Genomic DNA, 54,451 nt, shown 5'->3' on the forward strand with positions numbered 1-54,451 from the left:
CGTAGGGGGCGCCGTGTATCTGGCCTTGGGCCTGCGGGTGGGGTTGGTGGTCCCCCGGTGGGCCCCCTTAGGGGGTGGGGGGTGCCGGGGGGGGGGGGGGGGTGGGGGGGGCGCGGGGGGGCACTGGTGGCGCCCCCGCGCGCTGTGTGCTTCGGGGCCGGGGTGGGACCCGGCCGCCGGGGCCGGCCGCTGGGGCCGGCCGTGGGCCGTTGCCGGGTCAGCCGTTGAAGGTGCCGGACTTCTCGACGGCCCACTTGCCGTCCTTGACGGTGTAGACCGTGAGCTGCTTGTTGGTGGTGTCGCCGAACTCGTCGAAGGAGACCTTGCCGGTGACGCCGTCGAAGCTGACCTTCTGGACGGCGTCGCGGACGGCGACGCGGGCGTCGGCGCCGGTGGGGAGCTTGCCCTTCTCCTTCACGACGTTCTTGACGGCCTCGATGATGGCCCAGGCGCTGTCGTAGGAGTAGCCGCCGTAGGTCTCGTAGGCGTCCTTGTAGTTGGCGGCCTTGTAGTCGGCGATGAACTGCTTGGCGGTGGGGAGGGATTCGACGGGCAGGCCGACCGCGGTGGCGAGGTCGCCGGTGCTCTTCGGGTTGAGCTTGATGAAGTCGCCGCTCTGGATGCCGTCGCCGCCCATCAGGGGGACGGTCACGCCGGCGTCCTTGAGCTGGAGGGAGAGCGGGCCTGCGGCGGGGTACTCGCCGCCGTAGTAGACGGCGTCGGCGCCGGAGCTCTTGACCTGGGTGACGATGGCGGCGAAGTCGCGGTCGTCGGGGTTGACGTGCTGCTCGCCGGCGATGGTGCCGCCGAGCTTGGTGAACTCGCCCTTGAAGGTGGCGGCGAGGCCGGCGCCGTAGGTCTTCTGGTCGTCGATGATGAAGACCTTGGTCTTCTTGGCGTCGTTGTAGAGGTACTGGGCGGCGAAGGGGCCCTGGACGGCGTCGGTGGTGGCGGTGCGGAAGTAGGACTTGAAGGGGCGCTTCTTCTCGCCGCTGGCCCACTTCTCGCCCTGGCTGAGGGCGACGCCGGTGTTGGCGGGGGAGATCTCGGCCAGGTTCTTGTCGTCGAAGATCTGCTGCATCGACTGGGCGACGCTGGAGTTGAGGGGGCCGACGACGCCGAGGACCTTGTCGTCCGAGGTGAGCTGGGTGGCGTTCTGCTGGCCGGGGGCGGGCTTGGCGGTGTCGTCGAGGGCCTTGATCTCGAACTTGACGCCCGGGACCTCGTTCGTGTCGTTGGCCTTCTTCACGGCGAGCTCGACGGAGTTGCGGATGCCGAGGCCGAGGGCGGAGAGATCGCCGGTCAGGGGGGCGTCGACGCCGATGACGACGGTGGTGGCGTTGTTGTCCTTGCCGCCGGCCGTGTCGCCGGACTTCTTCTCGCCGCGGGAGCCGCAGGCGGTCAGGCTGAGGGCGCCGATGACGGCAATGCTCACGACAACTGCTGAACGATGACGCACGAGGGTCCCCTTCGGTTCAGGAGGCGCCGCGCCGAGGAATGGCGGGTGCCGGGATGCGCGGAGGGCAGAGCCCAGATCGATTGGCGCGGTGACTGGCCGTGACTCTAGATGCCGCCAGGCGACTCGGGCAGTGCTGTGGGCAGGCTGTGATTCTCTTGTTATGAGCACACGGAGCATTTGTCTCAGCATGTGGTCGGGGTGGCTCGAACGACCCGGAATCGCTGGGTGTTTACCCGCTGGTAGGGGGATGTAAGGCCCAGAAATGGGGGTTGCAGCTGGCAGCGCCGATAATCGGACGCCCTCGTCCGGTGTGCTGCTTTCGGCCGTGCACGTCCGTATTCCGGACACCGGGGGTGCTGCGCGCGGGCTCCGGGGCGGCCGGAGCCTTGGGGACTGCGGGTTACTTGGAAGTCCTACTTGTTACACAGCGTCACATGCGCGGGATATGGGCCGGGCCCTCGGGGCATGCGGGGGCCGACCGGGGTCGGACATGCCGCCGCCCCCTCGTCCAGACCAACGCCTGCCCAAGGGGGCGGATGGTCAAACAAGGGGGCGGTCAAGGGAATTGACTGATATTCGGCTGAACTCGCTTCGGCCGGCGGGCCGTTGGCCGTTGGCAGTCGGCCGTTGTCGTCGGCCGGTGTCGTTCGCGCTCGGGCGCTGCTACAGGTCGCGCAGCATGCAGGTCAGCCGGCAGCTGGTGATCCGCTTGCCGGTGTCGTCGGTGATCGCGATCTCGTACGTGGCGGCCGTGCGGCCCTTGAACACCGCCGTCGCCACCCCGGTGACCAGCCCGGACGTCGCCGAGCGGTGGTGCGTCGCGTTCAGGTCCACGCCGACCGCGTACCGGCCCGGGCCGGCGTGCAGCATCGCCCCGATCGAGCCCAGGGTCTCCGCCAGCGCCGCCGAGGCGCCGCCGTGCAGCAGTCCGTACGGCTGCTGGTTGCCCTCCACCGGCATGGTGCCGACCACGCGGTCGCCGGACGCCTCGACGATCCGGATGCCCAGCTTCTCGCCGAGGGGGCCGCCGGAGAAGGTCCCCAGGTCCACGCCGAGCTTGGCGAAGTGGTCCAGCACCTCCTGCGGGACGTTCAGGACGGGGGTGCTGTCGGGCACGCCGCCGGGGGCGCTGCCGGGGGCCGCATCGGTCATCGGGGAACTCCTGCCGCTCGGGGTCACGTCGTCGTGTTCGCCTGTGATCGTACGACCGTCCTACTCGGCGGTAGTGCGCGCGGCCGGGGCTGGCGCGGCGCTCGGTGGCCCGCCGGACCGGCCCGGGGGCCCGGCGGGCGGGCGCGGCGCCCCTTTTGTCGGTGCCGGGCCCTAGGATCGGTGGCCGGAAGTGGAATCGGCAGGAACGGACGTTGACGTGGCTACGCAGAGTACGGACAAGGGCGCGGCGGGTGGCGGCGAGGCCGGCCGGCGGCCCCGGCTGATGCTGCTCGACGGGCACTCGATGGCCTACCGGGCCTTCTACGCCCTGCCCGTGGAGAACTTCAACACCTCCACCGGCCAGCCCACCAACGCGGTCTACGGCTTCGCCTCGATGCTGGCCAACACCGTACGGGACGAGCAGCCCACCCACCTCGCCGTCGCCTTCGACCTCTCCCGGCAGACCTTCCGCTCCGCCGAGTTCCCCGACTACAAGGCCAACCGGGCCAAGACCCCGGACGAGTTCCGCAGCCAGATCGGCCTGATCGGCGAACTCCTCGACGCCATGAACGTCCCCCGGATGACGGTCGAGGGCTTCGAGGCCGACGACATCATCGCCACCCTGGCCACCGCCGCCGAGGCGGCCGGCTTCGACGTCGACATCGTCACCGGCGACCGCGACTCGCTGCAGCTCGTCACCGAGCACGTCACCGTCCTCTACCCCACCAAGGGCGTCTCCGAGCTCACCCGCTACACCCCGGAGAAGGTCGCCGAGAAGTACGGCGTCACCCCGCGCCAGTACCCCGACCTGGCCGCGCTGCGCGGCGACCCGTCCGACAACCTGCCCGGCATCCCCGGCGTCGGCGAGAAGACCGCCGCCAAGTGGGTCAACCAGTTCGGCTCCTTCGACGAACTCGTCGCCCGCGCCGACGAGGTCAAGGGCAAGATCGGCGAGAAGCTGCGCGACAACCTCGACTCCGTCAAGCGCAACCGGATGCTCACCGAGCTCGTCCGCGACGTCGAACTCCCGCTCGGCGTCGACGACCTGGACCGCAAGCCGTTCGACAAGGGCGCGGTCGGCACGCTGATGGAGTCGCTGGAGTTCCGCAACGCCAACTTCCGCGACCGCGTCTTCGGCATCGACCCGTCGGCCGGCGAGGAGGAGGCTGCCGAGCTCGCCCCCGGCGTCGAGGTCGACGGCGAACTGCTCACCGACCCCGGCACGCTGGCCGCCTGGCTGCGCGAGCACGCCTCGGACGGCAAGACCGCGGTGGCGCTGGCCGCCGTCTACCAGTGGGCCCTCGGCGCCGGCGAGGTCACCGAAGTGGCCCTGGCCGCCGGGGAGTCCGCCGCCTGGTTCGACCCGGCCCTGCTCGCCGAGGAGGACGAGCGGGCCTTCGCCGCCTGGCTCGCCGACCCGGCCGCCCCCAAGGCCCTGCACATCGCCAAGCAGGTCATGCGCGCCTTCGCCGAACGCGGCTGGACCATCGAGGGCGTCGTCGCCGACACCGCCCTCGCCGCCTACCTGGAGAAGCCCGGCCGTCGCACCTTCACCCTCGAAGTCCTCGCCGAGGAGTACCTGGCCCGCTCCCTCACCCCGGCCCCCGCCGCCGAGAGCGGCCAACTCGCCTTCGACGCACCGGAAGAGGACGAGACCGCCGCCGCCCAGGCCCTCATGCTCCAGGCCCGCGCCGTCCTCGACCTCGCCGCGCTCTTCGACACCCGCCTCGCCGAGGTCGGCGCCGCCGGGCTGTTGCACGACATGGAACTGCCCATCGCCGCCCTGCTCGCCCGCATGGAGCGCTACGGCATCGCCGCCGACCGCGACTGGCTCACCCGGCTCGAAACGCAGTTCGCCGCCGAGATCCAGCGCTGTGTCGAAGAGGCCCACGCCGCCGCCGGCCACGAGTTCAACCTCGGCTCGCCCAAGCAGCTCCAGGAGATCCTCTTCGGCGAACTCGCCCTCCCCAAGACCAAGAAGATCAAGACCGGCTACACCACCGACGCCGACGCCCTCACCTGGCTCGCCACCCAGACCGACAACGAACTGCCGGTCATCCTGCTGCGCCACCGCGACCAGGCCAAGCTGCGCACCACCGTCGAGGGCCTGCTCAAGACCGTCTCGGCCAAGGGCCGCATCCACACCACCTTCAACCAGATGGTCGCCGCCACCGGCCGGCTCTCCTCGCAGGACCCGAACCTGCAGAACATCCCGGTGCGGACGGAGGAGGGCCGCGCCATCCGCCGGGCCTTCATCGTCGGCGAGGGCTACGAGTCGCTGCTCACCGCCGACTACTCCCAGATCGAACTGCGGATCATGGCCCACCTCTCCGAGGACGAGGCCCTGATCGAGGCCTTCGCCTCCGGCGAGGACCTGCACACCACCGTCGCCTCCCAGGTCTTCGAGGTGCCCGGCGCCGCCGTCGACGCCGAGATGCGCCGCAAGATCAAGGCCATGTCCTACGGCCTCGCGTACGGGCTGTCCGCCTACGGGCTCTCGCAGCAGCTCGGCATCAAGCCCGCCGAGGCGCAGGGCCTGATGGACACCTACTTCGAGCGCTTCGGCGGCGTCCGCGACTACCTGCACCGCGTCGTCGAGGAGGCCCGCGCCACCGGCTACACCGAGACCCTGCTCGGCCGCCGCCGCTACCTGCCCGACCTCAACAGCGACAACCGCCAGCGCCGCGAGATGGCCGAGCGGATGGCGCTCAACGCCCCCATCCAGGGCTCCGCCGCCGACATCGTCAAGATCGCCATGCTGCGGGTGGACGAGGCCCTGCGCGCCGCCGGCCTCACCTCCCGGATGCTGCTCCAGGTCCACGACGAAATCGTGCTCGAACTCGCCCCCGGCGAGCGCGAGCCCGTCGAGGCGATCGTCCGCGAGCAGATGGCGGGCGCCTACCCGCTGCGCGCCCCGCTCGACGTCTCGGTCGGCGTCGGCGCCGACTGGGAGGCCGCGGCGCACTGACGCGCCGCGTACGGCCGTTCGTCGGCTCCACCCCGCGCCGGCCGGCCCCCGACGAGCCCGGACGCCGCCTGCGTCCGGGCTTCGTCGTACGCCCGGCGGGGGTGCGGCTCAGTGCGGGAGGTGGCGGCGGCCGAGGGCGTGCAGGGCGTGCTCCAGGGCGTCGCGCTGGGGGGCGTCCAGGTCCGCGGTCAGTTCGGCGTCCAGGGCCTGGGCGGCGTCCGCGCAGCGGGAGAGCAGGGCGCGCCCGTCGGGGGTGAGGCTGAGGACCTGGCGGCGGCGGTCCTCCGTGTCCCGGACGCGTTCCACCGCCCCGAGTTCCTGCAGCTGGTCGGCGAGGGCGACGACCAGGCTCGGTGCCACCCCGAGCCGCTTCGCCAGCTCCTGCTGCGAGACCGCCGGCCCCGCGTCGAGCGCGGCCAGCAGGCCGGCGTGTTTGGGCTTGAGGCCCAGTGCCTCGACGCGCGCCGCGAAGCGGTCGGCGGCCACGGCGCCGAGCGTCCCCAGGTTGAACACGATCGTGGCCCGCAGCTCCGCTGCTCCCTTGACATCGCTCACGCGCAGAATGGTACCGTCTCATTATCGTTCACAGCTCGAATGATTCATGGGGGGATTCAATGAACGCCCTGATCGCCGTCAACGCCGCGGCAGCCCTCGTCAGCGCCGGATCGAGCGTCGCCGGGGTCCTGCGCCCCGGCCTCGCCCTGCCCGGGGGAGAACCCGTCACCACCGGGACCGATCTCTACGCCCGCGCCTACGCGGCCAGAGCCGTCCCGCTCGGGCTGGCCGTCGCACTCCTGGCCCTGACCGGCGCCGCCGACGCCGTCATGTGGCCGTTGCTCGCCGTCGCCGGACTGGCCCAGGCCGGCGACAGCGCGATCGGCGCCCGCTACCGCAACCGCGGCATGACCCTCGGCGCGGGCGCCTTCGCCGTCCTCCACCTCGTCTCCGCCTGCTGGACCGCCCGATGAACGCCGCGACGCTCACCGAGGCCACGCTCGCGCTCCTCCTCGAACTGGCCGTGTACGCCGCGGTCGGCCACTGGGGCTGGACCCGCGGCACCCGCCTGCCCCTGCGCCTCGCCCTGGCCCTCGGCGCGGTGGCCGTCCTGGCGGAGACCTGGGGCCTGTTCGGCGCACCGACCGCGACCTACCCGCTGCACGGCACGGCCCGCCTGCTGCTCGAACTCGGCTGGTACGGCACGGGAGCCCTGGCCCTGGTCACCGCCCGGAGGCGGCGCACCGCGCTCCGCCGGTGACCGCGGATCCGGGCGGGCGGTGCTCGACCGGGTGAAGTCGCCCGCGGTGCCGTACAGTTCCAAGACCTGGCGGCGAGGACGGCCGGGCGCGGTGGCTGCTGTCGTCCGCCCTGTTCGGGCGCCGTCTTCCGGGCGCGAACGAATGGGGAGTCCTGCTGTGACCAACGATGCCGTCGACCGGCTGCCGATGCGGCCCTTCCGGCTGATCGTGACGGGTGGTGGAACCGGCGGGCACACCTACCCGGCGCTCACCGCGGTCCGCACCGTACGGGCTCGACTCGCCGCGACCGGCCGGGCGTTGGACGTCCTGTGGGTCGGCACGGCGGACAGCCTGGAGTCCCGGGTCGCCGCGGGGGAGGGGATCGCGTTCGCGGCGGTCGCCACCGGCAAGATCCGCCGCCACCGGAACCCGCTCAAGATGATCTCCCCGGCGAACATCCGGGACATGGCGCGGGTGCCGCTCGGCATCCTGCAGGCCCGCCGGGTGGTCTCCCGGTTCCGCCCCGACGCGGTGCTGGCCACCGGCGGGTACGTCGCCGTACCGGTGGGCATCGCCGCCTCGCTGAAGCGCCGCCCGCTCGTCGTCCACGAGCAGACGGTGCGCCTGGGCCTGGCCAACCGGACCCTCGCCGGGCGGGCCGCGCGCATCGCGGTGTCCTCCGAGTCCACGCTGCCGCTGCTGCCCGAGTCGGCCCGCCCGATCGCCGTCGTCACCGGCAACCCGGTGCGGCCCGAGGTGCTGACGGGCGCCGCGGACAAGGCCGTCCACGCGCTCGGGCTGCACGGCTTCCGCCGCGACCTGCCGACCGTCTACGTCACCGGCGGCGCGCAGGGATCCGAGCAGATCAACGGCCTGGTCGCCGAGATCCTGCCGTGGCTGCTGACCGGAGCCAACGTCATCCACCAGTGCGGCCCGGCGAACGTCGACGCCCTGCGCGGCCACGCCGCCACCCTCCCGGCGGAGGCGGCGGCCCGCTACCACCTCACCGGCTTCGTCGGCCCCGAACTGCCCGACGTCCTCGCCCTCGCCGACGTGGTGATCTCCCGCAGCGGAGCCGGGACCATCGCCGAGCTGACCGCGCTCGGCAAGGCCGCCGTCCTGATCCCCCTCGCCTCCTCGGCCGGCAACGAGCAGGCCCACAACGCCCGCCACCTCCACGAGGCGGGCGCGGCGGTCGCCCTCCTCGGCGAGACGACCGGACACACCCTCGGCGCGGCCCTGGACCCGCTGCTCCGCGACCCCGCCCTGCGCGCCGACGTCGCCGCCCGCGCCCGCTCCTACGGCCGCCCGGACGCCGCCGAGCGGCTGGTCGACGTGCTCCTGGCCGCCGCGGTCGGCCACGGCTTCCAGGACTGACGCGGTGGTGGCCGCACGGGAAGTCGGCGGGGCCGACTTCCCGTGCCCGCCGGTGGCCCTCCCGGCCCCCGGCGGGCCGCCCTCGACGGAGCCCTGCACGCCGCGGGAGGCGATGAGGCGGACGGCTTCGTCGACCTGGTCCCGGTCGTAGCCGCGCCGGAGCAGGTCGAAGCGCGGGGCGGTGGGGCGCTGGTGCGGCGGCAGGGAGAAGTGGGCGTCCACCTGCGTGCGTTCGTAACCCCGCCGCACCAGGTCGAAGCGGTGCTGCGGTGCCTGCTCGGTGGCCGGCGGCGCAGGCGGCAGCGGCGGTACTTCCAGCAACACCCGGCCGTCATCCGCGAGAAGCACGTTGGAGGGCTTCACGTCCCGGTGGACGATCCCGGCCGGGCGGCCCGGGACGGAGGTGGCCCAGTCGGCGCGCAGGGAATTGGTCCGTCCGGTGGGTCAATTCCGCACTACGGTAGGCGCCATGACACCGAGATCCAGCTCGATCGACCAGCAGCCCGTGTCCCTGGCCGAGGCGCCGATGCGCCAGGCCCGCAACTCCGCCGCCTTCTGGGCCGCGACCGGCCGGAGCCGGGGACACGAGGTGATCCGGCGCCGCGGATTCGTCGCGGTCGACGGCGACGAGCGGGCAGGCGTACGGATCCTGATCCAGGAGCCCGACGTCGACCCGGGCGAACTGGCCGAACTGAGCGAACTGGTCCGCCGCGCCGCGGGCCCGGTGACCGCCGAGGACCCCTTCAGCGCGACTGACCTGGGCCACCTGGGCATGCGCAACTGGCAGATGCCGATCATGCTGCGCCTGCCCGGGCCGGTCGGCGAACCGGCGTTGGACGTGATCCGGGTGCGGCGGCCGGAGGACCTCCGGGCGGCCGAGCGGGTCGTGATCGACGGCTTCGAGCTGGACGCGTTCGAGCCCTACCGCCCCGGCGAGCTCTTCCCGCCCTCGCTGATCGAACAGCCGGGCGTGGACGTGTTCGTCGCCTCGATCGACGGCGCGGCCGCGGGGGCCTGCGTCAGCGTCGTGGCGGACGGCTTCGGCAGCCACTACTGGGTCGGCACCTCGCCCGCCTTCCGCTCGCGCGGCGCAGGCCGGGCCGTCATGCTCGGCGCCCTCGCCCACATGGCCGACCTGCCGGCCACCCTCACCTCGTCGAAGCTGGGCCGGCCGCTGTACGAGTCGCTGGGCTACACCGCCGCGTCGCCCTCGACCTGGTGGTCCGCCCCTCGGCCGGCAGCGTCGTAGCGAAGCCACCTGGCCTGAGCGCAGGAAGTCGGCGGGGCCGACTTCCTGCGCGTCACTGGTCGGCTCGGGTGGCGTTCTCCTCGGACGCCCGCTCGGCGGGGAGCTGCGGGTGTCCGAGGAGTCCCACGAGGTGGCGTGGTTCACCCCGGCCGAGACGGACGGGCTGCCGATGGTGTCGAACATCCGCAAGCGGCTGGCCGACTGGCGCTCCGGGGCGATCCCCGTGGTGCGCCAGCCGTCTTCGGCCGTGCCGGTGGATCGCCCCGGGTGCTGTCCTCGCCTGTCACTTGCGGGCGTTGGTGCGCTTGGTGGGTTCTGCCGTGGTCGGGTCTTCGGGCCAGGGGTGGCGGGGGTAGCGGCCCCTGAGGTCTGCGCGGACGGCTCGGTAGCCGTCGCGCCAGAAGCTCTCCAGGTCGCCGGTGACTGCTGCGGGGCGGCCGGCGGGGGAGAGCATGTGGATGGTCAGCGGGACGCGGCCGCCGGCCAGGGATGGGGTGGTGGTCCAGCCGAAGAGTTCTTGCAACTTGACGGCCAGCACCGGGCGTTCGGTGGTGTAGTCGATGCGGATCTTCGACCCGCTCGGCACGGTGATGCGTTCGGGGGCCAACTCGTCCAGGCGGCCTGCTTCTCCGGTTGCCCAGGGGAGGAGGCGCTGGAGGGCCGCCGTGGTGTCGATCCTGGCGAGGTCGGAGCGGCGGCGGGCGCGGGAGAGCTCTGGTTCCAGCCATTCGTCGGCACGTTCGAGCAACGCGGTGTCGGAGACGTCGGGCCAGGGGGTGCCGAGGGCGGTGTGGAGGAAGGCGAGGCGTTCGCGCAGGTTCGACGGGAACGTCAGCAGCGTGCTGACGCCCTCGCGGGTGAGACCTTCGAGGAGGGCGGTCCGTACGAGGGCGGCGTCCGGGCGGTTGAGGGGCTTCTCGGCGAGTTCGACGGCTCCGAGGGCTTCGACCTGACGGGCCGTGACCTCGCCGCGGCGGGTGTCCCAGTGGACTTCGGCGCGGCTGGTGAGCATCGCCGCGCCCGCGAGGCGCGCGGTGTCCTCGTCCAGCGCGGCGGCGTGCAGGACGCGCGCCGAGTGTGAGCCTGCCGGGCGGTCGGCGACCGCTACGGCGAGCCAGGGGGCGTTGCCGAGCCGGGTGTCCGGGGCGAGTTCGGCGGCCGTTCCCGAGGTCATCAGGTACGGGCTGCGCTCACCGGGGGCAAGCTTGTCCACCCGGGCGCGGGCGATGCGCTCCGGGAAGGCGAGGGCGACGACCAGCCCGACCGCGGCCGCATCGGGCAGCGCGCTGGCGCCTTCGTCGGAGGTGGCGCGCTGGAGGCGGCGAACTTCGTCGCGCCAGCGGCCGGCGTAGGGGTCGTGGGCCGAGCGGACCGTCCGCCACACCGCGCCGAGGTCGTCGCCCAGCGCGCGCGGCGGTTCCTCGGAGAGCAGCGCGACGACCTCGGCGGCCCGCCGGGCCCCCACGGCGGGAGCCCCGTCGAGCAGCGCCCGCCCCAATCGGGGGTGCAGCCCCGTACGGGCGAGGCGCGTGCCGCGCGGGGTGGCGCGCCCGTCCGCGTCCACCGCGCCGAGGGCCTGCAGCGTCTGCCGGGCGGCCGCCATCGCCCCGGCGGGCGGGGAGTCGGGCAGGGCGAGCCCGGTGGCGTCCGGGTCGCCCCAGCAGGCGGCCTGCAAAGCGAACGACGTCAGGTCCGCGAGCGCGATCTCCGGCGTCGGGAACCGGGCCGCCCGGGCGTCCTCGGCCTCGTGCCAGCAGCGGTACACGGTGCCGGGCGCCTCGCGCCCCGCCCGTCCGGCGCGCTGGCGGGCGGCGGCGAGGGAGGCGCGGACGGTGACGAGGGCGGAGAGCCCGCGCGCGTGGTCGGTGCGCGGTTCGCGGGCGAGTCCGGCGTCGACGACGACCCGGACGCCGGGGACGGTGAGGGAGGACTCGGCGACGGCGGTGGACAGCACGACCCGCCGCCCCTCGCCGGGCGACAGGGCGGCGTCCTGGACGGACTGCGGGGCGCGGCCGTGCAGTTGGAGGACGTCCACCGGCAGGCCGGCCAACTGCCCGGCCACCCGCGCGATTTCGCCGACGCCCGGCAGGAAGCAGAGCACGTCCCCGTCCCGTTCGCCCAGCGCCCGCCGCACGACCGCCGCGACGTGGTCGAGCAGCGCCGGATCGACCCGCGTCCCGTGCGCGGGCCGCACCGCGCGCGGCGGCGGCGCCCACACCGTCTCGACCGAGTGGGACACCCCGTGCGCCTCCACCACCGGTGCCCCGTCGAGGAGTTCGGCCCACGCGGCGGTGTCGGAGGTGGCCGAGGCGCAGACCAGGCGCAGTTCGGGGCGCAGCGCCGCCCGGACGTCCAGCAGGAAGGCCAGTGCGGTGTCGGCGTCGAGGTGCCGCTCGTGGCACTCGTCCAGGACGACCACGTCCACGCCCGCCAACTCCTGGTCGCGCTGCAGCCGTTGCAGCAGCACGCCGGTGGTGACCACCTCGACGACGGTCGACGGCCCGACCTTGCGGTCCCCGCGCACGGTGTAGCCGACCTCGCGGCCCACCGACGAGCCGAGCAGCCAGGCCATCCGCCGGGCCGCGGCCCTGACGGCGAGCCGGCGCGGCTCGGCGACGAGCACCCGCCGCGCGGGCCGGCCGTCGGCCAGCAGCCCGGCCAGCGCGAGCGGCACCAGCGTGGTCTTGCCGGTGCCCGGCGGCGCGGCGAGGACGGCGGCGCCGTGCCCGTCCAGCGCGTCGTGCAGGGCGGGCAGGGCGGTGCGGACGGGCAGCTCGCGCCACACCGGGTTCACGAACGCTCCGCCACGAAGATCGCGGTGCCGGGGATGTGCCGCCCGCGCAGGGGGGACCAGCCGCCCCACTCCTGCTCCAGGCCGGCCGGCCACTCGGGCTCGACCAGGTCGATGATCCGGAAGCCGGCGGCGACGAGTTCGCGGACCCGGTCGCCGAGGGTGCGGTGGTGCTCGACGTAGCTGGCGCGCCCCTGCTCGTCCTCCTCGACGTACGGGGTGCGGTCGAAGTAGGACGCCACCGCCGTCAGGCCCTCGACGCCGGGCTCGTCGGGGAAGGCCCAGCGGATCGGGTGGGTGACGGAGAAGACCCAGCGCCCGCCGGGCCGCAGCACCCGGTGCACCTCGCGCATCAGCCGCTCGGTGTCGGCGCTGAACGGGACGGCGCCGTACGCGGAGCAGGCGAGGTCGAAGGACCCGGGGGCGAAGGGCAGGACGGCGGCGTCGGCCTGGACGACGGCGACGGGCTCGGCGCCCCGGGCGTGGTCGATGCGCAGCGAGTGCTGGAGCTGGCGGTGCGAGATGTCGAGGGCGACGGGCCGGGCGCCCTGGGCGCGGAGCCAGCGGGAGCACTGGGCGGCGCCGGCGCCGATCTCCAGGACGTCCTTGCCCTCGACGGGGCCGAGCAGTCGGGCGTCGGCCTCGTCGAGGCCCTCGGGGCACCAGGTGAAGCGGTCGTCGCCGAGGAACTCGCCGTGCTCGTCCTGGTATTCGTCGGCGTTGCGGTCCCACCAGTGCCGGCTGGCGCGGCTGCTCTCACCGGCTCCGGCCTGGCGCCTTACCGCGTCGTCGCCGTCGTCGTCAAGATCGTGGAGCTCGGGCAGGGGCTCGGACTGGGGGGTGGTGGCCACGGTGATAATGCCCATCGCGTAGGGTGTCGACTGCGGAAGCGCCGCTGCCGCGACCCGGCCCGTGAGGGCCCGAGTCCTGGTGGTGGCATCCGGGGAAGGGTCCCTGCGGGGCGCCGCCGCGAGGCGCGCATCCGGAGGATATGGCCTGATCCGTACCGGGCTCCACCGTCTTGCCGACCTTGGCGTTGACCGTGCCCGGCCGTCCCCGTATGCTACAAGTTGCGCTGCGGGCCTGCGCGCCTCGGACGGAGCAGGTCGCGCTCGCATCTGTCGAAAGACCCCACGGTCGCAAGACGGACGCCGATTTCCCGTTGTCACGGGAATCCCGGTGCGCCGTGTTCTTGGCTGTCCGGCTTTTCGGTGGGAGCGATACGGGCCCTCCGCGTGGCATTACCTACGACTTTCATGTCCGTACCGGAGCCCTTTTCCTAATGACGAGCCCCACCGACTCCTCCCTCAGCACCACCCCGCAGGTCGCGGTCAACGACATCGGCGACGCGGAGGCCTTCCTCGCCGCCATCGACGAGACCATCAAGTACTTCAACGATGGCGACATCGTCGAGGGCGTCATCGTGAAGGTCGACCGTGACGAGGTTCTCCTCGACATCGGTTACAAGACCGAGGGCGTCATCCCGTCCCGCGAGCTCTCGATCAAGCACGACGTTGACCCGCACGAGGTCGTCGCCGTCGGTGACAACATCGAGGCCCTGGTTCTCCAGAAGGAGGACAAGGAGGGTCGTCTCATCCTGTCCAAGAAGCGCGCTCAGTACGAGCGTGCCTGGGGCACGATCGAGAAGATCAAGGAAGAGGACGGCATCGTCACCGGTACCGTCATCGAGGTCGTCAAGGGTGGTCTCATCCTCGACATCGGCCTCCGCGGCTTCCTCCCCGCCTCGCTGGTCGAGATGCGTCGCGTCCGCGACCTCCAGCCCTACGTGGGCAAGGAGCTCGAGGCCAAGATCATCGAGCTGGACAAGAACCGCAACAACGTGGTCCTGTCCCGCCGTGCCTGGCTGGAGCAGACCCAGAGCGAGGTCCGCCAGACCTTCCTCACCACCCTGCAGAAGGGCCAGGTGCGCTCCGGCGTCGTCTCCTCGATCGTCAACTTCGGTGCCTTCGTGGACCTGGGTGGCGTCGACGGCCTGGTGCACGTCTCCGAGCTGTCCTGGAAGCACATCGACCACCCGTCCGAGGTTGTCGAGGTCGGCCAGGAGGTCACCGTCGAGGTTCTCGACGTTGACATGGACCGCGAGCGCGTCTCCCTGTCGCTGAAGGCGACCCAGGAGGACCCGTGGCAGCAGTTCGCCCGTACCCACCAGATCGGCCAGGTCGTTCCGGGTAAGGTCACCAAGCTGGTTCCGTTCGGTGCGTTCGTCCGCGTGGACGAGGGCATCGAGGGTCTGGTCCACATCTCCGAGCTGGCCGAGCGCCACGTCGAGATCCCGGAGCAGGTCGTCCAGGTCGGCGACGAGATCTTCGTCAAGGTCATCGACATCGACCTGGAGCGTCGTCGCATCAGCCTGTCGCTCAAGCAGGCCAACGAGGCCCTGGGTGCCAACCCGGCCGAGGTCGAGTTCGACCCGACCCTGTACGGCATGGCCGCCTCGTACGACGACCAGGGCAACTACATCTACCCGGAGGGCTTCGACCCCGAGGCGAACGACTGGCTGCCCGGCTTCGAGAAGCAGCGTGAGGAGTGGGAGCGCCAGTACGCCGAGGCGCAGGCCCGCTTCGAGCAGCACCAGGCCCAGGTCATCAAGAGCCGCGAGGCCGACGCCCAGGCCGCCGAGGAGGGTGGCGACGCCGTCGCCGCCGCCGCGGGTGGCTCCTACTCGTCCAGCAGCGACGAGGGTGCCGGCGCCCTGGCCTCCGACGAGGCCCTGGCCGCCCTGCGCGAGAAGCTGGCCGGTGGCCAGAGCTGAGGCTCTCGCCCCCCGCTAGCTGACAGCTAGGGGAAGGGCCCCACCCGGATTCCGATCCGGGTGGGGCCCTTCTCGTTTTCCGTCTCCTCGTTTTCGTTTTCTCCGCTGATTTATTCGACGCCTGCTGATGTGTCGCCTACTGATGTGTCGCTTATGTGAAGGAAAGTGTGAGATGAGGCTCATCCGCCCGCTATAGGCCGGAGTTCGGGTTGCCCCTACATTGAGTGGAACTGCCCGAAAGGCTCCTCCATGCGCAACCCCTCCACCGCCCCCGTCGCCGTGGGCGGCCGGCTGGCCGCTCTGGGCCGGTTCTGCTTCCGCCACCGCCGCTGGGTGCTCGGCTTCTGGGCCGTCGTCCTGGTCGTCGGCGTGCTGATCGGCGGCCGGGTCTTCGAGGGCTCGGTGGCCGGCGCCTCCTCCGCCAGCGCCGAGGGCGACCGGGGCAGCGCGGTCGTCGCCGCGGCCGACCCGGCCAAGGGCACCGTGACCGCCGTGGTGGACGGCAAACCGGTGGACGACCCGGCGGTGCGCGCGGCCGTCGAGAAGGCCACCACCGAGATCGCCGCCCTGCCCGGCGTCTCCTCGGCCCTGGACGCCTACGGCCCCGGCTCCGGCCCGGCCGCGCTGCGCTCCGCGGACGGCACGGCGAGCCTGCTGACCGTACGGATGGCGGACGGCTCCACCGCCGCGCAGACCGACGCCGTCGCCCACCGGCTCGCGGCCCTGGACGGCGCGGGCGGCGCGCACGTCAAGGTCGGCGGGGACCTGGTGCTCCAGCAGGAGGTCAAGAAGCAGACCGAGCGGGACACCCGGGTCGGCGAGATGGTGACCCTGCCGCTCACCCTGGTCGTCATGGTGCTGGTCTTCGGCGGGCTGGCGGCCGCCTCGCTGCCGGTGATCGGCGCCGTCGCCTCGGTGGGCGGGGCCCTGCTCGCCATGTTCGGTTTCAGCCGGATCATGGACATCGACACCAGCGTGCTGCCGATCGCCACCGTGCTCGGGCTCGGGCTCTCGATCGACTACGCGCTGCTCATGGTGAATCGTTTCCGCGAGGAGCGCGGCCACGGCGCGGGCATCGCGGCCGCCGTCGAACGCACCGCGGCGACCGCCGGGCGCACCGTCGCCTTCTCCGGGCTGACCGTCGCCGTCGCGCTGTCCGGCCTGTTCGTGTTCACCAGCCCGGTGCTGGGCGCGGTGGCCGCCGCCGGGGTGAGCGTGGTGGTGATCGCGGTGGCCGCCGCGCTCACCCTGATCCCCGCGCTGCTCGGCTTCGCGGGCGCCCGGATCAAGGCCCCCGCCACGCCCGTCCCGGACGAGGGCTTCTTCAGCCGGACCGTCCGCAGGGTCCGCAAGCGGGCGGTTCCGGTCACGCTGGCCTCCGTCGCGCTGCTGATCGCGGCCGGGGCGCCGTTCTTCCACGCCGACATGCGCAGCTCCGGCGCCGCCGTGCTGCCCGCCTCCTCGGCCGGGCGGCAGGTCGCCGAGACGATCGACCACCGCTTCCCGCAGGCCGCGGCCGCGCCGATCACCGTGGTGGTCCAGGGCGGCGCCGAGGTGGCGCAGGCGTACGCGGACGACGTGGTCGCCAAGCTGCCCGGGGTCAGCGGGGTCCGGGCGGTGACCCCGGTCAGCGACACGGTGTCGACGGTGGACGTGCTGGTGCCCGGGGACCCGCAGGGCGGCGAGGCCAAGCAGGTGGTGCAGGAGCTGCGGGACCACCGCGGCGGGCTCACCACGTACGTGACGGGCGGCGCGGCCTCGGTGGTCGACTTCCAGGACGAGCTGATGTCGCGCGGCCCGTGGGCGCTGGGGCTGGTCGCGGCCGGGACGCTGGTGCTGCTGTTCCTGATGACCGGCTCGGTGGTGATGCCGGTCAAGGCGCTGCTGATGAACCTGCTGTCGCTCGGCGCCTCGCTGGGCGCGCTCACCCTGGTGTTCCAGGACGGCTGGTTCAGCGGGCTGCTCGGCTTCAGTCCGACCGGCGGGCTGGAGACCTTCATCCCGGTGCTGGTGTTCGCCTTCGCGTTCGGGCTGTCGATGGACTACGAGGTGTTCCTGCTCGCCCGGATCAAGGAACTGCACGCGCGCGGGCACAGCTGTCGGCGGGCGGTGGAGCTGGGCGTCCAGCGCAGCGGTCGGATCATCACCTCGGCGGCGCTGCTGATGGTGATCGTCTTCGCCGGGTTCGCCGCCGGGGACATGCTCATGGTCAAGCAGATGGGCATCGCGCTGGCCGTCGCCGTGGCGGTCGACGCCACCCTGGTGCGCTGCCTGCTGGTGCCGGCCGCGATGAGCCTGTTCGGCGAGTTCAACTGGTGGGCCCCGGCGCCGCTGCGGCGGCTGCACCGGCGCTTCGGGCTGAGCGAGCACGTCGAGCTGCCGCCCATCGAGCCGGCGGTGATCCCGGCGCAGCGGCTGGAACCGGTGGGCTCCGGCTCGGCGGTGTAGTTCCCCGGGGGAGTCAGCTCAGCCGGCGCAGCAGTTCGACGCTCGCCCGCAGCCGGGCCTGCTCCTCGGGGCTGAGGCGGGCCTCGATCGCGGTGGCGATCCGCCGCTCGCGCCGGGCGCGCTGGTCGAGGAGGGCGGCGCGGCCGGCCGCGGTGGCGGCGATCAGCTGCTTGCGGCCGTCGGTGGGGTGGGGCTGCTGGGTGACCAGTCCGGCCTCGGTCATCAGCGCGACGGTGCGGGCCATCGACTGGTGGCGCACCCGGCGCAGCTCGGCGAGTTCGGCGACGGTGCAGGAGCGCTCGTCGCGGACCAGCAGGCCGAGGACGGCGGCCTGGTTCTGCGGCAGCTCGTCGCCGTCGCGCAGCGAACGGACCAGGGTGCCGAGGGCGGCGCGCAGGTCGGCGGCGAGTTCCAGGGTGTGGGGGTGGGGGGCGCTCGGGTGGGGGGCTTCAGCGGACATGGCAGCAGTCTATCCGAAATTAATCCAGCAAAGCTGTACAGCCTTGCTGTATAGTTTCCGGCATGCGAATCACCAAGTTCGGACACGCCTGCGTCCGCGTCGAGCACACCGCCGTCACCGTCGTCGTCGACCCCGGGGCGTTCACCGACCCGGGCGCGCTCGCCGGCGCCGACGCCGTCCTGATCACCCACGAGCACATGGACCACTTCGAGGAGTCCCGGCTGCGCGCCGCGCTGGAGGCCGACCCGGCCCTGCGGGTGTGGACCAACGCCGCCGTCGCCGCTCAGCTGGACGGCGTCGCGCAGCGCGTCACCGTGGTCGGCGAGGGCGACGCCTTCGACCTCGGCGGGCCCGGCGGGCTCGGCGTCTCCGTGCACGGCGAGTGGCACGCGGTGATCCATCCGGACATCCCGCGGGTGCGCAACATCGGCTTCCTCTTCGACGGCCGGCTCTTCCACCCCGGCGACGCGTTCACCGTGCCGCCGCACGCCGTCGACACCCTGCTGCTGCCGATCGCGGCGCCGTGGAGCAAGGCCGCCGAGGTCGTCGACTACGTCCGGGAGGCGGGCCCGCGCCGGGCGGTGCCGGTGCACGAGGCGGTGCTCAGCCCGATCGGCTTCGCGGTGCAGACCCGGCTGGTCGGGCCGCAGGGGCCGGGGACCGGCGCGGAGCTGACGGTACTGGCGGAGGGGGAGAGCCTGGAGCTGGGCTGACGGCGGGATTCCTCCGCCGGTAGCCTGGCGCCATGCTGAAGATCGGACTGACGGGCGGCATCGGCGCGGGCAAGAGCGAGGTGTCCCGGCTGTTCGCCGCCCGGGGCGCGGTGATCGTCGACTCCGACGTGATCGCCCGCGAGGTGGTCGCCCCCGGGACGCACGGGCTCGCCGCCGTGACCGCCGAGTTCGGGCCGCAGGTGCTGCGGGCTGACGGCTCGCTGGACCGCCCCGCCCTCGGGGCGATCGTGTTCGCCGACCCGGAACGCCTCCGGGCGCTGAACGCGATCGTCCACCCGCTGGTGCGGGAGCGCTCCGCCGAACTGGAGGCCGCCGCCGCGCCGGACGCCGTCGTGGTCCACGACGTGCCGCTGCTCGCCGAGAACGGGCTCGCGCCGCTCTACGACCTCGTCGTGGTCGTCGACGCCGACGACCGGGTGCGGCTGGACCGGCTGGTGCGGCTGCGCGGCATGGCCGAGGAGGAGGCGCTGGCCCGGATGGCCGCGCAGGCCACCCGGACGGACCGGCTGGCGATCGCCGACCTGGTGATCGACAACAGCGGGCCGCTGGAGGCGCTGGCGCCACGGGTCGACGAGGTGTGGGCCGAGCTGGCGCGCCGCGCCGCGCGCTGAGGCTCAGGAAGCCGCGCCGAGCGGCAGGCGCGCCCGGACGGCGAAGCCGCCCTCCGGAGTCGGCCCGGCGTCCAGGGTGCCGCCGAGGTCGGCGGCGCGGGTGCGCATACCGTCCAGGCCGTGCCCGCCGGAGGGAAGGGCGGTGCGAAGCTCCGGGACCCTCCCGTCCTCGCCGGCCGGGGAGTTGACCACGGCCAGGCACAGCCCGTCCGGGTCGACCTCGACGGTGACGGCGACCTCGGCGGCCGGCGCGTGCTTGTGCGCGTTGGTCAGCGCCTCCTGCACGATCCGGTAGGCCGCGTACTGCACGGCGGGCGCCGGCTCCGGCCGCCCCCCGGCACCGGCCAGGGTCAGACCGACCGCCAGCCCGGCCTGCCGGGACTCCTCGACCAGCGCGGACAGCCCGCGCAGCGACGGCACCTGGTCGTCGGCCGGCGCCAGCACGCCCAGCAGGCCGCGCAGTTCGGTGAGCGCCTGCAAGCCGAGGGCGCGGATCAGCCCGAGCGTCTCCCCGACCGCCGCCGGATCCCCGGCCTGGGCGAACCGGGCGGCCCCGGCGTGCAGGGTGATCAGCGAGACCCGGTTGGACACCACGTCGTGCATCTCCCGGGCGAGCCGGGCCCGTTCGGCCGCCGCGGCCCGCTCCTCGGCGTGCCGCTGCGCCTCCAGCAGCAGCCGGTTGCGCTCGGCGAGGACGGCGACGGTGCGCACCCGCGCGTGGTTGGTCAGGCCGAGGGCGAGCGGGACGGCACCGAACACCAGCGGGTCCTCGACCACGTTGGCGACGCCGGAGAGGGTGGACAGGTCCTCGAAGTCGAACGGCAGCCACAGCCGCGACTCGGCGGCCGCCGTCAGCAGGAACAGCAGCGGGCCCGGGCCGCGCCGCGCCGCCAGCGTGTACAGGGCGACGGCGAGCGGCAGTTGACCGCTCGGCAGGGTGAGCACGACGACCGCCGCCGGCCAGCGCCGCCGGAACAGCAGGACCAGCGCGCCGAACGCCATCAGACCGGCGTTGACCCGCGGCGACCCGGTCGGCCCGACCTCCGGGTCGTGCACCGCGAGCGGCACCAGCACCAGCACCAGCGCGGCCGGCGCCAAAGCGGTGAGCGTGCGCGGCAGTTGGAACGACGCGACCGGGTCGTCGGCCGGAAGGGCGATGGGCAGGCGCATGCTGGGCATGCTGCCACAGCACGGCGGGCCGGGCGGGCGCGGCCGGTTGCGGGCCGGTGGACGGGCGGTGGCAGCGCGGTGGCGTGCGGGCCCCCAGGGCGCACCCCGGCGCGGACCGGGGGCGAGTGGCCGGGAAAAGGCTGGTCAACGGAGTTCGGAGAGGAGAGCATGACGGAATGAGTGATCGTTTCTCGGCCGAAGCCGAACGGCTGGCACAGTACGGAAAGGCCGAGCAGGAGCAGATCCTGGGCCCCGGCGACGACCTGTACGGCGTCGCCTACACCGGACTCAGCTGGCTGCCCAAGGAGATCCACTTCGGGATCCGGGCCGAGGGCGGCCGGCTCGTCGCCCACACCGGCCTGCGCGCGCTGCAGCTCACCGTGGGCGGCACCGACCTGGCCGCGATGGGCGTCGGCGGCGTCTGCGTCGCCGCCGACCAGCGCGGCGGCGGCCTCGCCCGGACCGTGGTCGGCGCCGCGCTCGACCACGCCCGCGAACTCGGCCACCGCTACGCCCTGCTGTTCTGCCGCCCGGAGAAGGCCGGGCTCTACCGCAAGCTCGGCTTCCGCGAGGTCGCCGAGGTCGTCACCGTCGAGCAGCCCGAGGGGCGGCTGGCGGAGATGCCGCTGCGCACCATGTGGGCGCCGCTGGTGGCGGGCGCCGCCTGGCCGGAGGGGCCGGTGCGGCTGCGGTCGCTGCCGATTTGACGCCCCCCGGCGCCACATCGGCAGGTCCCGGGGCCAGGCCCGGGTCGGGTCGGCGCGGTCCCGGGGCCGGCCGGGACGGCCCGGGGTCAGGCCGGGAGGGACTGTTCGGTGGCCGCGGCCGCGGCCGCGGGCCGGGCCCCGTCCGCGTGGCGGACCGCGGCGGAGGCCAGCGCGCGGATCATGGCGTGCGCCCGGGTGCCGTCGCCGGCCAGCTCCGGCTGGAACAGCGAGGCCAGGAAGAACGGGTGCTCCGGCAGCTCCAGGAGGCGGGCCTGGCCCGCCTCGTCCGTGCCGCTGAAGCGCAGGCCGTGTGCGGTGAGCCGCTCCTGGTAGTCGGCGTTCAGCCCGTACGCGCACAGGTAGCGCTCGACGGTGCGGGTGGTGCCGAGGACGCGCTCGGCGAGCGTGCCGGGGGTGATCTCGACCGCGCACTCGTGGCCGACCAGCGAGCAGGCGAGCGGTGCGATCACCTGCTCGGGCCGGTCCGGGTCCTCCTCGGCGTGGACGGCGTCGGTGAGGCCGCAGACGTTGCGGGCGAACTCCAGCACCGCGTGCTGGAACCCCGCGCAGGTGCCCAGGAACGGGATGCCGTGCTCGCGGGCCGTCCGGACGGCGGCCAGCGCGCCCGCCTCGCTGCGGTACGGGCTGCCGGGCAGCAGCCAGATCGCGTCGAAGCCGTGGAGCGCGCCCGGCCCGCCGGCGTCCTCGGTGGGGATCCAGTAGGCGTCCAGGACGAGCCGGTCCCGCTCGGCGAGGGCGTCGAGCAGACCGGGGATGCGGGTGTGCGAGCGGACAGCGGGGGAGCGGTCGCCGACGAGGGCGACCCGCGGGGTCAGGGAGGTCATGGGGCTATCCTGACCCCGCATCGTGGATCAGATCCAACGATGATTTCTGAATCCCCGATCAGATCGGTTGATGACCGCCGTGGACCCGCAGCAGCTGCGCACCTTCGTCACCGTCGCCCGCCTCGGCTCCTTCTCCGAAGCCGCCCGGGAACTCGGCTACACCCAGTCCGCCGTCTCCCAGCAGATCGCCGCCCTGGAAGCCGACCTCGGGACCGCCCTGCTCGTCCGCCGCCCGGTCGGCCCGACCGCCGCCGGACAGCGGCTGCTCGAACACGCCGCACCGCTGCTCGTCCGGCTCGCGGCGGCGCGCGCCGACGTCGCACGCCTGGCCGGCGCCGCGAGCGCCCGGCTGGTGCTCGGCGCGACCCCACTGGCGATCGGGGCGCGGCTGGGGCGCGTACTCGGCGAAGTGCGCCGGGAGTACCCGGGGACCGAGGTCGAGGTCCGGGTCCTCGGCCACGACGCGCTGCCCGCCCAGGTCGCCACCGGCGACCTCGACCTCGCCCTCGTCGACGGCCTCGCCGCCCCCAGCGACCCGCTGCCGCTGCCCGAAGTCGGCCCGCTCACCACCCTCGCCGTCGACGAACGCCCCGTCGCCGTCGCCCTCCCCACCGGCCACCCCCTCGCCGGCCGCACCGGCCTCGCCCTCGCCGACCTCTCCGCCGCCCGCTGGCTCGACGCCCCCGACCTCGCCCCCGGCGCCGCCCGGCTGCGCGCCGCCACCGGCGTCGACGGCTTCCGCCCCGCCGCCCACTACCACGGCACCGACCTGCACGGGCTGCTCGCGCTGATCGCCACCGGGCACGGGCTGGCGCTGCTGCCCGAGCCGGCGCCCGCGGACGCGGACGGCGGCGTCGCGTACGTGCCGGTCGCGGCGCCGCGGCTGGTGCACCGGACGGAACTGCTGCACGGCAGCCTGCCGGAAGGGCCGGCGGGGCTGCTGGCGCGACTGCTGCAGGCGTAGGGCCGGGGCGGCCCCGGCCCTGCCCCTGCCTCGCGCCCCGGTCCTGCCCCTGCCTCGGGCCCGGTCCCGGCCGCGGCCCGGCTCAGGCGGTGGCCCGGTTCAGGCGGTGGCCGGCCGCCGCCCGGCCGAGGACAGGAACGCCGCCACGGTGCCGGTGAACGCCCGCGGGTCGTCCAGCCACGGGTAGTGCCCCGCGCCCGGCTGCACCGCCAGGGTCACGTCCGGGAACAGTGCCGCCGCCTCGGTGGCCGACGCCGCGGTGGGCCACAGGTCCACCCCGCCCGCGAGCAGCAGCACCGGGCAGGGCAGCGCGCCCAGGCGGCGGCGCAGCCCCTCGGTGTCGGGGTCGTAGCCGGCGTAGTAGTGCTCGCTGACCGGGAGCGAGCGCTGCGCCGGGTCGGCGGCGGCGTGCGCGCGGGCGGCGTCGTCCCAGCGGCCGTACATCAGCGGCTCGAAGGCGAACCGGTACGGCGCGGCCTCGGCGAAGGTCCGGGCGGACTGCATGCCCTCCCAGCCGGCGACGGCCCCGGCGTGCCAGGGCTCGGCGGCGCGGGAGGCGATCACCTCCCGCACCCCGAGGTCGGAGGGCAGGCCGACCCCGGCGAACGAGGGGGTGACCAGTGCCAGGCTGGCCAGGCGCTCGGGGTGGGCGGCGGCGTAGAGCATGGCCAGGCTGCCGCCGGCGGAGTGGCCGAGCAGGTCGATCCGCTCCAGGCCGAGGTGGCGGCGCAGCGCCTCGACGTCGGCGACCAGCCGGTCGACCCGGCAGGAGGCCAGGTCGGCGGGCATCGCGGAGGCGCCGGTGCCGCGGGTGTCGGGCAGGACCAGGGGGCGGTGGGCGTTCAGGCCGCCGAGGTCGCCGAGGTACTCGGCGGCGCGGCCGGGGCCGCCGGGCAGGCAGATCAGCGGCGGGCCGTCGCCGTCGCCCAGGGTGCGGAAGGCCAGTCGGGTGCCGTCGTACGAGGTGAAGGACTCCATGGCGGACAGCCTGCGGGGGCGCGGCCGGGCCCGGCTATCGTTCAGCCACGGCTAAACGATCGAGGGGGTGCGGCGGGGTGGCGGTGGAGATCCGGCTGTCGGCGGCGGAGGTGGCCAGGGTGCGGTTCGCGGTGTCGCCGCTGGCCGAGACGGTGCTCGGGGTGCGGGCGGCGCTCGGCGTCGGCGGGCACGACGTGCACCGGCCGTGGGTGCGCGCGGCCCGGCCGGTGCTCGCCGGGGAGGCGGAACTGCCGCTGCTGCGCGCCCTGGTGGAGGGCTGCCTGCCGTCCTTCCTGTTCCCGGTGCCGGACCGGCGGCTGCCCTCCTTCGGCGAGGAGCTGGCCGGCCTGCGCGCGAGCGACCCCGGGTACGTCGCGGCCGAGTGCGCCGCCGCGCTGGGCGCCCGGGCGCGTGAACTGCCGCCGCCGGAGGCCCTGTTGGCGAGGGTCGCGGACGCACTGGAGCGCTGCCACGGCGAACTGGTGGCCCCGCACTGGGCGCGGATGCGGGCGGTGCTGGAGGCCGACCTGGGCCGGCGGGCGGTCGCCCTGGTCGACGGCGGCGTGGAGGGCCTGTTCGCCCACCTGCACGCCGATGTGGTCTGGCGCGAAGGGGAGTTGCTGGTGCACGGCCGCCGCCGGACCGACGCGGTGTGGACCGTCGAGGCGGGCGGGCACGGCCTGGTGCTGCTGCCCTCCGTCTTCGGCTGGCCGGACGTCGTCGTCGACTACTCCCCGCGCGCCGCCGCCTCGATCCGCTACCCGGCCGCCGGCGTCGGGCTGCTGTGGGAGCAGCCCCGGGCCTCCTGCGCCGGTCTCGCCGCCGTCCTCGGGCGCACCCGCGCCGCCCTGCTCGCCCTGCTCGGCGAGCCGCTGAGCACACCCCAGCTCGCCGACCGGCTCGGGGTCACCCCCGGCGCCGTCTCCCAGCACCTCGGCGCCCTGCGCGGCGCGGGCCTGGTCACCACCCGCCGCAGCGGCCGCACCGCCCTGCACCTGCGCACCCGCACGGGCGCGGCCCTCGCGGGGGGCGCGGAGGTGTGAGGGACGGCGTGCGGCCGCGGATGTGGAGGGGAAGTCACGAGTCGTTCACGTCCTGGGGCTGACGGTCGGGACGGGGCCGCTGCTGTCATGGGCACAGTCGCCCGGCAACAGGCCGGGCCGGCCCCAGGAGAGCGCCCCATGATGATCCGTCAGCGTCTCACCGTCGTCGCCGCGGCGACCGCCCTCGGCCTCGCCGTCGCCGGGCTCGCCGGCGGGACGGCGCAGGCCGCCACCGCCAAGCGCAAGCCGCCGGTCAAGACCGGCACGGCCGCGAGCTGCTCGCGCGCGCGGCTGCCGCTGCCCGACCCGACCTGCACCCCGGGCGCGTACAACCCGGCCGTCACCCAGGCCACCATCGGCCAGACCATCTGCGTCTCCGGCTGGACGGCCACCGTCCGCCCGCCGGCCAGCTACACCAACGCGCTGAAGACGCAGCAGATCGCGCAGTACGGCTACTCCGACACCAACCCGGCCGACTACGAGGAGGACCACCTGGTGCCGCTGGAGCTGGGCGGCGCGCCGCGCGACCCGCACAACCTGTGGCCCGAGCCGCGCTACGGCAACCAGCCGGCGCAGAGCAAGGACCAGGTCGAGAACAAGCTCAAGACCGCGGTGTGCGGGGGCAGAGTGAGCCTCGCGGCCGCGCGCGGCGCGATCGCGAGCGACTGGACGACGGCGCTCAGCCGGCTGGGCCTGTGAGGCCCTGACGGCGGCCTGGCGGCGGCCCGATGACGGCCCTCTGACGGCCCGAACGTGAAGCCGGTCGGTCCGTCCGGTCCCCTGTGCCGGACGGGCCGACCGGCCGTCTGTGGGTGGTGCGTCGTGCGAGTGCGGCGTCAGCAGCCGGGCAGGGCCTCGCAGAGCGGGGCCGTCATGCCGGTGCCGACGTACTTGTCCTCGGGCGCCTTCCAGGCGTCCTTCGGCTGGGCGCCGGCCTTCGCCGTGGCGAAGACCGCCAGTTCGCTCACCGAGCCGCCGGCGGCGACCGCGTACTCGTGCAGCGTGACGGTGCTGCCGCCCGGCTGCGGGACGGTGACGGTGGCCGCGAAGTACGGCGCGTCGTCGGCGCTGGCGACCTTGACGGTCGCGCCCGGCACCGACTGCGCGCAGTTCTTCACCGCCTCGACCAGGTGCGCGTAGGCGAGGTTGGTGGCCTGCTTGGCCCCGCTGCTGGGGCGCGGGTCACCGTGGTACACGAGGGTCTGCTGGGCCGTCCAGTGCTCGGCGCCGCCCTCGTTGAGCGCGGCCCGCGCGGCGGCCTTGCCGGTGTACAGCCACGCGTCGTCCTTGGCGACGGGCGTGCGGCACAGCTCCATGCCCTTGAAGGTCGCCGCGTCACCGGTGACCGGCTTGGCGACGGGCGCCAGCGCGGCCCAGTGGTACGTCTCGTCCATCGGGACGCTGCGCGAGCTCATCCAGGCCGCGGCCGGGATGCTGCCCTTGGCACCGCCGCCGGCCCCTCCGGTGGCGCCGGGTGCGGCCGTGGCGGCCACCACGGCCGGGACGGTCGCGGTCGGCGCGGCGCTCTTGCCCGCGTCCTGCCCGCCCTTGTCGTCGTTCGGGCCGCAGGCGCTCAGCGCGCCCAGGCAGAGCAGGGCGGCGGCCGTGGTGACGGCGAGCTGACGGTTTCTCAAGTGTCCGTTGCGGGCACCCGGCATGGCTGTTCCTTCCCCCGTGGTGTGCCGCCGTCCGACCGCCCGGGCGCCCCGGCGCGGGGCTGGCCTGGGACGACGGCCGTCTCGACAGCGGTGGAAACCTATGACACCGGACGGCCGGGAGCAAAGCCGAATTCCGCCGGAGGGTTCGATTCGGGCCCGCAGTTGCAGCGGGTTGGTGGGGAAGGTGTGTGCGATTCGCCGCGTGGTGTGGCGGACCGGCGGTCTACCGGATGGGGCGGATCGCCGTTACCGGCGCGGGGGTTGGCGGCCGTTCGTGGTCGGCGGCGTGGGGCGCGCGGGGGCCCTGGGCCCGGATACAGTGGGTGGGGCCAAGGATCTCCCAAAGGGCTTGCGTGTCGGGTGATTACGGGCGGGTGCCCGGGACGCCGAGCTGCTGCGCGAGCCAGGGCAGGGCCTGCTCGAAGCTCGCCGCGCCGGTCTGCCAGGTGTGCTTGCCGGAGCCGACCGCGGTGGTGGTGCGGATGCCGTCCTTCTTCGCGGCGGCGTCGAGGAGCTTCGCCGACTCGATCTGGCCGTGTTCCTCGTCACCCTGGGCGAAGTAGCCCGAGACGCCCTGGTACTTGGCGTGGTGGGCGAGGACGGTCAGCGGGTCGTGGGCGGCCCAGGCATCGGCGTTGCCGCCGTACAACTCCTGGACGGTGTGCTCCTTGTCGCCGATGTACGGGCCCTTGTCGCCGGAGAAGTCGCCGAAGTGGGTGAAGACGTCGGGGTGTTCGACGGTCAGGTCGACGGCGCAGGTGCCGCCCATCGACCAGCCGGCCACGCCCCACTTGTGCGGGTCGGTGGCCGCGTTGAAGGTCTTCTTGACGAACGGCGGGACGTCCTTGACCAGGTGGCTCTCGGAGTTGCCGTGCGGGCCGTCCACGCACTCGGTGTCCACCCGGAAGCCGCCGGTGGCGTCGACGAAGACGAGGATCGGGGCGAAGCCGTTGTGCTTGGCGGCGAACTCGTCGGCGGTCTTGACCGCGTTGCCGGAGCGGATCCAGTTGTCGGGGGCCGCGAACTCGCCGCCGATCATCTCCAGGACGGGCAGCTTGGGGCGGGTCAGGCTGCGGAACCAGGCCGGCGGGAGGTAGACCAGCTCCTGGCGGTGGGCGAAGCCGCTGGCGGTGTCGGGGATGTCGACCTGGACGATGCGGCCGGTCTTGGTCTTGCCGTGGATCGAGGCGATCTGGGCGAGGGTGAGCTGGTCGGGCAGGGGCTGGCCGGTCAGCTCGCCGACCGCGTCGTCCAGGGTCGGGTAGTAGCCGGTGGCGATGTTGACGCTGTTGGCGGCGCAGAACAGCGCGAGGAGCACGGCGGGCGGGGCGAGGACGCGGCGCCACCAGCGGGCGCCGCGCCACCCGAAGCCGAGGACGGTGAGGGCGGAGAGGGCGACGCCGCTCCAGAGCCAGACACCGAACGGGAGTGGATCGGTGATCCCGGCGAAGGAGAGGACACAGACGGCGATGATCGCGGTCAGTGCGATGGCCGTCCCGAGCGCGATCGGCCCCCACTTGGTGAGCCACGCCCGGTCCCGGCGGCTGGCGGAGGCCACGAGCAGGGCGACGGCCAGGAGTTGGACCGTCCACGGGAACCAGCCGTCGAGCAGCGAGACGTTCATGGGGCGGAGGCTAGGGGCGGCGGATGAGAGGGGGGTGAGAGTCTGAGTGGTGGCTGGATGAGAGCTGGATAAGTCCTGGGAGGGGAGAAAGCGGAGGAGGGCGGCCCCGCACACCACGCCGGGCCGCCCAGAGCGCTGGCCTATCGAACGATCGGGAACTCGCCCGCCTGCACGCCGGCCACGAATGCCTGCCATCCGTCTGCGGTGAAGGTGAGCGCGGGCCCGTTCGGGTCCTTGCTGTCCCGGACGGCGATTGCGCTATCCAGCTGGCCGAACTCGACGCAGTTGTCATTCGGGTTGCTGGCGCTGGACTTCCGCCAGGTGACGGGGAGCGCCGAGGCGACCTCGACGCAGTTGCCGCCCTCGCTGCCGCTGTAGCTGCTCTTGCGCCAGTTCGCGTCAGTTGGCATGTGGACGCCCTCCTGCGGCTGCCGTGTGGGAGGCGGGCGGCCTCGCATGGCGCGCGAGGCCGCCCGCTGGAGCTTGGCTTGCTAGGCGGTAAGGAACTCGTCCGCCTTGAGTTCGGTGACGAACGCCTGCCATGCCTCGGAGCTGAAGCTCAGGGCCGGCCCGTGTGGGTCCTTGCTGTCTCTGACCGCGACGGTGGCCGGGATGTCAGCAGAGACTTCGATGCAGTCGCCGCCCGATGCGTTGCTGTGGCTGCTCTTCCGCCAGGTGATGGGGAGCTCTGAGGCGACTTCGACGCAGTTGCCGCCCTCGCTGCCGCTGTAGCTGCTTTTGCGCCAGTTCAGGTCAGCTGACATGTGGATGACCTCCTACGGCTGCCAGTTGAGCGTGGGCTGCCCACGCGGCGCGGGCAGCCCACGGTACCGGGTCAGTGGGCGGCCGGGAACTCGCCAGCTCGGATAGCGGCCATGAACGCCTGCCAGGCCTCGCGAGTGAAGTCGAGAACCGGGCCGCGCGGGTCCTTGCTGTCTCGAACCGGAACGATGCCTTGGGAATGGGCGGCAACTTCAACGCAGTCGCCGTCGCCATTGCTGTAGGTGCTCTTGCGCCAAGTGGCTTCGTGGGATCGATCTCTCATATGCCGTACTCCTCTGCGACGTTCTTCAACCAGGAGATGGCCTGAGCCGCCTGTCCCGCGCCGCGCAGCCGAGCGACAGGTGAGCGCGGGGAGTGTGAATGCGGACGAGCGGCCCCGCGTGGTACGCGGGGCCGCCTGGACAGCTGGTTCAGAGGTTGATCGGGAAGTCGCCGGCCCGGATGGCGGAGACGAAGGACTGCCAGGCCTCGGGTGTGAACCCGAGGGCGGGCCCGTGGGGGTCCTTGCTGTCCCGGACCGGGATGATGCCGGTGATGCCGTTGGCCATCTCGATGCAGTCGTCATTCGGGTTGCTGGCGGTTGCCTTCTTCCACTGCACGGGGAGTGCGGAGGCGACAGGGAAGTGGGTCACTTGAACGTGTCTCTCTTCTGTGTGATGAGGTTGCGCGACTCGTCGAGGGACAGGGCCGTTGCCATGATTTCGTCGAACGCCGCTCGGTAGATGTCGACTTGGTCTGGGTCCTCGACCCAGTCACTGCTGAGCATCCCGCTGAGCAGCACCAGGTCGAGATCGCGTTGCCGAAACTCCAAGAGTGCAAAGGGCCCTGTCATTCCAGGGTGCGGCGGAGCCATGGCCGGCATGATCTGGATCCTGATATTGGGGAGCTGGCTGAACTGCAGCAGCTTGTCCAACTGATCGGTCATCACGCCCGGAGCGGCACTCATGCTGAGGGCTGCCTCGTGGATCACGGCCCATAGCTTGAGCGGGTTTTCGGATCGGGTCAGCACGGATTGCCTGTTGATCCGGACCTCGACACGTTCTTCGACGCTCGGTTTGTTGATCACGCCGCTGGAGATGATCGCGTGGGCGTACTGCCGGGTTTGCAGTAGACCGGGGATGTAGGCGGACTGATACGACTTGTTGGCTATGGCTGTTTCTTCGAGGCGGATCAGATCCGTGTAGAGCGGATTCAACTGCTCGTAGCCCGCCATCCAGCCGGGACGACGCTTGTCCCGCAGGATCTCGACGAGAACCTCCTTGAGCTCCGCGTCGCACCCGTAGAAGTCGAGCAGCGCGCGGACAACGTCGGGCTTCAGCTGGACGCGGGCGTTCTCGTACCGGCTCAGCTTCACCAGGTTAATGCCCTCGACCTGGGCGACCACCTCTTCGGCTGACAGGTTCTTCAACTCGCGTAGCCGCTTCAGCTCAGCAGCGATGCGTCGGTACCGCACGGCTGGCACTGCGACTGCCATCTACGTAGACCTCCAGAGCGTTTGGGGACCAGTGTGCATGCGAGGAGTGACGGTTCGCCACCACCGGCAGGCGCGCAGGGCATGCACCTTGCCATCGGATCTGAAAGTTTTCATATTTCGAGGACTTGCCTTGCGATCAATGACGCGAGTGCTCCATGCTGTGAGTAACGAAGCGTTGTCTATCCGTGACATGCGTGGCGTATGGCTGTGCCGCGCTCTCATGGCGCTTCGTGCTGGATGTGCACGGGCCGCCGCGCCGGCCGATCGACCTCTCCATTCATGTGCCTGGAAGGTGACTTCGCCATGTCCCGAAACTCCTCGACCATCTGGCTGCCGCGCAGCCGCCGCTCGCCCGGCGAGGCCCGCCGCCGCCTCTCCTCCCTCCTCGCCCTCACCCCCGGCGGGGTGCGCTTCCTCGACTCCGGCCTCCTGGCCGTCTCCGAGCTGGTCACCAACGCCGTCCAGTACGGCACGCCCGCCGGCCACCTCATCTACCTCGCCCTCAACGTCGACCCCACCCGCCTCCGCATCGAGGTGCACGACGCCCTCCGCGACCGCGAGCCCATCCTCTCCGCGCCCGGCCTCGACGACGAGGCCGGGCGTGGCCTGCACCTCGTCAAGTCGCTCTCCACCCGCTGGGGTTGCTGCCCGCGCAACCCCATCGGCAAGATCGTCTGGTGCGAGGTGGACGCGTGAGGGCCGACCACGACGTCCTCGTCGAGGTCCCCGGCGTTCGCCCGCCCGCCGTCCGCCCGCTCTCCCACTCCGCCCTCACGGCCGTTTGGGACTCGATCTGCTTCCTCCCGACGACCAGATGGCAGCACTACTGCCTGGAGCGCGCCCTCACCGGCCCGTGCGCCGAGCGCGACGTGATCCGTTACCTCGCCGAACACCCCACCCTCGTCCTCCCGTTCGGCGAGTACGAGCTGCGCATCCGCTGGGCGAACCCCGAGGAGGGTGATCCCGCGTGATCGACCGCACCCGGGACTGGTGGTTCCGCCGCTTCTCCCGCACCCGCGTCGCCCGGCTCCTGCGGGCGGAACGACGCCGCCTTGAAGCGGAGTTGGCGTGCTGGCTCCCCGAGGCGTCGGCCACCGTCCGCCGCCGCGTGCTCGCCGCGATCGCGAACGACGGGGCGGGCTGAGAGGTGCGCTCTTAAATTCCGGTTGGCCGACCGCTCCGGACCTGCGACGATGCCCCTCTTTCCCAGCGGAGGGCATGTGTTCGTCTTCGTCTGCGCGGGCTGCGGCGCCGAGCTGACCAATCGGCTGTCCCAGGTGGCTCTGCCGGTCCACGCCCACCAGAAGTACGGCAACGGGATCCAGCTCCCCGTGCTCATGGAATCCGGCACGTTCGCCGTGGATTCGGAGTCCGGGCCCGGCGCGATCGTCATCGCGCCGGGCGATGCCTGCGGCACTGTGCTGGTCCTGGAGAAGGCCGGTGGCTATTGCTGCGGCATCGACGCGATCGACGGCCCCAACATGGCCTGCGAGGCGTGCGGCCTGATGGTGGCGAGCCGCATCGACGACTGCTCGTTCTGGCAGGCGGTCTGGCTCGAACCGGACGTCGTGCGCCGCGTCCCCGTCGACGGAACCGGCACCGAACCCCCGCTCTCCTGGGCGGAGTTGATGGCCGACTGCAAGGGTGGCGCGCCCCCGTTCGAGCCGATCGCCGCTTGGGGGTCGCGCGTCGGGTTGAACTACCGGTGGTCCTGGAGCCCGCGGTGGGAGGCCGCGGCAGGACGCGCGCTCGCCCATCTGCTGGCCGCCTCGGAACGGCGGCCGGTGGCGGTCCCGGGCGGGCTGGCCACCGAGGTGTTCCAGCGCACCCTCGACGCCCTCCTGCCCCCGGGGCCATCCGCGCGGCACGCCGTCCTGGCCGGCCCGGGCCTGCCGGCCACCGACGCCGACCTGCTTCTCGTGCCGACCCACCCACAGACGGGGGAGACGTGGTCCCCGCTCGACGGTGCCGCCCCGGCGTACCTGGTGCCGCTGCCCTTCGAGGTGTGGCTGTGGCTGGCCTTCCCGCGGCCGCACCTGACCGTCCCCGCGTCGGGTGGCATGCCGGACGGCGTCCTGCGCGACGACCCGCCCGCGCCGCACGCCCCGTACCGGTTCCGGATCGACCCGGGTGTGTTCCGGAGCACGCTGGTGAGGCTGCCCCAGGTCCGTGACCCGTGGCTGCGCGAGATCGTCGACAACCTCACGTCGTACCTGCGGGCCGGTCTCTTCTAGTTCGAAAACCCATCTGCACCACGCACACCACCCGCATCACGCGTTGCATGGCGGGAAAGTGCCCCACGTTGTCTTCGAAGGCCCTGTCCCGCCTTGGTTCGCGCACGGCACTGTGGCGGGCATGCATCCAGAGATCCTTGCGCAGGAGGGCTACACCTCCGCCTTCGTCGACGACGTCCCGGCCCGTCAGCTGTTCCCCGGGATCCAGCTCCGGACCTTGTGGCAGGGGGCGAACGGCGCTTCCGCGAACGTGGTGCGGCTGGAGCCGGGCGCCACCTGGGAGGGGCGGGACGTCCACTCGCCCGGGCCGGAGGAGGTTTACGTGGTGGCCGGCACCTTCAATGACGGGGCGCGTGACTACCCGGCCGGTTCGTTCCTGCACGCCCCGGCGGGGTCGTGGCACGTGCCGTCGACCAGCACTGGCTGCACCCTGTTCGTCTTCTACCCGGAGGGCTGAGCTCCCCGTAGGGCTGACCGCCCCGCCCTCCGTCCGTGATCGGCGCCCCCCTGCATGCTAGGTTTGAACGCGTTCAGATTGCTGGATGCAGGGGGGAACCATGGAGCCGGTGCCGACGAGTGCCCGCTGGCTGGCCGGGGTGGCCGTCGCGGTGTTCACCGTGCCGTTGCTGCTCACGCTGGCGCTGTCCGGCGTCAGCTGGCCGTTCGTCGTCCCGATCATCGAGCTGCTCAGTGCTGCCGGATGCGCCGTGCCGTTCTGCTACCGGGACCGCAATCGGTTCCGGGTCGCCTGCGCGGCGGGCGGCGCGATCGTGGCCAGCCTGTGGACACCGGCGATGATCTTCGTCGTCTGGGTGTCGGTGGTGCTCGACGACTGGGGCTGGTCGGTGGCCCACCTGGCCCTGGCGGGCGCCGCGATCGCCGCATTGATCGCCGCGTTCCAGCGGGCCCGGGGCGTCGCGTGCGGCCGGACGGCGGCCGCGGTCGGCTGGGCGGCGGGGGCGCTCTCGCTCGGCGCCTGGGCCTGCGTCGCGCTCGGCGCGTAGGGGCGGCGGAGTCAGCCCGCGAAGCGCGCGCGCAGGGCGGTCAGGCCGGAGGCGAACACACCGTTGACCAGGGCGGTGGAGGCCGCGCGGTGCTCCGCCTCGACGTCGAACGTGGCGTTCCACTCGACGAAGCCGGCGCCGAGCTGGGTGACCGGCAGGACGCGCAACGTCGCCCGGTAGCAGGTCAGTTCGAAGGTGCCGTCCGGGAGACCGTAGGTGTAGCTGCGCTGCTCGTCGTCGTAGGCGAGCAGGTTCTCGTGCAGCTCGAGGCCGTCGAGGTCGAAGACCCGGACCGCGCCGATGGCGTTGCCGGTCAGCTCGTTGCCCGGTCGGCTGGCCGGCAGGTCCGGGTGCCAGTCGCCGAGGTCGTGGAACCCGCCGATCAGCGCCCACACCTCGTCGGCGGGGGCCTGGACGACCGTGCTGACCTTCGTGCCTGCCATGGTGGTTGCCTTCCGTGTCGCGTCGGGTCGGGCGGGGCCCGCTGGCGGCCCGCCATATGATCATCGGTCATGGCTGCCGACATTGGAACGCTTCCCGTCCCGATGGTTCCCGTCCCGCCCGGGCCCGTCACGCTGTCGGACCGCCGCACCCGACGAAGCTGGACGGTGCAGGTCGCCGCCTTCGAGCTGGCGGCCCACCCGGTCACCCGGGAGGACTTCCACGGCGCGACGGGCGACCGGCACCCGGCCGACAGCGTCTCCTGGTACGACGCCGTCCGCCACTGCAACGACCTCTCCCGGCGCGCGGGCCTCACCCCCGCCTACCGCCTCGACGACCGCGACGACGACGGTGACACCGTCACCTGGGACCGCGCGGCGGACGGCTACCGCCTGCCCACCGAGGCCGAATGGGAGCACGCCTGCCGCGCCGGCACCGGCGGCCCGCGCTACGGACCGCTCGACGAGATCGCCTGGCACCGCGGCAACTCCGGCGAACGGCCCCACGAAGTAGGCGAGTTGCTGCCCAACGCGCTCGGCATCCACGACATGCTCGGCAACGTCTGGGAATGGTGCTGGGACGTCTACGACGCCGAGGTGTACGGCAGCTACCGGGTGCTGCGCGGCGGCGGCTGGTTCGACGAGCACTGGAGCTGCCGCGCCTCCGTCCGCCGCCGCAGCCACCCGACGCTGCGGATCGACGACGTCGGATTCCGGATCGCCCGCACCGCGCGGCGGTGAGGAACCGTCGCACCCGCACCGGCGTTGGCGTCTGCGTGGAGACGGAAGAGACCTCGCTGCGCCCGATCGCCGAAGCTGACCTGCCGGACCTGCTCGGGCTGGTCGGCGACCCCGAGGCGCTGGGGGAGTACCAGTGGTTCGGCTGGAACGACGCCCAGCGGTTCCGGCGCCAACTCGCCGAGGACGGGTTGCTCGGCGAGGAGCGGCTGATGCTCGCCGTCGACGTCGGGGGCGGCTTCGGCGGCTTCGTCGCCGCCCGGCGCGCGGGAGTGCGGAACACCGCACGGTACTGGAACATCGGCGTACAGCTGGTGCCCGGCGCGCGCGGGCGGGGGATCGGCACCCGGGCCCAACTCCTGCTCGTGGAGTACCTGTTCGCGCACACTCCGGTGATGCGGCTGGAGGCGGACACCGAGGTCGGCAACCTCGCCGAACAGCGCGCCCTGGAGAAGTGCGGCTTCCTGCGCGAGGGCGTCCAACGGGCGACGACCTTCCGGGACGGGCAGTGGCGCGACGTGGTCCGCTACGGGCTCCTGCGCACCGACCCGTGCCCGGGGTCCAGAGCCTCATCCTAGGCGCGCGGCGGGAGCCAGCCGTTCTGCACGGCCCGGACACTGAACTCGAAGCGGCCGCGTGCCCGGAGACGACCCATCAGCTCCGTCGCCACCCGGCGCACGGTGCGGGCCGAGACACCCAGGCGCTTGGCGATCGCGTCGTCCGTCAGCCCCTGGGCCAGCAGCCGGACCACGGTCGCCTCCTGACTGCTGAGGCCGCGCTCGTCGGCCTCCGACTCGGAGCCGAGCGGCTGCGCCTGCTCCCGCACCCGGTCGAACAGCGCGCACAGCGCCACCAGCGTCCCCTGGCCGGTGAGGACGACCGCGCCGGCCCCGGTGTCCTCGCTGTTCGCCGGGATCAGCGCGTGCCGCCGGTCGAAGACGATCATCCGGGTGGCCGATCGGCAGGGGCAGAGGCGCTTTCCCGGTCTGAGGTTGTGCCGATCGGTACATGCGTGATCACGGTGGATGGGGTCATTCTTGGGGCACCTGGGCAGCAAGTGGGGGGCGTCCAGGAGAGGAGTCATCGTGAGGTCCGGGCGACGCGACGGAGGTGGGTGCGGAGGCAGGTGCGGAGGTGGGTGAGGCGTCGACACGGTGACTCCCCCTCCGCGCCGCCGGCCATGAGGGCCGGCGGCGCGGGTGAGGTGTGGTGAGACGGAGGGTGAGAGGGGAGGACGGAGGGCGGAGGGCGAGGCGCCGGAGGCGGAAGGAATCGTGGCGGGCGGCGGGCGGGCGGGGAGGGGGGAGGGGGAGGGGGGAGGGAAAAGGAAACGTTGTGCGAGTGGAGCCGTGAGCAGGGGAGCGTCAGGCGGTGCCGAACCACTCCTCGGCCAGGCCGTCCAGCGTCCGCGCCGAGGGCTCCAACTCGCGCAGGTACCACGGCAGGTGGCTGTACACGTGGAGCAGCGTGTACGCCATCAGCGTGCGCGGGTCGACGGCGCGGCCGTAGGCGGCGAGCAGGTGCCCGAGCAGGACGGGGTCGGCGCGGGTGGTGAACAGGCCGACCGCGACCAGGTCGTACGCCGGGTCGCCGATCATGGCGGGCTCGAAGTCGAACAGTCCGGTGAGCCGCCACCCGGCGGCCGGGTCGGTGAGCAGGTGCTCGCGCATGAACTCCGTGTGCAGCAGCGCGCGTTGCGGGGCCCGGGGGAGCTGGGCGGCGGCGAGGAAGTCCGGGATCTGCTCCGACCAGGCCTCGGGCAGCCCGCGGTCGCGCTGGCGGTCCACCGCGCCGGCCCGTTGGCGGTCGAGGAAGCCGGCCCAGTCGCCGGGGCCGAGCACGTCCGCGAGCGGCTCCGGGTCGAGCGCGTGCAGGGCGGCCAGTGCCTCGCCGCAGTCCCGGGCGATCCGCACCCGGGCGTCCTGCGGGATGCCCGGCCAGGCGGGCGCGAGGCCCTCGCCCGGCAGGCGCGACATCAGGACGTAGCGCCAGCCGTTGACGTACTCCCCGGCCGCGCGCAGCTCGGGGGTGGGGATCGGCAGCGCGCCCCGCAGACGGGTGAGGACGCGTTCCTCGGTGACGCCGTCCCGGGCGCTGAGCGCCGGGAACAGCTTGAGCACGTGGGCCGCGCCCACCGCGTACACCGGGACGGAGCCCTCCGCGAAGCGTTCCAGCGGAAGCCCGCCGACGCCCAGGCGGGCGCACAGCGCCTCGGCGCCCGGCCGCATCACGGATTCGTCCGGCAGGACCGCGTCCCACTGCTCGTCCGTTTCCACCACTGGCAGCATGGGCGCACCGTAGGCAGGGCGGCGCCCGCCCGGCAACGGGATTTCGCCCGCCCGCCGGGGCCGCCTCCGCAGTCGGCCCCGCGCCCCCGGCCCCGCGCCCCCGGCCCCGCCCCCGGTCAGCGGGCCCCGCAGCTGCCCACGTCCGGCGGGGCCGGCTCCGGCCCGGTGGCCGGGTCGCGGGTGAGCAGGTAGCGGGCGCCGGGCCCGGTCTCGCCGGCCCGGTCGTCGAGGTTGTAGAGCGCGCAGCGGGTCAGCGACAGGCACCCGCAGCCGATGCAGCCGGTGAGCTTGGCCTTGAGGCGTTCGAGTTCGGCGATCTGTTCGTTGATCCGGGTCTGCCAGGAGGAGGCGACCTGGTCCCACTCCGCGCCGCTGGGGGCGGGCCGGGAGGGCAGCCGGTCGAGGGCGACGCGCGCCTCGTCGAGGGAGAGGCCGACCCGTTGGGCGGCCCGGACGAAGGCGATCCGGCGCAGTGTGCTGCGGGTGTAGCGGCGCTGGCCGCCGGCGGTGCGGGTGGCGTGGATCAGCCCGAGGCTCTCGTAGTAGCGCAGGGCGGAGGCAGCGAGGCCGCTGCGCTTGCCGAGCTGCCCGATGGTGAGCAGGTCGCTGTGGCGCGGGCCGGGGGCGCGGTCGCTGTCCGGGGTCGCGTTCATGGACACCCACTGTAGTCGCTTGACCTCAAGTTCGCTTGAAGTTGCACGATCGGGGACATGACGACGAGCACGACGAAGACCCGGGCCCGGAACCGGTTCGAGGACCTCCCGGCCCTGATGTCCCTGATGACCGGCGACGAGAAGCACAACCCCGCCGCCACCTCCACCCTGGACGCCCTCTGGGTGCTCTACGACCGGGTGCTGCGGGTCACCCCGGCCACGGCCGAGGCGCCGCACCGCGACCGGATGCTGCTGTCCAAGGGCCACGGCCCGATGGCCTACTACGCCGTGCTGGCGGCCAAGGGCTTCATCGACCCGGCGGTGCTGCCGAGCTTCGGCGGCTACGACTCGCCGCTCGGCTACCACCCGGACCGGATGCTGCTGCCCGGCGTGGAGATCTCCTCCGGTTCGCTCGGCCAGGGCCTGCCGCTGGGCGTCGGCACGGCGCTGGGCCTGCGGGCGCAGGGCCTGACCGACCCGGCGGTGTGGGTGCTGCTCGGCGACGCCGAGTTCGACGAGGGCTCCAACCACGAGGCGGTGGCCTTCGCCGGCGCGTACGGCCTGGACCGGCTGCACGCGGTGGTGATCGACAACTCCTCGGCGACGCACGGCTGGCAGGGCGGGATCGCGCAGCGCTTCGCGGCCGCCGGCTGGTCGACGGCGGCGGTGGACGGCCGCGACCACGAGGCGCTGCACTGCGCCTACACCGCCGAGCACCCGGGCCGCCCGCACGTGGTGGTCGCCACGGTCGAGCCCAAGGACTCCTGACCCCGGACAACCCCCGCCCGCAGACCCCCGGACCCCCTCCCGGAACACCCCCCATGGAAGGCACGCCCCGATGGACACCATGCGCGAGCGCTTCGTCGACGTCACCACCCGTCTGCTGGACGAGGACCCCCGGCTCGCCCTGGTGCTCGCCGACATCACCGCCGCCTCCTTCGACCCGGCCCGCGAGCGCCACCCCGACCGGGTGGTCAACGTCGGCATCCGCGAGCAGCTGCTGATCGGCGCGGCCGGCGGCCTGGCGCTGACCGGGATGCGCCCGATCGCCCACACCTTCGCCAGCTTCCTGGTGGAGCGCCCCTTCGAGCAGGTGAAGCTGAGCCTGTCCCACCAGGGCGTCGGCGCGGTGCTGGTGAGCGCGGGCGGCTCGTACGACAACCCGGCGGCGGGCCGCACGCACATGGCCCCGGGCGACGTCGCCCTGCTGGACACCCTGCCGGACTGGACGGTGCACGTCCCCGGCCACCCCGACGAGGCCGAGCGGCTGCTGCGCCACGCCTACGCGGACGGCGACCGCAACGTGTACGTCCGCCTGTCGACGCACCAGAACGTGGCCCCGGTCGCGATCGAGCCGGGCCGCCTGGCGACCGTCCGCCGGGGCCGGGGCGGCGTGGTGCTCGCGGTGGGGCCGATGCTGGACGCGGTGCTGGCGGCCACCGAGGGCCTGGACGCGACGGTGCTGTACGCGTCGACGGTGCGCCCCTTCGACGGGGCCGGCCTGCGCGCGGCGCTGGACGCCTCCACGGGCACCGCCGTCGCCTCCCGGGCCGACGTGGTGCTGGTGGAGCCGTACCTCGCGGGCACCTCCGCGCACGCGGTGCACGAGGCGCTGGCCGACCGCCCGCACCGGGTGCTGGCGCTGGGCGTGCCGCGCGCGGAGCACCGGCACTACGGCTCGATGGCGGAGCACCTGGCCGCCTACGGCCTGGACGCGGCCGGGCTGCGCGGGCGGATCGGCACCTTCCTCTGGTGACCGTGGGCGGCCGGGCGCGGCTCACACCGCGACGACGGCCACCGAATCGCCCCCGAGCCGCACCCGGTCGCCCGCCGGCTCCACCGCCCCGAACGAGGCGACGATCTCCTTCCCCGCGCCGCCCAGCGGCACGGAGGCCTCTCCGGCCCCCAGGTTGACCGCGACCCGGTACGGCCCCCGGTGCACCACCAGCCATCCGGCGGCCTCGTCGAACCCGACCAGCACCGCCCCGAGGTCCGGGTCGCCGAGCTCCGGCCTGTCCCGCCGCAGCCGGATCAACTTCCGGTACCAGCGGAGCAGTTCGGTGTGCGGGGCGCGGTGCGGCTCGGTCCAGTCGAGGACGGAGCGCAGCAGCGTGGCGGGTTCCTGCGGGTCGGGGACGGCCTCGGCGGTCCAGCCGTGGTCGGTGAACTCCCGTCGCCGCCCCTGTCGGACGGCTTCGGCGAGGCCGGGGTCGGTGTGGTCGGTGAAGTACTGCCAGGGGGTGGCCGCGCCCCATTCCTCGCCCATGAACAGCATCGGGGTGAACGGCGAGGTGAGCACGAGCGCGGCGCCGCAGGCGAGTCGGCCGGTGGGCAGGGTGGTGGAGATCCGGTCGCCGAGTGCCCGGTTGCCGATCTGGTCGTGGGTCTGCAGGTAGCCGAGCAGCCGGTGGCCGGCGCCGAGCGGGGCGAACGGGCGGCCGTGCCGGCGGCCGCGGAAGGTGGACCAGGTGCCGTCGTGGAAGAAGCCGTGGCGCAGGGTCTTGGCGAGGGCGGCGAGCGGTGCGCGCGCGAAGTCGCCGTAGTAGCCGTGGGATTCGCCGGTGAGCGCGCAGTGCAGGGCGTGGTGGAAGTCGTCGCTCCACTGCGCGGCGAGCCCGAGGCCGCCGGCTTCGCGGGGGGTGGTGGTGCGCGGGGTGTTGAGGTCGGATTCGGCGACGAGGAACAGCGGCCGGTTGGTCGCGGCCGCCAACTGCTCGACCTCGATGGCGAGTTCCTCCAGGAAGTGGACGGCCCGGTGGTCGACGAGGGCGTGCACGGCGTCGAGCCGCAGCCCGTCGATCCGGTAGTCGCGCAGCCAGGCGAGCGCGCTGCCGATCAGGTAGGCGCGGACTTCGTCGGAGCCGGGGGCGTCCAGGTTGACGGCCGAGCCCCACGGGGTGTGGTGCCGGTCGGTGAAGTACGGGCCGTACCGCGGAAGGTGGTTGCCGGAGGGGCCCAGGTGGTTGTGCACCACGTCGAGGATCACGCCGAGGCCCCGGCGGTGCGCGGCGTCGACGAAGCGCTTGAGCCCGTCCGGCCCGCCGTACGGCTCGTGGACGGCCCACAGCGAGACGCCGTCGTAGCCCCAGCCGTGCCGGCCGGGGAACGGGCAGACCGGCATCAGCTCGACGAAGTCGACGCCCAACTCGACGAGGTGGTCGAGGTGTTCGGCGGCGGCGTCGAAGGTGCCGCGGGTGGTGAAGGTGCCGACGTGCAGCTCGTACACGACCGCGCCGGGCAGCGGGCGGCCGTGCCAGCCGGTCGCCGTCCAGGCGAACGCGGCGTGGTCGACGGGCCGGCTCGGGCCGTCCGGGCCGTGCGGCTGCCGGGGCGAGCGCGGGTCGGGCAGCGGCGGGCCGCCGTCCAGGCGGAAGGCGTAGTCGCCGTCCGGCGCCACGCCGCCCCACCAGCCGTCCCGGTCGGCCAGGCGGGCCAACTCGTGGGGGGTGCCGTCGACTTCGACGGTGACGCGGGAGGCCGCGTGCGGCGCCCACACCTCGTAGACCGCCATGCTCAGCCCTTCCTCGTCAGCAGCGCCACGGGCAGGGTGGCCAGCAGGTCCGCGACCGGCACCGGCCCCGCCGGGAAGTCGCGCAGGGTCAGTTCGTCCGTCCAGGCGCCGCCCGCGGGCAGTTCGAGCACGGTGTCGCGCCAGCCGCCGGCCCGCTCCAGCCCGTACGGGAGCCGGGTGACGGCGGTGACCACGTCCTCGCCCCGGGCGAAGGCGAGCAGGTGGTCGTGGGAGAGGTCGACGGCGGTCAGCGGGCGGTGGGCGCCGAGCGGGCGGTCGCGGCGCAGGTGCAGGGCGGTGGCGGTCAGGTGCAGCTTCTCGCGGGCGAGGTCGCCGGGGCGCGGGGCGGCGGCGTCGGTGAGCCGCACGGCGAGCGCGCCGAGGTCGACCACGCCCCGGTTGTCCGGGTCGACCAGGGTGTACAGCGGCTCCTCGCTGCCCTGGTAGAGGTCGGGGACGCCGGGGACGGTGAGCTGCAGCAGGGCGGCGGCCAGGGTGTTGGCGCGGGCGTACGGCGCGAGGGCGCGCACCCGCTCCTCGATCCGGGCGAGCAGCGCGGGGTCGGCGTACACGGCGCGGGCCCGCTGTTCCAGCGCCCGCTCGTACGGGGCGTCGGGGGAGGTCCAGGAGGTGTGCAGTTTGGCTTCGCGGGCGGCTTTGAGCAGGGCGGCGACCAGCCGCTCGGGCGTGATCGGCCAGGCGGCGACCAGGGTGTGCCACAGCACCCAGTCGGCGTCCCGGTCGGGGCCGGGGCCGAGCGCGGCGGACCAGGCGGCGGCCTCGGCGGCCCACTCCTCGGGCTGTTCGGTGAGGACGGCGAGCCGGGCGCGCGCGTCGGCGCTGCGTTTGGTGTCGTGGGTGGAGAGCACCGTCATGCCGTGCGGCCACTCCCGCTCCCGGTAGCGGCACCAGTCGTGGAACTCGGCCGGGGCGACCCAGGGCCGGGCCGGCTCCCCGCCGACCTCGTTGTGTCCGGGCAGCGCGTTCCACCGGTAGAACGCGGTGTCCTCGACGCCCTTGGCGGCGACGGCGGCGGCGGTCTGGCCGAAGCGCACGCAGAACTCGTCCCGGTCGGGGCCGCGCCCCAGTTCGCCGAGGGCCAGCGCGGCGACCAGGTGCTCGGTCGGGTCGTCGAGGCCCTCCCGCACGGTGCGCAGGAACTCCTCGGGCGACGGTGCCTCGCCGGGCCGCACGTAGGGCCGGTAGGCCGGGTAGTCGGTGAGCAGCCGGCGCAGCGCGGCGCGCAGCTGCCAGGGCGCGTGGTCGGCGCAGGTGGGTTCGGCGGCGCCGATCCGCAGCGCGATCCGGACCAGCCGTTCGACCTCGGCGGCCAGCTCGCCCAGTGGCCCGGTCATCTCGGCCCGCCCGCGCCGGGCGGCGGCCGCGGCCGGGTTCGGCCCCTCGGCGACCGCCCCGCCACCGGCCCCGCCGGCCCCACCGGCCCCACCGGTCGTACCCGCCCCACCGGCCGCGCCAGCCCAGTCGGCCCGACCGGCCGCACCGGCCCCGCCGCCCACCGGCCCGGCCAGGAACGCCCGGTACCGTTCGGCCGTGCGCCGGGCCCCGGCGGGGTCGGTGAGCACGCCGTCGATGCGGCGCAGCGCGTCGTAGCCGGTGGTCCCGGCGACCGGCCAGTCCGCGGGCAGCCGCTCCTCGCCGGTGAGGATCTTCTCCACCACCACGTACGCCCCGCCGGTGGCCGCCGCCAGCCGCCGCAGGTAGCCGCGCGGGTCGGCGAGCCCGTCCGGGTGGTCGATCCGGAAGCCGTCCAGGACGCCTTCGCGGTACAGCCGCAGCAGCACGGCATGGGTGGCGTCGAACACGTCCGGGTCCTCGGCCCGGACGGCGATGAGCTCGTTGACGGTGAAGAACCGCCGGTAGTTGAGTTCGGTGCGGGCCAGTCGCCACCAGGCGAGCCGCCACCACTGCAGGGCCAGCAGCCGGGGGAGCGGCAGGCGCTGCGTGCCGGGCCGCAGTGGCAGCTCGTGCCGGTGGTAGCGCAGCACGTCGCCGTCGACGACCAGCTGGTCGAGGACGGCGCCGAGCCGGTCGCCGAGCAGTGGCAGCAGCACCCGCCCGCGGTCGGGGGCGTCGGCGGGGCCGGGCTGCGCGGTCCAGTCGATGTCGAACCAGCGGGCGTACGGCGAGTCGGGCCCGTCGCGCAGGACGTGCCACAGCGGCCGGTTGAGGTGTTCGGGGACGGGCACGGCCATGTGGTTGGGCACGACGTCGGCGATCAGCCGCAGCCGGTGCCGGTGGGCTTCGGCGGCGAGGGCGCGCAGTGCGGGCTCGCCGCCGAGCTGTTCGCTGATCCGGGTGTGGTCGACGGTGTCGTAGCCGTGGGTGGAGGCGGGGGCGGCCTCCAGCAGCGGGGACAGGTGCAGGTGGGAGACGCCGAGGGCGGCCAGGTAGGGGACGGCGGCGGTGGCGTCGTGGAGGGTGAAGCCGGGCTGCAGCTGGAGCCGGTAGGAGGCGGACGGGGCGGGGGCGGCCGGGCGGGTCTGCGGGGGCTCGGCGGCGGAGGTCATAGGTCCATAGGTACCCGGCCCGGCCCGCCGCCAAGACCCGCTGCTGGCCCGAACAGGTGAGCGCGGCCCGTCACGCCGGGCGCTGCAGCACCATGAGCGAGCGGTCGGTGAGCCACAGGGTGTCCCCGGCCTTGACGGTCGCCCCGGTGCCGGGGGCGGGCAGCCGGGGCTGCGCGGTGTCGACCACGACCTGCCACTGCTGCCCGTGGTCGGCGGGCACGGTGAACTCCAGCGGTTCGAAGTGGGCGTTGAACATCAGCAGGAAGGAGTCGTCGACGATCCGCCCGCCGCGCCGGTCCGGTTCGGAGATGGCGTAGCCGTTGAGGAATACGGTCAGCGACTTGGCGTAGCCGACGCCCCAGTTGCGTTTGGTCATCTCCTCCCCGGCGGGGGTGAACCAGGCGATGTCGGTGAGGTCGTTGTTGCCGCCGGAGGCGGACACCGGCCGGCCGTGGAAGAAGCGCCGCCGCCGGAAGACGGGGTGGTCGCGGCGCAGCCAGATCATCCCCTGGGTGAATTCCAGCAGCCGGGCCTGCGGGCCGTCTGCGTCGGATCCGTCCGGCCAGTGCACCCAGGTGAGTTCGTTGTCCTGGCAGTAGGCGTTGTTGTTGCCGAGCTGGGTGCGGCCGAGTTCGTCGCCGTGGGAGAGCATCGGTACGCCCTGGGAGAGCATCAGGGTGGCGATGAGGTTGCGCTGCTGGCGTGCGCGCAGTTCCTCGACGGCCGGGTCGTCGCTGGGGCCTTCGATGCCGCAGTTCCAGGAGCGGTTGAAGGATTCGCCGTCGCGGTTGTCCTCGCCGTTGCCGTGGTTGTGCTTGTCGTTGTACGAGACCAGGTCGCGCAGGGTGAAGCCGTCGTGGCAGGTCACGAAGTTGATGGAGGCGATGGGGCGGCGGCCGTCGTCCTGGTAGAGGTCGGAGGAGCCGGTGAGCCGGGAGCCGAATTCGGCGAGGGCGGCGTTCTCGCCGCGCCACAGGTCGCGCACGGTGTCGCGGTACATGCCGTTCCACTCGGTCCACAGCGGCGGGAAGTTGCCGACCTGGTAGCCGCCTTCGCCGAGGTCCCAGGGTTCGGCGATCAGTTTGGCCTGGGAGACGACCGGGTCCTGCTGGACGAGGTCGAAGAAGGAGGAGAGCCGGTCGACCTCGTGGAACTGCCGGGCGAGGGTGGCGGCGAGGTCGAAGCGGAAGCCGTCGACGTGCATCTCGGTGACCCAGTAGCGCAGCGAGTCCATGATCAGCTGCAGTACGTGCGGGCTGCGCATCAGCAGGCTGTTGCCGGTGCCGGTGGTGTCCTCGTAGAAGCGCTGGTCGCGGGCGAGGCGGTAGTAGGAGACGTTGTCGAGGCCGCGCAGCGACAGGGTGGGGCCGAGGTGGTTGCCTTCGGCGGTGTGGTTGTAGACGACGTCGAGGATCACCTCGATGCCGGCCGCGTGCAGCGCCTTGACCATCGACTTGAACTCCTGGACCTGGTGGCCGCGGTCGCCGGTGGAGGAGTAGGAGGAGTGCGGGGCGAAGAAGCCGATGGTGTTGTAGCCCCAGTAGTTGGCGAGGCCGAGGTCGCGCAGCCGGTGGTCGCGGACGAACTGGTGCACGGGCATCAGCTCGATCGCGGTGACGCCGAGCTTGGCGAGGTGCTCGATCACCGCCGGGTGGGCGAGGCCCGCGTAGGTGCCGCGGATCTCCTCCGGGATGCCGGGGTGCAGCCGGGTGAGGCCTTTGACGTGGGCCTCGTAGATGACGGTGCGGTGGTAGTCGGTGCGCGGGGGGTGGTCGGTTCCCCAGTCGAAGTACGGGTTCACGACGACCGAGTGCATGGTGTGCGGGGCGGAGTCGAGGTCGTTGCGGCGCTCGGGGGCGCCGAAGTGGTAGCCGTAGACGGACTCGTCCCAGTCGATGTGCCCGCTCATCGCCTTGGCGTACGGGTCCAGCAGCAGTTTGGCGCCGTTGTGCCGCTGGCCCAGGCCCGGGTTGTACGGGCCGTGCACGCGGAAGCCGTAGCGCCGGCCGGGTTGGACGCCGGGGAGGTAGGCGTGCCGGACGAAGGCGTCCGTCTCGCGCAGTTCGACGGCGGACTCGGAGCCGTCCTCCTCGATCAGGCACAGTTCGATCCGGTCGGCGCTCTCCGAGAACACCGCGAAGTTGGTGCCGGCCCCGTCGTAGGTGGCGCCGAGGGGGTAGGGCTTTCCGGGCCAGACCTGCATGGGTCCTCAACTTCCTTGATTGTGACACAAACTGACGATCGGTCGGACGGCCTTCCCGGCCCCGGGCGGGGCTTTCCCGGCCGGGCGGCCGGGCATGTGCGGCGCCCGCGCGCCGTGACGCACGGCACAGTCGGCATACTCCCCGAGCCTTCCCCCGGCGGCCGGGACACGCGGCCCCGGTTCGCCCGAACGGGTGTCCGGCCGACCATTCCTGTGAAGAGTCCGACCGCCTCCCCGTGCGGCCCCCTGCGCCATCCGGCTGCGGGCCGCTCGCGCCGGGCAGTACCCTTGATCGTCCGGCCGCCCCCGGCCGGTGGCGATCCGTCAGCGTCCGGCCCGCCGAACCGGGGTCGCGACGCCGGGCCGGGGCGAAGCGGCCGACCAGAGCGAAGCAGCAACCAGATGAGGTGGCGCATGGTGTTCCCCGCCGGCGGCCGCGGCTCCGGGCCGGGCGGCCCCGACCGGGGCGGCGTCCGCAGCGAGGCGCCCACCGTGGTCATGCGCCCCACCCTGACCGGCCGCACCCTGGTGCCCGCCCAGAGCGGCCCGGTGGAGATCCCCGCGCTCGCCTGGTCCGGCGCCGAGTGGGAGGACGCCTACCAGCGGGTCCGGCTCTCCGGCCGCGCCTACGTCTGGCTCAACCTCGTCGAGCAGCGGCTGCGCTCCCTCGTCGACGAGGTGCTGCACCCCATCTACGCGCCCGCCCACGGCGAGGACTGGGTCACCGCCGCCGCCGGCCCGGCCGGCGAGGAGTGGGCCCACCGGGCCGGCGCCGTCCGCGAGGTCAGCCGCCGCAAGGGCTACCTCCTCGACCCGGCCGACGACGACCCGCTGGTCTTTCTCACCCTGCCCCAGCTGCGCGAGCTCATGGTCCAGCACTGGCCCTGCTTCGAGCCCTACCTCGCCGACCGGCGCGAGATCGAACTCGCCCTCGACGAGCTCGAAGTCGCCCGGCACGTCGTCTCCCGCAACCGCGTCCTCACCGGCACCGTCCTGGCCCAGACCGAGCGCGCCGCCGCCCGGCTGCTCGCCGTCCTCGACGGCGGCGCCGGCGGGGTGCCGGCCGACGTCGTCGAGTCCCTCGTCGCCGGCCGCTACGCCGACGTCGTCGCCGTCCACGCCGACCGGGTCCGGCTGCAGCGCGACCTGCCCGTCGAGGACCTGCTCGACGGCGCCCGGCGGCTGGACGCGCTCGGCATCGGCCTCGGCATGCTCTGCCAGAACTACACCGGCAAGCGGCTGGTCCGCCTCGCCGGCGACGGCTGCCGCGTGCGGCTGCTCTTCCTCAACCCGGCCAGCAGCGCCGTCCGCCGTCGCGAACGCGAACTCGGCCTGAGCCGCGGCGAGTTGGCCCGCTCCATCGAGATGAACATCATGCACGTGCGGCGGGTCCGGGCCCGGCTGCGCGACCAGGGCGGCTTCGAGATCCGGGTCTTCGACGAGACCCCGCGCTTCACCGCCTACCTCGTCGAGGGCCCCCGCACCCCCGGCCAGGCCGGCGGCCGCGGCCGCAGCCGCGACCTCGGCGTCGTCCAGCCCTACCTGCGCCGCGCCCGCGGCATGGAATCGCCCGCCCTCGTCCTGCGCGGCGGCGCCGGCCAGCAGCCCGGCGGCACCGAACCCGGCCTGCTGGACGTCTACCGCGAGGAGTTCGAGGGCGCCTGGGGCGACTCCCGGCCCGTCTCCTGACCGGCCGCCCCCGCCGGAAAACCCCTGGTCGGGCCGCCCCGGCCGCTGCCACACTGGGCGCCGTGAACAGCGATCCCGGCTGGAGCCTGCGCCCCGCCACCACCGCCGACGTCGAACCCCTCGCCGAGCTGCGGGCCGAGGTCATGCGCGCCGACCTCGAACGGCTCGGCCGCTACGACGACCACCGCGTCCGCCAGCGGCTGCGCGACAACTTCTCGCCCCGGCACACCACGATCGTGCTGGTCGACCGCACGCTCGCCGGCTGCGTCACCGTCCGCCCCGACGACCGGGGCGGCCGCCACCTCGAATACTTCTACCTCCGGCCGGAGCACCAGGGCCGCGGCCTCGGCACCGCCGTCCTGCGGCACGTCCTCGCCGAAGCCGACGCGGCCGGCGAACCCGTGCGCCTGCAGGCCCTGCAGGGCAGCGCCTCCCGCCGGCTCTACGAGCGGCACGGCTTCACCGCCGAACGCGAGGACCCGGTCGACGTCTTCATGCTCCGCCCCGCCGGAGCCGCCGCGCCCACCACGGTCACCGCCACCGCGACGGCCGCGCCCACCGTCACCGCCACGCCCGTCGCCACCGCCGGGTCCCCCGCCTGACGCCGCCGCGATCCCCGGGAACGGGCTGGCCAGGGCCGTTGCCCGCGTGGTAGTCATGACCCCCGTGACGATCATGGGGGATGACGGCGCGGTCCTGCGCCTCGACGATGTACACCGCACCTACGGCACCGGCCAGGAGGCCGTCCGCGCACTCCGGGGGGTGGACGTCGCCTTCGCCCGCGGCACCTTCACCGCCGTCATGGGCCCCTCCGGCTCCGGCAAGAGCACCCTGCTCCAGTGCGCCGCCGGCCTCGACCGGCCCGACCACGGCCGCATCACCCTCGACGGCACCGACCTCGCCGGCCTCACTGAGACCCAGCTGACCGTCCTGCGCCGCCAGAAGCTCGGCTTCGTCTTCCAGGCCTTCAACCTGGTCGGCTCGCTCACCGCCGAACAGAACGTCGGCCTGCCGCTGCGCCTCGCCGGCCGCCGCCCCGACCGCGCCGAGGTCCACCGCGCCCTCGCCCAGGTCGGCCTCGGCGAACGCACCACCCACCTGCCCTCCCAGCTCTCCGGCGGCCAGCAGCAGCGCGTCGCCATCGCCCGCGCCCTGATCACCCGCCCCCGGATGCTGTTCGCCGACGAGCCCACCGGCGCCCTCGACAGCAGCAGCAGCCGCGACGTCCTCGCCCTGCTGCGCGACCTCGTCGACCGCGAGGGCCAGAGCACCGTCATGGTCACCCACGACCCCGTCGCCGCCTCCTACGCCGACCGCGTCCTGTTCCTCGCGGACGGCCGCGTCGTCGACGACCTCGAACGCCCCACCGCGCACCAGGTCGCCGAGCGGATGACCGCCCTGGAGACCGCCGCATGAGCGGGCGGAGCGAGCGGACCGCCGACAGAGCCTCCCTCATCACCCTGCTGCCCGTCGCCGCCGCCGGCCTGCGCCGCCGCAAGGCCGCCTTCGCCGGCTCCTACGTGGCCCTCACCCTCGGCGTCACCCTCGTCGCCACCACCGGCAGCCTGCTCGACCAGACCGCCGGCGACGACTCCCCGCTCGGCGCGCCCTCCCTGCACAAGGTGCTGCTGTTCACCGCCGCGATGGCCGCCTTCGTCGCCGTCTTCGTCGTCGCCGGCACCTTCGCCTTCGCCGTCGCCCAGCGCCGGCAGGAGATCGCCATGCTCCGCGCGGTCGGCGCGACCCCCCGCCAGATCGTCCAGCTCATCACCGGCGAGGCCGCCGTCGTCGCCCTCGCCGCCGCCGTCAGCGGCTGCCTGCTCGCCCTGCCCGGCGCCTCCGCGCTCGCCGCCTGGCTCGTCGACCGCGGCGCCGCCCCCGAGGGCTTCACCGCCCACCCCGCCGCCGGCCCCCTGCTGCTCGCCGCCGCCACCGGTCTCGCCGTCGCCCTCCTCGGCGCCGTCAGCGCCGCCGTCCGGGCCGGCCGGGTGCGCGCCGCCGAAGCCCTCGCCGACGCCGCCGCCGACCGCAAGGTCATGACCCCGCTGCGCTGGGCCGCCGCCGCCAGCGGCTTGGTCGCCCTGTTCGGCGCCGCCGGCTACTACCTCACCGCGCCCACCATGCCGCCCACCCCCGGCGACCAGGCCGCCGACCCGCAGCTCGCCTCCCAGTGGGTCCTCGGCGCCGACCTGGCCACCATCACCTCCCTCGCCCTCCTCGCCCCCGTCCTCGTCCCGCCGCTCGTGAGGCTGCTCAGCGCCCCGCTCGCCCGCGCCACCGCCGCGCCCCCGCTGCTCGCCCGGCAGAACGCGCTCACCGCCGTCCGCCGCACCGTCTCCACCGCCACCCCCGCCTTCCTCGCCATCGCGCTCACCGGCACCGTCGTCGGCTCCACCGCCGTCTTCGCCGACGCCATGACCGCCCAGAACCGCGCCACCACCGCCGCCCGCTACGTGCTGCGCCCCGGCGCCGAACCGCTGCCCGCCGACGCCCTCCACCGGCTCACCGCCGCCCGGCCCGGCCTGCACGCCACCGCCACCACCCCCACCGTCGTCACCGGCCTCGGCGCCGACACCGCCGCCTTCGACGACCACGGCGAGGACTCGCCCGCCAGCGTGCCCTCCGCCGCCACCGTCGTCGACGGCGACCTCGCCACCGCCTGGACCCTCCCCGCCGACCAGGGCAACCCCGCCGACCTGCACGGCGCCACCCTCGCCGCCTCCACCGACCAGGCCCGCGGCCACGGCTGGCACCTCGGCGACCGGGTCAACCTGCGCCTCGCAGACGGCACCGTCACCACCCTGCGCCTCGCCCTCGTCTACCGCACCCAGCTCGGCCTCGACGAGATCCTGCTCAGCGGCGACACCGTCACCGCCCACCTGCCCGGCGCCCGGCCCACCGCCGTCCACCTCGGCGCCGAACCCGCCGACCGCCTCGGCGGCACCCTCACCGACTCCCGCGACCCCGGCCCCGACCCCGGCGCCCACTACGCCTGGATCGCCACCACCACCATCCTCGGCCCCGCGCTGCTCTACGCGCTCATCGCCATCGTCAACACCATGGTCATGAGCACCGCCGACCGCCGCCGCGACTTCGACGTGCTGCGCCTCGCCGGATCCGTGCGCCGCCAGGTGCTGTGGACGGTCGCCCTCGAAGCCGTCCTCGTCGTCGCCACCGCCGCCGTGCTCGCCCTCGCCGTCACCGCCCTCACCCAGTACGGCACCACGGCGCTGATCAACCACCGCATCCTCGCCGGGCAGACCACCGTCCCGCTCCGGCTGCCCTGGCCCGCCCTGGCCGTCGCCGCCGCCGTCTGCCTCGCCCTGGCGACCACCGCGGCCCTGCTCCCCAGCCGGCTCGCCCTCGCCCGCCCCGCCGCCGCCCGCTGACCAGGCCACCGACCGGCCCGGGCCGGCGGCCCCCGGGCCGGGTTGTCGGTGGGGCGGGTGATGATAGGGGCTGTTTCGCGCAGCCGGACGGAAGGACACACCCCTATGAGCTGGTGGCAGCAGCCACTGGTCGGCTTCGACCTGGAGACCACGGGCACCGACCCGGCCGTGGACCGCATCGTCACGGCCGCGCTCGTGGACACGGTCGGGGCCGCCCGGGTGGGCGCCGCACACTGGCTTCTCGACCCGGGAGTGCCGATCCCGGCCGAGGCCGAGGCGATCCACGGGATAGGCGACGACCTCGCCCGCCGCAAGGGCAGACCGGCCAAGGAGGCCGTCGAGGAGATAGCCGCCGCACTCTGCGAACGGCTCGCCGCCGGACGGCCCGTGGTCGCCTTCAACGCGCCCTTCGACCTCTCCCTGCTCGACGCCGAACTGCGCCGCCACGGGCTGCCCACCCTCGCCGAACGCCTCGGCGGGCCCGTCCGGCCGGTCCTCGACGCACTCGTCGTCGACCGCGCCGTCGACAAGTACCGCAAGGGCTCCCGCACCCTCCAGCGGGTCTGCGAGCTGTACGGCGTCGAGCTGACGGACGCCCACGAGGCCGGCAGCGACGCGCTCGCCGCCGTCCGGGTCGCCGTCGCCCTCGCCGAGCGCTACCCCGCCGAGGTCGGCGCCCTCCCCCCGGACGAACTGCACCGACGGCAGGTCGGCTGGTACCGGGAGTGGGCCGAGGGCCTGCAGGCCTGGCTGCGCCGCGGCAAGGACCCGCAGGCCGAGGTCGACCCGCGCTGGCCCTCCCGGTGACCGTCACCGTACGGCCCGCCCGCCCCGCCGACCTGCCCGGCTTCCTCGCCCTCGCCGCCGAGGTGGAGCACTGGTTCGGCCCGATGGTCGCCGAGCCCGGCTTCCACCGCGCCGTCACCCGCGGCATCGACCGCGGCCGGGCGAGCGTCGCGGTGGAGCACCCCGGCGACGGCGCCCCGAACGATGCGCTGCTCGGCGCGCTGCTGTACGGGACGGACCACGGCGCGCCGCCCCGCCACCACCTGCACTGGCTGGTGGTCGCCGACCGCGCCCGCGGCCGCGGCGTCGGCCGCGCCCTGGTCGAGGACGCGCTGCGCCGCTTCGGCACCGGCCCGGCCGTCGTCGAGGTCGTCACCTTCGGCCCCGACCACCCCGGCGCGGTCCTCGGCGGCGCCCGGGTCTTCTACGAGCGGCTCGGCTTCACCCCGGCCGAGCCCGCCGCCCCGGGCCCGGAGGGCGGCTCCCGGCAGGTCTACCGGCGGCCGCTCGGCTGAGCCCCGGCGGCGCCCGGACTCACCGGACGTCCAGCCCCACCGGGCGGACGGACACGTGCGGTTCGCCGAACCACCCCACCGCCTCGGTGACGGCTGCGAGGAGTTCGGCGATCCGCGGGCCGACGGGGTTCTCGGTCGCCGGACCGGCCCAGGCGCCCTGCGGTCCCGCCGGCAGGCGGGCCTTCGCCCGCTCGAACTCCGCGGCGTCCAGGGCCCCTTCGCGGTGCAGCGCGGCCAGCCGGGCCAACTCGTCGGTGAGCGACGGCCGTCCGCCGGTGGTCGGTCGGTGGTCGGTCGGGCGAGGTCCGGGTGAATCCGCCGGACTTCCGTCAGGCCGCCGGGAAGTCGAAGGTGTAGCCCTGGGCGACGAGCCAGGGCAGCAGCTGCTTGAGCGCGGCCACGGTCTGGCTGCGGTCGCCGCCGCCGTCGTGCATCAGGATCACCCCGCCGGGCCTGAGCTGGGTCTGCACGGTGGAGACGATCGCGGGCACGCCGGGGCGGGACCAGTCGCGCGGGTCGACGGACCAGCCGAGCGAGGACATCCCCAGGCCGGCGGTGATCTGCTCGTTGTCGGCGTTGAAGCCGCCGCCCGGGGCACGGAACCAGCCGACCGCGGTGCCGGGCCCGCCGGCCTGGACGATCATGTCGCGGGCGCCGGTGATCTCGTGGACGGCCTTGTCGTGCGGCAGCTTCGCGAACGGCTGCGGGTGGTGGACGCTGTGGTCGCACAGCCGGTGCCCCGCGGCGAGCACGCGCTTGACCAGGGCCGGGTTGGCGGCGGCGTTCTGCCCGATCTCGCAGAAGGTGGCCTTGGCGCCGTACTGGGCGAGCAGGTCGAGGATCGGGCCGGTGGCGGGGCCGGGGCCGTCGTCGAAGGTGAGGGCGACGGTGCGGCCACCGGAGGCGGTGGAGCCGATCACCTTGCCCGCGCCGGCGTGTCCGGGCGGCGGGGCCGGGGTGCCGGCCGTGGGCGTGCCCGGGGTGGCGGGGGTGCCGGCCGCGGTGGGCGTGTGCGGCTTCCCGGCCGCCGCCGGCGGTGCGGCGGCGGGGGCGCCGTCCGAGCCGGGCGTCGGCGCGATGGCGGTGGCGGGGCCGCCGGCCGGGGTGGTCGGCGACAGGGTGATCGGGGACTGCGCGGCGCCGGTGGCGCCGGGCGGCTGCAGCGCCCCGCTGGCGGTGCCGCACGCGGCCAGGCCGAGCGCGGCCGCCACCGTGACGCAGCCCGCGACCAGCCGACGACGGGCCCGTGCGGCGGGTGAGGGGGCGAAGGGGCGGCGGTCGTCGGTCCGGTGCATGGCGGCGGCTCCTGAGGTACGAGTCGGGTGCCGATCCCTCGGTCAGGATGACTGTCCGATAGGACGCCGATCGTACGTGCCCCGGTTGCGGACCGGACCGAACCGGCGTAGGAGCCTTCTCACACCGGTTCCGCCGCGCGGGTTCCCGTCAGAACGGGTACCAGCGCACCTCCGTGGCCCCGTCCCGCAGCGAGGCGACCCGGCGCCGGAACTCCGCGAGCGCGGCCGGGCTGCTCGCCGCCTGCTGCGCGACCCAGGAGGCGCTGGCGGTCTCCCGGGCCCCGCGCAGCGCCGTGAAGCCGGGCCACTCCCGCACGTCCCAGCCGTAGGCCTCGGTGAACGCGTGGTACTCCTCGGCGGGCACCCCGTACCGGTCCTGGCTGAGCGCGAGGACCACCAGGTCGTGCTCGCGCAGGTCGTCGGCGACGAATTCGAGGTCGAGCAGCACCGGCCCGTCCGGCCCGACGTGGACGTTGCGCGGCAGCGCGTCGCCGTGGATCACCCCGGGGTGCAGCCGCGGGACGAGGTCGTCCAGGGCGGCCGCGAAGGCGTCCCGGCGGTGGCGCAGGAAGGCGACGTCCGCCGGGTCGACCTGCCCCTCGGCGGAGGCCAGCCAGCGTTCGACCGGGGCCAGCAGGTCGCGCCGTCCGAGCGGGACGGGCGGCAGCGGCAGCC

55 protein-coding genes (1 of these 55 cut by a window edge) are annotated in these 54,451 nt (G+C 74.0%); 29 read left to right on the forward strand and 26 right to left on the reverse strand.

All coding sequences use genetic code 11. The features are described 5' to 3' along the window. Positions 1 to 217: 217 nt before the first annotated feature. A complete protein-coding gene (locus ACPC54_RS01765) occupies positions 218 to 1,459 on the reverse strand; it encodes a branched-chain amino acid ABC transporter substrate-binding protein (RefSeq protein ID WP_498960054.1) in 1,242 nt (413 codons plus the stop codon). A 663-nt stretch (positions 1,460 to 2,122) separates the two neighbouring features. After that, on the reverse strand, positions 2,123 to 2,611 hold the full coding sequence (locus ACPC54_RS01770) for a PaaI family thioesterase (RefSeq protein WP_498960056.1): 489 nt from the start codon (positions 2,609 to 2,611) through the stop codon (positions 2,123 to 2,125). A 283-nt stretch (positions 2,612 to 2,894) separates the two neighbouring features. Between ACPC54_RS01770 and polA the strand changes: the two genes are divergently transcribed. Then, on the forward strand, positions 2,895 to 5,579 hold the full coding sequence (polA, locus tag ACPC54_RS01775) for a DNA polymerase I (RefSeq protein ID WP_498960551.1): 2,685 nt from the start codon (positions 2,895 to 2,897) through the stop codon (positions 5,577 to 5,579). Between the two features lie 108 nt (positions 5,580 to 5,687). Here polA and ACPC54_RS01780 read toward each other — a convergent pair whose 3' ends face one another. Further along, entirely contained in the window at positions 5,688 to 6,134 is a 447-nt protein-coding gene (locus ACPC54_RS01780; RefSeq protein ID WP_498960058.1) for a MarR family winged helix-turn-helix transcriptional regulator, read from the reverse strand. Between the two features lie 59 nt (positions 6,135 to 6,193). Here ACPC54_RS01780 and ACPC54_RS01785 point away from each other — a divergent pair, with 59 nt between their 5' ends. The 4 genes from ACPC54_RS01785 (at position 6,194) to ACPC54_RS01800 (ending at position 9,440) form a co-directional block, all read left to right on the forward strand. Beyond that, on the forward strand, positions 6,194 to 6,547 hold the full coding sequence (locus ACPC54_RS01785) for a hypothetical protein (protein WP_498960060.1): 354 nt from the start codon (positions 6,194 to 6,196) through the stop codon (positions 6,545 to 6,547). Further along, positions 6,544 to 6,834, forward strand: coding sequence for a YrdB family protein (locus tag ACPC54_RS01790; RefSeq protein ID WP_498960063.1), 291 nt, complete (start codon positions 6,544 to 6,546; stop codon positions 6,832 to 6,834). The genes ACPC54_RS01785 and ACPC54_RS01790 overlap by 4 nt, the downstream gene beginning before the upstream one ends. 187 nt (positions 6,835 to 7,021) lie before the next feature. Further along, positions 7,022 to 8,191, forward strand: coding sequence for a UDP-N-acetylglucosamine--N-acetylmuramyl-(pentapeptide) pyrophosphoryl-undecaprenol N-acetylglucosamine transferase (locus ACPC54_RS01795; RefSeq protein WP_498960553.1), 1,170 nt, complete (start codon positions 7,022 to 7,024; stop codon positions 8,189 to 8,191). Between the two features lie 469 nt (positions 8,192 to 8,660). Continuing rightward, positions 8,661 to 9,440, forward strand: a complete 780-nt coding sequence (locus ACPC54_RS01800; RefSeq protein ID WP_498960065.1) for a GNAT family N-acetyltransferase — start codon at positions 8,661 to 8,663, stop codon at positions 9,438 to 9,440. A 283-nt stretch (positions 9,441 to 9,723) separates the two neighbouring features. Here ACPC54_RS01800 and hrpB read toward each other — a convergent pair whose 3' ends face one another. After that, entirely contained in the window at positions 9,724 to 12,234 is a 2,511-nt protein-coding gene (gene hrpB / locus ACPC54_RS01805; protein ID WP_498960066.1) for an ATP-dependent helicase HrpB, read from the reverse strand. Next, on the reverse strand, positions 12,231 to 13,097 hold the full coding sequence (locus ACPC54_RS01810) for a class I SAM-dependent methyltransferase (protein WP_498960069.1): 867 nt from the start codon (positions 13,095 to 13,097) through the stop codon (positions 12,231 to 12,233). Before ACPC54_RS01810 ends, hrpB begins: the two co-directional genes overlap by 4 nt. Positions 13,098 to 13,513: 416 nt before the next feature. Here ACPC54_RS01810 and rpsA point away from each other — a divergent pair, with 416 nt between their 5' ends. Both rpsA and ACPC54_RS01820 read left to right on the forward strand, forming a co-directional pair. Further along, complete coding sequence (gene rpsA / locus ACPC54_RS01815; protein WP_498960071.1) at positions 13,514 to 15,004, forward strand: 30S ribosomal protein S1; 1,491 nt, start codon at positions 13,514 to 13,516, stop codon at positions 15,002 to 15,004. Positions 15,005 to 15,253: 249 nt separating this feature from the next. Then, positions 15,254 to 17,452, forward strand: a complete 2,199-nt coding sequence (locus ACPC54_RS01820) for an MMPL family transporter (RefSeq protein WP_498960073.1) — start codon at positions 15,254 to 15,256, stop codon at positions 17,450 to 17,452. Between the two features lie 13 nt (positions 17,453 to 17,465). Here the strand turns inward: ACPC54_RS01820 and ACPC54_RS01825 are convergent, their stop codons facing one another. Beyond that, positions 17,466 to 17,912 (reverse strand): MarR family winged helix-turn-helix transcriptional regulator, encoded by a 447-nt coding sequence (locus ACPC54_RS01825; RefSeq protein WP_498960075.1) that lies wholly within the window; start codon positions 17,910 to 17,912, stop codon positions 17,466 to 17,468. 62 nt (positions 17,913 to 17,974) lie between these two features. Between ACPC54_RS01825 and ACPC54_RS01830 the strand changes: the two genes are divergently transcribed. Together ACPC54_RS01830 and coaE are read left to right on the forward strand one after the other, a co-directional pair. Further along, complete coding sequence (locus ACPC54_RS01830) at positions 17,975 to 18,625, forward strand: MBL fold metallo-hydrolase (protein WP_498960077.1); 651 nt, start codon at positions 17,975 to 17,977, stop codon at positions 18,623 to 18,625. Positions 18,626 to 18,657: 32 nt separating this feature from the next. Further along, positions 18,658 to 19,257, forward strand: coding sequence for a dephospho-CoA kinase (coaE, locus tag ACPC54_RS01835; RefSeq protein ID WP_498960079.1), 600 nt, complete (start codon positions 18,658 to 18,660; stop codon positions 19,255 to 19,257). Between the two features lie 3 nt (positions 19,258 to 19,260). Here the strand turns inward: coaE and ACPC54_RS01840 are convergent, their stop codons facing one another. Further along, complete coding sequence (locus tag ACPC54_RS01840) at positions 19,261 to 20,427, reverse strand: sensor histidine kinase (RefSeq protein WP_498960081.1); 1,167 nt, start codon at positions 20,425 to 20,427, stop codon at positions 19,261 to 19,263. Between the two features lie 176 nt (positions 20,428 to 20,603). Between ACPC54_RS01840 and ACPC54_RS01845 the strand changes: the two genes are divergently transcribed. Then, entirely contained in the window at positions 20,604 to 21,134 is a 531-nt protein-coding gene (locus tag ACPC54_RS01845; RefSeq protein ID WP_498960083.1) for a GNAT family N-acetyltransferase, read from the forward strand. Positions 21,135 to 21,220: 86 nt separating this feature from the next. Here ACPC54_RS01845 and ACPC54_RS01850 read toward each other — a convergent pair whose 3' ends face one another. Further along, positions 21,221 to 21,979 (reverse strand): CTP synthase C-terminal region-related (seleno)protein, encoded by a 759-nt coding sequence (locus ACPC54_RS01850; protein ID WP_498960085.1) that lies wholly within the window; start codon positions 21,977 to 21,979, stop codon positions 21,221 to 21,223. Between the two features lie 70 nt (positions 21,980 to 22,049). Here ACPC54_RS01850 and ACPC54_RS01855 point away from each other — a divergent pair, with 70 nt between their 5' ends. Then, entirely contained in the window at positions 22,050 to 22,943 is an 894-nt protein-coding gene (locus ACPC54_RS01855; protein ID WP_498960088.1) for a LysR family transcriptional regulator, read from the forward strand. A gap of 99 nt (positions 22,944 to 23,042) precedes the next feature. Here ACPC54_RS01855 and ACPC54_RS01860 read toward each other — a convergent pair whose 3' ends face one another. Further along, positions 23,043 to 23,921 (reverse strand): alpha/beta fold hydrolase, encoded by an 879-nt coding sequence (locus ACPC54_RS01860; protein WP_498960090.1) that lies wholly within the window; start codon positions 23,919 to 23,921, stop codon positions 23,043 to 23,045. Positions 23,922 to 23,998: 77 nt separating this feature from the next. On the opposite strand from ACPC54_RS01860, the gene ACPC54_RS01865 reads away from it, so the two are divergent. Then, positions 23,999 to 24,964, forward strand: coding sequence for an ArsR/SmtB family transcription factor (locus tag ACPC54_RS01865; RefSeq protein WP_498960092.1), 966 nt, complete (start codon positions 23,999 to 24,001; stop codon positions 24,962 to 24,964). A 138-nt stretch (positions 24,965 to 25,102) separates the two neighbouring features. Continuing rightward, a complete protein-coding gene (locus tag ACPC54_RS01870) occupies positions 25,103 to 25,663 on the forward strand; it encodes a hypothetical protein (protein WP_498960094.1) in 561 nt (186 codons plus the stop codon). Between the two features lie 137 nt (positions 25,664 to 25,800). On the opposite strand, the gene ACPC54_RS01875 is transcribed toward ACPC54_RS01870, so the two are convergent. The 7 genes from ACPC54_RS01875 to ACPC54_RS01905 form a co-directional block, all read right to left on the reverse strand. Continuing rightward, positions 25,801 to 26,598 carry a hypothetical protein gene (locus ACPC54_RS01875; protein WP_498960097.1) on the reverse strand — a complete coding sequence of 266 codons (798 nt, stop codon included), beginning with the start codon at positions 26,596 to 26,598 and terminating at the stop codon, positions 25,801 to 25,803. Positions 26,599 to 26,986: 388 nt separating this feature from the next. After that, positions 26,987 to 28,246, reverse strand: coding sequence for an alpha/beta hydrolase (locus ACPC54_RS01880; protein WP_498960099.1), 1,260 nt, complete (start codon positions 28,244 to 28,246; stop codon positions 26,987 to 26,989). Between the two features lie 140 nt (positions 28,247 to 28,386). After that, complete coding sequence (locus ACPC54_RS01885; protein ID WP_498960101.1) at positions 28,387 to 28,656, reverse strand: DUF397 domain-containing protein; 270 nt, start codon at positions 28,654 to 28,656, stop codon at positions 28,387 to 28,389. 81 nt (positions 28,657 to 28,737) lie between these two features. Beyond that, a complete protein-coding gene (locus ACPC54_RS01890) occupies positions 28,738 to 29,010 on the reverse strand; it encodes a DUF397 domain-containing protein (protein ID WP_498960103.1) in 273 nt (90 codons plus the stop codon). Positions 29,011 to 29,081: 71 nt separating this feature from the next. Then, positions 29,082 to 29,291 (reverse strand): DUF397 domain-containing protein, encoded by a 210-nt coding sequence (locus ACPC54_RS01895; RefSeq protein WP_498960106.1) that lies wholly within the window; start codon positions 29,289 to 29,291, stop codon positions 29,082 to 29,084. A gap of 148 nt (positions 29,292 to 29,439) precedes the next feature. After that, positions 29,440 to 29,661, reverse strand: a complete 222-nt coding sequence (locus ACPC54_RS01900) for a DUF397 domain-containing protein (RefSeq protein WP_498960107.1) — start codon at positions 29,659 to 29,661, stop codon at positions 29,440 to 29,442. Continuing rightward, entirely contained in the window at positions 29,658 to 30,503 is an 846-nt protein-coding gene (locus ACPC54_RS01905; protein WP_498960109.1) for a helix-turn-helix domain-containing protein, read from the reverse strand. Before ACPC54_RS01905 ends, ACPC54_RS01900 begins: the two co-directional genes overlap by 4 nt. A gap of 303 nt (positions 30,504 to 30,806) precedes the next feature. On the opposite strand from ACPC54_RS01905, the gene ACPC54_RS01910 reads away from it, so the two are divergent. The 6 genes from ACPC54_RS01910 to ACPC54_RS01935 all read left to right on the forward strand — a co-directional run bounded on the left by ACPC54_RS01910 (position 30,807) and on the right by ACPC54_RS01935 (position 33,741). After that, positions 30,807 to 31,199 (forward strand): ATP-binding protein, encoded by a 393-nt coding sequence (locus ACPC54_RS01910; RefSeq protein WP_498960111.1) that lies wholly within the window; start codon positions 30,807 to 30,809, stop codon positions 31,197 to 31,199. After that, positions 31,196 to 31,474, forward strand: a complete 279-nt coding sequence (locus ACPC54_RS01915) for a hypothetical protein (protein WP_498960113.1) — start codon at positions 31,196 to 31,198, stop codon at positions 31,472 to 31,474. The genes ACPC54_RS01910 and ACPC54_RS01915 overlap by 4 nt, the downstream gene beginning before the upstream one ends. Beyond that, positions 31,471 to 31,647 carry a hypothetical protein gene (locus ACPC54_RS01920; RefSeq protein WP_498960115.1) on the forward strand — a complete coding sequence of 59 codons (177 nt, stop codon included), beginning with the start codon at positions 31,471 to 31,473 and terminating at the stop codon, positions 31,645 to 31,647. Before ACPC54_RS01915 ends, ACPC54_RS01920 begins: the two co-directional genes overlap by 4 nt. A gap of 76 nt (positions 31,648 to 31,723) precedes the next feature. Further along, positions 31,724 to 32,737, forward strand: coding sequence for a hypothetical protein (locus tag ACPC54_RS01925; RefSeq protein ID WP_498960117.1), 1,014 nt, complete (start codon positions 31,724 to 31,726; stop codon positions 32,735 to 32,737). 121 nt (positions 32,738 to 32,858) lie between these two features. Beyond that, on the forward strand, positions 32,859 to 33,194 hold the full coding sequence (locus tag ACPC54_RS01930; protein WP_498960119.1) for a cupin domain-containing protein: 336 nt from the start codon (positions 32,859 to 32,861) through the stop codon (positions 33,192 to 33,194). Between the two features lie 85 nt (positions 33,195 to 33,279). Then, positions 33,280 to 33,741: a hypothetical protein gene (locus ACPC54_RS01935; protein WP_498960121.1), complete on the forward strand. Its 462-nt coding sequence runs from the start codon at positions 33,280 to 33,282 to the stop codon at positions 33,739 to 33,741. A gap of 11 nt (positions 33,742 to 33,752) precedes the next feature. Here the strand turns inward: ACPC54_RS01935 and ACPC54_RS01940 are convergent, their stop codons facing one another. Next, positions 33,753 to 34,184: an SRPBCC family protein gene (locus ACPC54_RS01940; RefSeq protein WP_498960123.1), complete on the reverse strand. Its 432-nt coding sequence runs from the start codon at positions 34,182 to 34,184 to the stop codon at positions 33,753 to 33,755. A 69-nt stretch (positions 34,185 to 34,253) separates the two neighbouring features. On the opposite strand from ACPC54_RS01940, the gene ACPC54_RS01945 reads away from it, so the two are divergent. Together ACPC54_RS01945 and ACPC54_RS01950 are read left to right on the forward strand one after the other, a co-directional pair. After that, entirely contained in the window at positions 34,254 to 34,922 is a 669-nt protein-coding gene (locus tag ACPC54_RS01945) for a formylglycine-generating enzyme family protein (RefSeq protein ID WP_498960125.1), read from the forward strand. A 35-nt stretch (positions 34,923 to 34,957) separates the two neighbouring features. Further along, positions 34,958 to 35,497 (forward strand): GNAT family N-acetyltransferase, encoded by a 540-nt coding sequence (locus ACPC54_RS01950; protein ID WP_498960129.1) that lies wholly within the window; start codon positions 34,958 to 34,960, stop codon positions 35,495 to 35,497. Here ACPC54_RS01950 and ACPC54_RS01955 read toward each other — a convergent pair. From ACPC54_RS01955 to soxR, 3 genes are all read right to left on the reverse strand, one after another. Further along, the gene (locus ACPC54_RS01955) at positions 35,494 to 35,865 is read right to left on the reverse strand and encodes a response regulator transcription factor (RefSeq protein WP_498960131.1); all 372 of its coding nucleotides are present in this window, start codon (positions 35,863 to 35,865) and stop codon (positions 35,494 to 35,496) included. The two genes, ACPC54_RS01950 and ACPC54_RS01955, sit on opposite strands and share 4 nt — an antisense overlap. A gap of 418 nt (positions 35,866 to 36,283) precedes the next feature. Continuing rightward, entirely contained in the window at positions 36,284 to 37,207 is a 924-nt protein-coding gene (locus tag ACPC54_RS01960; RefSeq protein ID WP_498960133.1) for a phosphotransferase family protein, read from the reverse strand. Positions 37,208 to 37,323: 116 nt separating this feature from the next. Beyond that, positions 37,324 to 37,860 carry a redox-sensitive transcriptional activator SoxR gene (gene soxR / locus ACPC54_RS01965; RefSeq protein ID WP_498960135.1) on the reverse strand — a complete coding sequence of 179 codons (537 nt, stop codon included), beginning with the start codon at positions 37,858 to 37,860 and terminating at the stop codon, positions 37,324 to 37,326. 57 nt (positions 37,861 to 37,917) lie between these two features. Between soxR and ACPC54_RS01970 the strand changes: the two genes are divergently transcribed. After that, positions 37,918 to 38,628 carry a thiamine pyrophosphate-binding protein gene (locus ACPC54_RS01970; protein ID WP_498960137.1) on the forward strand — a complete coding sequence of 237 codons (711 nt, stop codon included), beginning with the start codon at positions 37,918 to 37,920 and terminating at the stop codon, positions 38,626 to 38,628. Between the two features lie 70 nt (positions 38,629 to 38,698). Next, positions 38,699 to 39,616, forward strand: coding sequence for a transketolase family protein (locus ACPC54_RS01975; RefSeq protein WP_498960139.1), 918 nt, complete (start codon positions 38,699 to 38,701; stop codon positions 39,614 to 39,616). Positions 39,617 to 39,637: 21 nt separating this feature from the next. Here ACPC54_RS01975 and treZ read toward each other — a convergent pair whose 3' ends face one another. The 3 genes from treZ to glgX form a co-directional block, all read right to left on the reverse strand. After that, on the reverse strand, positions 39,638 to 41,371 hold the full coding sequence (gene treZ / locus ACPC54_RS01980; protein ID WP_498960141.1) for a malto-oligosyltrehalose trehalohydrolase: 1,734 nt from the start codon (positions 41,369 to 41,371) through the stop codon (positions 39,638 to 39,640). Positions 41,372 to 41,373: 2 nt separating this feature from the next. Continuing rightward, positions 41,374 to 43,899, reverse strand: a complete 2,526-nt coding sequence (locus ACPC54_RS01985; protein WP_498960143.1) for an alpha-amylase family glycosyl hydrolase — start codon at positions 43,897 to 43,899, stop codon at positions 41,374 to 41,376. 70 nt (positions 43,900 to 43,969) lie between these two features. Beyond that, positions 43,970 to 46,102, reverse strand: a complete 2,133-nt coding sequence (glgX, locus tag ACPC54_RS01990) for a glycogen debranching protein GlgX (protein ID WP_498960145.1) — start codon at positions 46,100 to 46,102, stop codon at positions 43,970 to 43,972. 414 nt (positions 46,103 to 46,516) lie between these two features. Here glgX and ACPC54_RS01995 point away from each other — a divergent pair, with 414 nt between their 5' ends. From ACPC54_RS01995 to ACPC54_RS02020, 6 genes are all read left to right on the forward strand, one after another. Continuing rightward, positions 46,517 to 47,791 (forward strand): DUF5919 domain-containing protein, encoded by a 1,275-nt coding sequence (locus tag ACPC54_RS01995; RefSeq protein ID WP_498960147.1) that lies wholly within the window; start codon positions 46,517 to 46,519, stop codon positions 47,789 to 47,791. 62 nt (positions 47,792 to 47,853) lie between these two features. Continuing rightward, complete coding sequence (locus ACPC54_RS02000; protein WP_498960149.1) at positions 47,854 to 48,393, forward strand: GNAT family N-acetyltransferase; 540 nt, start codon at positions 47,854 to 47,856, stop codon at positions 48,391 to 48,393. A gap of 55 nt (positions 48,394 to 48,448) precedes the next feature. Then, positions 48,449 to 49,207: an ABC transporter ATP-binding protein gene (locus ACPC54_RS02005; RefSeq protein WP_498960151.1), complete on the forward strand. Its 759-nt coding sequence runs from the start codon at positions 48,449 to 48,451 to the stop codon at positions 49,205 to 49,207. Further along, positions 49,204 to 51,180, forward strand: coding sequence for an FtsX-like permease family protein (locus tag ACPC54_RS02010; protein ID WP_498960153.1), 1,977 nt, complete (start codon positions 49,204 to 49,206; stop codon positions 51,178 to 51,180). Before ACPC54_RS02005 ends, ACPC54_RS02010 begins: the two co-directional genes overlap by 4 nt. Before the next feature lie 105 nt (positions 51,181 to 51,285). Then, on the forward strand, positions 51,286 to 51,987 hold the full coding sequence (locus ACPC54_RS02015; protein WP_498960155.1) for an exonuclease domain-containing protein: 702 nt from the start codon (positions 51,286 to 51,288) through the stop codon (positions 51,985 to 51,987). Continuing rightward, positions 51,984 to 52,481: a GNAT family N-acetyltransferase gene (locus ACPC54_RS02020; protein WP_498960158.1), complete on the forward strand. Its 498-nt coding sequence runs from the start codon at positions 51,984 to 51,986 to the stop codon at positions 52,479 to 52,481. Before ACPC54_RS02015 ends, ACPC54_RS02020 begins: the two co-directional genes overlap by 4 nt. A gap of 19 nt (positions 52,482 to 52,500) precedes the next feature. Here ACPC54_RS02020 and ACPC54_RS02025 read toward each other — a convergent pair whose 3' ends face one another. The 3 genes from ACPC54_RS02025 to ACPC54_RS02035 all read right to left on the reverse strand — a co-directional run. Next, positions 52,501 to 52,728: a hypothetical protein gene (locus ACPC54_RS02025; protein WP_498960159.1), complete on the reverse strand. Its 228-nt coding sequence runs from the start codon at positions 52,726 to 52,728 to the stop codon at positions 52,501 to 52,503. Between the two features lie 82 nt (positions 52,729 to 52,810). Then, a complete protein-coding gene (locus ACPC54_RS02030; protein ID WP_498960161.1) occupies positions 52,811 to 53,776 on the reverse strand; it encodes a polysaccharide deacetylase family protein in 966 nt (321 codons plus the stop codon). Between the two features lie 148 nt (positions 53,777 to 53,924). Continuing rightward, positions 53,925 to 54,451, reverse strand: the 3' portion of a protein-coding gene (locus ACPC54_RS02035; protein ID WP_498960163.1) for a phosphotransferase enzyme family protein. The gene runs 367 nt beyond the window's last position; 527 of the gene's 894 nt are visible here — the last part of the coding sequence; the start codon falls outside the window, past its right edge; it ends in the stop codon at positions 53,925 to 53,927.

Origin of the sequence: Kitasatospora sp. NPDC094028 (genome assembly GCF_049543595.1) — a bacterium.
Taxonomy (GTDB): domain Bacteria; phylum Actinomycetota; class Actinomycetes; order Streptomycetales; family Streptomycetaceae; genus Kitasatospora.

What these genes read in the sequence shown, in the direction of transcription:
- ACPC54_RS01940 (WP_498960123.1), bottom strand. Translation starts at nt 34,184, where the DNA reads ATGGCAGGCACGAAGGTCAGCACGGTCGTCCAGGCCCCCGCCGACGAG.
- ACPC54_RS01885 (WP_498960101.1), bottom strand. Translation starts at nt 28,656, where the DNA reads ATGCCAACTGACGCGAACTGGCGCAAGAGCAGCTACAGCGGCAGCGAG.
- ACPC54_RS01910 (WP_498960111.1), top strand. Translation starts at nt 30,807, where the DNA reads ATGTCCCGAAACTCCTCGACCATCTGGCTGCCGCGCAGCCGCCGCTCG.
- ACPC54_RS02010 (WP_498960153.1), top strand. Translation starts at nt 49,204, where the DNA reads ATGAGCGGGCGGAGCGAGCGGACCGCCGACAGAGCCTCCCTCATCACC.
- ACPC54_RS01905 (WP_498960109.1), bottom strand. Translation starts at nt 30,503, where the DNA reads ATGGCAGTCGCAGTGCCAGCCGTGCGGTACCGACGCATCGCTGCTGAG.
- ACPC54_RS01880 (WP_498960099.1), bottom strand. Translation starts at nt 28,246, where the DNA reads ATGAACGTCTCGCTGCTCGACGGCTGGTTCCCGTGGACGGTCCAACTC.
- ACPC54_RS01785 (WP_498960060.1), top strand. Translation starts at nt 6,194, where the DNA reads ATGAACGCCCTGATCGCCGTCAACGCCGCGGCAGCCCTCGTCAGCGCC.
- ACPC54_RS01975 (WP_498960139.1), top strand. Translation starts at nt 38,699, where the DNA reads ATGGACACCATGCGCGAGCGCTTCGTCGACGTCACCACCCGTCTGCTG.
- ACPC54_RS01800 (WP_498960065.1), top strand. Translation starts at nt 8,661, where the DNA reads ATGACACCGAGATCCAGCTCGATCGACCAGCAGCCCGTGTCCCTGGCC.
- rpsA (WP_498960071.1), top strand. Translation starts at nt 13,514, where the DNA reads ATGACGAGCCCCACCGACTCCTCCCTCAGCACCACCCCGCAGGTCGCG.
- ACPC54_RS01970 (WP_498960137.1), top strand. Translation starts at nt 37,918, where the DNA reads ATGACGACGAGCACGACGAAGACCCGGGCCCGGAACCGGTTCGAGGAC.
- soxR (WP_498960135.1), bottom strand. Translation starts at nt 37,860, where the DNA reads ATGAACGCGACCCCGGACAGCGACCGCGCCCCCGGCCCGCGCCACAGC.
- ACPC54_RS01985 (WP_498960143.1), bottom strand. Translation starts at nt 43,899, where the DNA reads ATGACCTCCGCCGCCGAGCCCCCGCAGACCCGCCCGGCCGCCCCCGCC.
- ACPC54_RS01795 (WP_498960553.1), top strand. Translation starts at nt 7,022, where the DNA reads ATGCGGCCCTTCCGGCTGATCGTGACGGGTGGTGGAACCGGCGGGCAC.
- ACPC54_RS01995 (WP_498960147.1), top strand. Translation starts at nt 46,517, where the DNA reads ATGGTGTTCCCCGCCGGCGGCCGCGGCTCCGGGCCGGGCGGCCCCGAC.
- ACPC54_RS01890 (WP_498960103.1), bottom strand. Translation starts at nt 29,010, where the DNA reads ATGTCAGCTGACCTGAACTGGCGCAAAAGCAGCTACAGCGGCAGCGAG.
- ACPC54_RS01825 (WP_498960075.1), bottom strand. Translation starts at nt 17,912, where the DNA reads ATGTCCGCTGAAGCCCCCCACCCGAGCGCCCCCCACCCCCACACCCTG.
- ACPC54_RS01955 (WP_498960131.1), bottom strand. Translation starts at nt 35,865, where the DNA reads ATGATCGTCTTCGACCGGCGGCACGCGCTGATCCCGGCGAACAGCGAG.
- ACPC54_RS01790 (WP_498960063.1), top strand. Translation starts at nt 6,544, where the DNA reads ATGAACGCCGCGACGCTCACCGAGGCCACGCTCGCGCTCCTCCTCGAA.
- coaE (WP_498960079.1), top strand. Translation starts at nt 18,658, where the DNA reads ATGCTGAAGATCGGACTGACGGGCGGCATCGGCGCGGGCAAGAGCGAG.
- polA (WP_498960551.1), top strand. Translation starts at nt 2,895, where the DNA reads ATGCTGCTCGACGGGCACTCGATGGCCTACCGGGCCTTCTACGCCCTG.
- ACPC54_RS02015 (WP_498960155.1), top strand. Translation starts at nt 51,286, where the DNA reads ATGAGCTGGTGGCAGCAGCCACTGGTCGGCTTCGACCTGGAGACCACG.
- ACPC54_RS01855 (WP_498960088.1), top strand. Translation starts at nt 22,050, where the DNA reads ATGACCGCCGTGGACCCGCAGCAGCTGCGCACCTTCGTCACCGTCGCC.
- ACPC54_RS01845 (WP_498960083.1), top strand. Translation starts at nt 20,604, where the DNA reads ATGAGTGATCGTTTCTCGGCCGAAGCCGAACGGCTGGCACAGTACGGA.
- ACPC54_RS02030 (WP_498960161.1), bottom strand. Translation starts at nt 53,776, where the DNA reads ATGCACCGGACCGACGACCGCCGCCCCTTCGCCCCCTCACCCGCCGCA.
- treZ (WP_498960141.1), bottom strand. Translation starts at nt 41,371, where the DNA reads ATGGCGGTCTACGAGGTGTGGGCGCCGCACGCGGCCTCCCGCGTCACC.
- ACPC54_RS01840 (WP_498960081.1), bottom strand. Translation starts at nt 20,427, where the DNA reads ATGCGCCTGCCCATCGCCCTTCCGGCCGACGACCCGGTCGCGTCGTTC.
- ACPC54_RS01870 (WP_498960094.1), top strand. Translation starts at nt 25,103, where the DNA reads ATGATGATCCGTCAGCGTCTCACCGTCGTCGCCGCGGCGACCGCCCTC.
- ACPC54_RS01770 (WP_498960056.1), bottom strand. Translation starts at nt 2,611, where the DNA reads ATGACCGATGCGGCCCCCGGCAGCGCCCCCGGCGGCGTGCCCGACAGC.
- ACPC54_RS01895 (WP_498960106.1), bottom strand. Translation starts at nt 29,291, where the DNA reads ATGAGAGATCGATCCCACGAAGCCACTTGGCGCAAGAGCACCTACAGC.
- ACPC54_RS01930 (WP_498960119.1), top strand. Translation starts at nt 32,859, where the DNA reads ATGCATCCAGAGATCCTTGCGCAGGAGGGCTACACCTCCGCCTTCGTC.
- ACPC54_RS01850 (WP_498960085.1), bottom strand. Translation starts at nt 21,979, where the DNA reads ATGACCTCCCTGACCCCGCGGGTCGCCCTCGTCGGCGACCGCTCCCCC.
- ACPC54_RS01945 (WP_498960125.1), top strand. Translation starts at nt 34,254, where the DNA reads ATGGCTGCCGACATTGGAACGCTTCCCGTCCCGATGGTTCCCGTCCCG.
- ACPC54_RS01935 (WP_498960121.1), top strand. Translation starts at nt 33,280, where the DNA reads ATGCAGGGGGGAACCATGGAGCCGGTGCCGACGAGTGCCCGCTGGCTG.
- glgX (WP_498960145.1), bottom strand. Translation starts at nt 46,102, where the DNA reads ATGCAGGTCTGGCCCGGAAAGCCCTACCCCCTCGGCGCCACCTACGAC.
- ACPC54_RS01960 (WP_498960133.1), bottom strand. Translation starts at nt 37,207, where the DNA reads ATGCTGCCAGTGGTGGAAACGGACGAGCAGTGGGACGCGGTCCTGCCG.
- ACPC54_RS01830 (WP_498960077.1), top strand. Translation starts at nt 17,975, where the DNA reads ATGCGAATCACCAAGTTCGGACACGCCTGCGTCCGCGTCGAGCACACC.
- ACPC54_RS01810 (WP_498960069.1), bottom strand. Translation starts at nt 13,097, where the DNA reads ATGGGCATTATCACCGTGGCCACCACCCCCCAGTCCGAGCCCCTGCCC.
- ACPC54_RS01860 (WP_498960090.1), bottom strand. Translation starts at nt 23,921, where the DNA reads ATGGAGTCCTTCACCTCGTACGACGGCACCCGACTGGCCTTCCGCACC.
- ACPC54_RS01820 (WP_498960073.1), top strand. Translation starts at nt 15,254, where the DNA reads ATGCGCAACCCCTCCACCGCCCCCGTCGCCGTGGGCGGCCGGCTGGCC.
- ACPC54_RS02005 (WP_498960151.1), top strand. Translation starts at nt 48,449, where the DNA reads ATGACCCCCGTGACGATCATGGGGGATGACGGCGCGGTCCTGCGCCTC.